Annotated in this window: 51 protein-coding genes and 5 tRNA genes (2 of these 56 only partly in view); 21 read left to right on the forward strand and 35 right to left on the reverse strand. The window is 64.5% G+C overall.

Features of this window, described 5'->3' with window-relative positions; genetic code table 11:
- From QCE88_RS10370 to QCE88_RS10410, 9 genes are all read left to right on the forward strand, one after another.
- A protein-coding gene (locus tag QCE88_RS10370) for an acyl-CoA dehydrogenase (RefSeq protein ID WP_309901557.1) crosses the window boundary here: on the forward strand, nt 1-431 show its end. Its footprint begins 2,074 nt before the window's first position; 431 of the gene's 2,505 nt are visible here — the last part of the coding sequence; its start codon lies off the left edge, out of view; the stop codon is at nt 429-431.
- Between the two features lie 66 nt (nt 432-497).
- Complete coding sequence (locus QCE88_RS10375; RefSeq protein WP_309901559.1) at nt 498-1,946, forward strand: 3-oxoacyl-ACP reductase; 1,449 nt, start codon at nt 498-500, stop codon at nt 1,944-1,946.
- Nucleotides 1,947-1,960: 14 nt separating this feature from the next.
- A complete protein-coding gene (locus QCE88_RS10380; RefSeq protein ID WP_309901561.1) occupies nt 1,961-2,851 on the forward strand; it encodes a MaoC/PaaZ C-terminal domain-containing protein in 891 nt (296 codons plus the stop codon).
- The gene (locus QCE88_RS10385; protein ID WP_309901563.1) at nt 2,848-4,143 is read left to right on the forward strand and encodes an acetyl-CoA C-acetyltransferase; all 1,296 of its coding nucleotides are present in this window, start codon (nt 2,848-2,850) and stop codon (nt 4,141-4,143) included. The genes QCE88_RS10380 and QCE88_RS10385 overlap by 4 nt, the downstream gene beginning before the upstream one ends.
- A 66-nt stretch (nt 4,144-4,209) precedes the next feature.
- Nucleotides 4,210-5,964, forward strand: a complete 1,755-nt coding sequence (locus tag QCE88_RS10390; RefSeq protein WP_309901565.1) for an AMP-binding protein — start codon at nt 4,210-4,212, stop codon at nt 5,962-5,964.
- A gap of 15 nt (nt 5,965-5,979) precedes the next feature.
- Complete coding sequence (locus QCE88_RS10395) at nt 5,980-6,903, forward strand: DUF1571 domain-containing protein (RefSeq protein ID WP_309901567.1); 924 nt, start codon at nt 5,980-5,982, stop codon at nt 6,901-6,903.
- Between the two features lie 209 nt (nt 6,904-7,112).
- Nucleotides 7,113-7,355, forward strand: coding sequence for a hypothetical protein (locus QCE88_RS10400; protein WP_309901569.1), 243 nt, complete (start codon nt 7,113-7,115; stop codon nt 7,353-7,355).
- A gap of 91 nt (nt 7,356-7,446) precedes the next feature.
- Nucleotides 7,447-8,235, forward strand: a complete 789-nt coding sequence (gene surE / locus QCE88_RS10405; protein WP_309901571.1) for a 5'/3'-nucleotidase SurE — start codon at nt 7,447-7,449, stop codon at nt 8,233-8,235.
- 180 nt (nt 8,236-8,415) lie between these two features.
- The gene (locus QCE88_RS10410; RefSeq protein WP_309903506.1) at nt 8,416-8,853 is read left to right on the forward strand and encodes a DUF2147 domain-containing protein; all 438 of its coding nucleotides are present in this window, start codon (nt 8,416-8,418) and stop codon (nt 8,851-8,853) included.
- An 88-nt stretch (nt 8,854-8,941) separates the two neighbouring features.
- On the opposite strand, the gene QCE88_RS10415 is transcribed toward QCE88_RS10410, so the two are convergent.
- The 5 genes from QCE88_RS10415 to QCE88_RS10435 all read right to left on the reverse strand — a co-directional run bounded on the left by QCE88_RS10415 (nt 8,942) and on the right by QCE88_RS10435 (nt 16,449).
- Nucleotides 8,942-9,331 carry a transposase gene (locus QCE88_RS10415; RefSeq protein WP_309901573.1) on the reverse strand — a complete coding sequence of 130 codons (390 nt, stop codon included), beginning with the start codon at nt 9,329-9,331 and terminating at the stop codon, nt 8,942-8,944.
- 141 nt (nt 9,332-9,472) lie between these two features.
- Nucleotides 9,473-10,570 (reverse strand): cell division protein ZapE, encoded by a 1,098-nt coding sequence (gene zapE, locus QCE88_RS10420; RefSeq protein WP_309901575.1) that lies wholly within the window; start codon nt 10,568-10,570, stop codon nt 9,473-9,475.
- A gap of 104 nt (nt 10,571-10,674) precedes the next feature.
- Complete coding sequence (gene lpdA, locus QCE88_RS10425) at nt 10,675-12,105, reverse strand: dihydrolipoyl dehydrogenase (RefSeq protein ID WP_309901577.1); 1,431 nt, start codon at nt 12,103-12,105, stop codon at nt 10,675-10,677.
- Nucleotides 12,106-12,195: 90 nt separating this feature from the next.
- Nucleotides 12,196-13,500, reverse strand: a complete 1,305-nt coding sequence (gene odhB / locus QCE88_RS10430) for a 2-oxoglutarate dehydrogenase complex dihydrolipoyllysine-residue succinyltransferase (RefSeq protein ID WP_309901579.1) — start codon at nt 13,498-13,500, stop codon at nt 12,196-12,198.
- Nucleotides 13,501-13,584: 84 nt separating this feature from the next.
- The gene (locus QCE88_RS10435; protein WP_309901581.1) at nt 13,585-16,449 is read right to left on the reverse strand and encodes a 2-oxoglutarate dehydrogenase E1 component; all 2,865 of its coding nucleotides are present in this window, start codon (nt 16,447-16,449) and stop codon (nt 13,585-13,587) included.
- Between the two features lie 428 nt (nt 16,450-16,877).
- On the opposite strand from QCE88_RS10435, the gene QCE88_RS10440 reads away from it, so the two are divergent.
- Entirely contained in the window at nt 16,878-17,420 is a 543-nt protein-coding gene (locus tag QCE88_RS10440; RefSeq protein WP_309901583.1) for a hypothetical protein, read from the forward strand.
- A 131-nt stretch (nt 17,421-17,551) separates the two neighbouring features.
- Here QCE88_RS10440 and typA read toward each other — a convergent pair whose 3' ends face one another.
- Nucleotides 17,552-19,378: a translational GTPase TypA gene (gene typA / locus QCE88_RS10445; protein ID WP_309901585.1), complete on the reverse strand. Its 1,827-nt coding sequence runs from the start codon at nt 19,376-19,378 to the stop codon at nt 17,552-17,554.
- A 335-nt stretch (nt 19,379-19,713) separates the two neighbouring features.
- On the opposite strand from typA, the gene QCE88_RS10450 reads away from it, so the two are divergent.
- The 4 genes from QCE88_RS10450 to QCE88_RS10465 all read left to right on the forward strand — a co-directional run bounded on the left by QCE88_RS10450 (nt 19,714) and on the right by QCE88_RS10465 (nt 24,770).
- Complete coding sequence (locus QCE88_RS10450) at nt 19,714-20,229, forward strand: MarR family transcriptional regulator (RefSeq protein ID WP_309901587.1); 516 nt, start codon at nt 19,714-19,716, stop codon at nt 20,227-20,229.
- Nucleotides 20,230-20,304: 75 nt separating this feature from the next.
- Entirely contained in the window at nt 20,305-21,846 is a 1,542-nt protein-coding gene (locus tag QCE88_RS10455; protein ID WP_309901589.1) for an efflux transporter outer membrane subunit, read from the forward strand.
- Nucleotides 21,847-21,907: 61 nt separating this feature from the next.
- Entirely contained in the window at nt 21,908-23,197 is a 1,290-nt protein-coding gene (locus QCE88_RS10460) for an EmrA/EmrK family multidrug efflux transporter periplasmic adaptor subunit (protein WP_309901591.1), read from the forward strand.
- A 13-nt stretch (nt 23,198-23,210) separates the two neighbouring features.
- Nucleotides 23,211-24,770, forward strand: a complete 1,560-nt coding sequence (locus QCE88_RS10465) for a DHA2 family efflux MFS transporter permease subunit (RefSeq protein ID WP_309901593.1) — start codon at nt 23,211-23,213, stop codon at nt 24,768-24,770.
- A 66-nt stretch (nt 24,771-24,836) separates the two neighbouring features.
- Here the strand turns inward: QCE88_RS10465 and truB are convergent, their stop codons facing one another.
- The 9 genes from truB to QCE88_RS10510 form a co-directional block, all read right to left on the reverse strand.
- Entirely contained in the window at nt 24,837-25,775 is a 939-nt protein-coding gene (gene truB, locus QCE88_RS10470) for a tRNA pseudouridine(55) synthase TruB (protein WP_309901595.1), read from the reverse strand.
- A gap of 3 nt (nt 25,776-25,778) precedes the next feature.
- Complete coding sequence (gene rbfA / locus QCE88_RS10475; protein WP_309901597.1) at nt 25,779-26,165, reverse strand: 30S ribosome-binding factor RbfA; 387 nt, start codon at nt 26,163-26,165, stop codon at nt 25,779-25,781.
- A 95-nt stretch (nt 26,166-26,260) separates the two neighbouring features.
- On the reverse strand, nt 26,261-29,275 hold the full coding sequence (infB, locus tag QCE88_RS10480; RefSeq protein ID WP_309901599.1) for a translation initiation factor IF-2: 3,015 nt from the start codon (nt 29,273-29,275) through the stop codon (nt 26,261-26,263).
- Nucleotides 29,276-29,368: 93 nt separating this feature from the next.
- Nucleotides 29,369-30,844, reverse strand: a complete 1,476-nt coding sequence (gene nusA / locus QCE88_RS10485) for a transcription termination factor NusA (RefSeq protein ID WP_309901601.1) — start codon at nt 30,842-30,844, stop codon at nt 29,369-29,371.
- A complete protein-coding gene (gene rimP, locus QCE88_RS10490) occupies nt 30,841-31,299 on the reverse strand; it encodes a ribosome maturation factor RimP (protein WP_309901603.1) in 459 nt (152 codons plus the stop codon). The genes nusA and rimP overlap by 4 nt, the downstream gene beginning before the upstream one ends.
- A 358-nt stretch (nt 31,300-31,657) precedes the next feature.
- Nucleotides 31,658-33,565, reverse strand: coding sequence for a 23S rRNA pseudouridine(2605) synthase RluB (gene rluB / locus QCE88_RS10495; protein ID WP_309901605.1), 1,908 nt, complete (start codon nt 33,563-33,565; stop codon nt 31,658-31,660).
- A 130-nt stretch (nt 33,566-33,695) separates the two neighbouring features.
- Nucleotides 33,696-34,682, reverse strand: a complete 987-nt coding sequence (gene scpB, locus QCE88_RS10500) for an SMC-Scp complex subunit ScpB (protein WP_409018079.1) — start codon at nt 34,680-34,682, stop codon at nt 33,696-33,698.
- Nucleotides 34,683-35,071: 389 nt separating this feature from the next.
- On the reverse strand, nt 35,072-36,316 hold the full coding sequence (locus QCE88_RS10505; RefSeq protein WP_309901606.1) for a pyridoxal phosphate-dependent aminotransferase: 1,245 nt from the start codon (nt 36,314-36,316) through the stop codon (nt 35,072-35,074).
- An 87-nt stretch (nt 36,317-36,403) separates the two neighbouring features.
- The gene (locus tag QCE88_RS10510) at nt 36,404-37,306 is read right to left on the reverse strand and encodes a LysR family transcriptional regulator (RefSeq protein ID WP_309903508.1); all 903 of its coding nucleotides are present in this window, start codon (nt 37,304-37,306) and stop codon (nt 36,404-36,406) included.
- A gap of 429 nt (nt 37,307-37,735) precedes the next feature.
- Here QCE88_RS10510 and QCE88_RS10515 point away from each other — a divergent pair, with 429 nt between their 5' ends.
- Both QCE88_RS10515 and QCE88_RS10520 read left to right on the forward strand, forming a co-directional pair.
- Entirely contained in the window at nt 37,736-38,137 is a 402-nt protein-coding gene (locus tag QCE88_RS10515; RefSeq protein ID WP_404990096.1) for a transposase, read from the forward strand.
- A 249-nt stretch (nt 38,138-38,386) separates the two neighbouring features.
- Nucleotides 38,387-38,644, forward strand: a complete 258-nt coding sequence (locus QCE88_RS10520) for a hypothetical protein (RefSeq protein WP_309901608.1) — start codon at nt 38,387-38,389, stop codon at nt 38,642-38,644.
- A 297-nt stretch (nt 38,645-38,941) separates the two neighbouring features.
- Here QCE88_RS10520 and QCE88_RS10525 read toward each other — a convergent pair whose 3' ends face one another.
- Nucleotides 38,942-39,253: a hypothetical protein gene (locus QCE88_RS10525; protein WP_309901610.1), complete on the reverse strand. Its 312-nt coding sequence runs from the start codon at nt 39,251-39,253 to the stop codon at nt 38,942-38,944.
- Between the two features lie 357 nt (nt 39,254-39,610).
- Here QCE88_RS10525 and QCE88_RS10530 point away from each other — a divergent pair, with 357 nt between their 5' ends.
- Together QCE88_RS10530 and QCE88_RS10535 are read left to right on the forward strand one after the other, a co-directional pair.
- Nucleotides 39,611-40,243: a YdcF family protein gene (locus QCE88_RS10530; protein WP_309901613.1), complete on the forward strand. Its 633-nt coding sequence runs from the start codon at nt 39,611-39,613 to the stop codon at nt 40,241-40,243.
- A 315-nt stretch (nt 40,244-40,558) separates the two neighbouring features.
- Nucleotides 40,559-40,804, forward strand: coding sequence for a hypothetical protein (locus QCE88_RS10535; protein WP_309901615.1), 246 nt, complete (start codon nt 40,559-40,561; stop codon nt 40,802-40,804).
- Between the two features lie 111 nt (nt 40,805-40,915).
- Here the strand turns inward: QCE88_RS10535 and QCE88_RS10540 are convergent, their stop codons facing one another.
- Nucleotides 40,916-41,335, reverse strand: coding sequence for a gamma-glutamylcyclotransferase family protein (locus tag QCE88_RS10540; protein WP_309901617.1), 420 nt, complete (start codon nt 41,333-41,335; stop codon nt 40,916-40,918).
- 160 nt (nt 41,336-41,495) lie between these two features.
- Here QCE88_RS10540 and QCE88_RS10545 point away from each other — a divergent pair, with 160 nt between their 5' ends.
- Nucleotides 41,496-42,347, forward strand: coding sequence for a helix-turn-helix transcriptional regulator (locus QCE88_RS10545; protein ID WP_309901619.1), 852 nt, complete (start codon nt 41,496-41,498; stop codon nt 42,345-42,347).
- A gap of 7 nt (nt 42,348-42,354) precedes the next feature.
- Here the strand turns inward: QCE88_RS10545 and QCE88_RS10550 are convergent, their stop codons facing one another.
- The 7 genes from QCE88_RS10550 to gltX all read right to left on the reverse strand — a co-directional run bounded on the left by QCE88_RS10550 (nt 42,355) and on the right by gltX (nt 45,322).
- Nucleotides 42,355-42,819, reverse strand: coding sequence for a GNAT family N-acetyltransferase (locus tag QCE88_RS10550; protein ID WP_309901621.1), 465 nt, complete (start codon nt 42,817-42,819; stop codon nt 42,355-42,357).
- A gap of 174 nt (nt 42,820-42,993) precedes the next feature.
- Nucleotides 42,994-43,070 (reverse strand) — tRNA-Asp (locus tag QCE88_RS10555).
- 72 nt (nt 43,071-43,142) lie between these two features.
- Nucleotides 43,143-43,218: transfer RNA gene (locus QCE88_RS10560), tRNA-Glu, on the reverse strand.
- A gap of 83 nt (nt 43,219-43,301) precedes the next feature.
- Nucleotides 43,302-43,378 (reverse strand) — tRNA-Asp (locus QCE88_RS10565).
- Between the two features lie 69 nt (nt 43,379-43,447).
- Nucleotides 43,448-43,523, reverse strand: a tRNA-Glu gene (locus tag QCE88_RS10570).
- Nucleotides 43,524-43,687: 164 nt separating this feature from the next.
- A tRNA-Ala gene (locus QCE88_RS10575) sits at nt 43,688-43,763 on the reverse strand.
- Between the two features lie 149 nt (nt 43,764-43,912).
- Nucleotides 43,913-45,322, reverse strand: a complete 1,410-nt coding sequence (gene gltX, locus QCE88_RS10580; RefSeq protein ID WP_309901622.1) for a glutamate--tRNA ligase — start codon at nt 45,320-45,322, stop codon at nt 43,913-43,915.
- A gap of 311 nt (nt 45,323-45,633) precedes the next feature.
- Between gltX and QCE88_RS10585 the strand changes: the two genes are divergently transcribed.
- The gene (locus tag QCE88_RS10585; protein ID WP_309901624.1) at nt 45,634-46,566 is read left to right on the forward strand and encodes a patatin-like phospholipase family protein; all 933 of its coding nucleotides are present in this window, start codon (nt 45,634-45,636) and stop codon (nt 46,564-46,566) included.
- 86 nt (nt 46,567-46,652) lie between these two features.
- On the opposite strand, the gene iscX is transcribed toward QCE88_RS10585, so the two are convergent.
- The 10 genes from iscX to QCE88_RS10635 all read right to left on the reverse strand — a co-directional run bounded on the left by iscX (nt 46,653) and on the right by QCE88_RS10635 (nt 54,434).
- The gene (gene iscX / locus QCE88_RS10590; protein ID WP_309808622.1) at nt 46,653-46,850 is read right to left on the reverse strand and encodes a Fe-S cluster assembly protein IscX; all 198 of its coding nucleotides are present in this window, start codon (nt 46,848-46,850) and stop codon (nt 46,653-46,655) included.
- A gap of 14 nt (nt 46,851-46,864) precedes the next feature.
- Nucleotides 46,865-47,206 (reverse strand): ISC system 2Fe-2S type ferredoxin, encoded by a 342-nt coding sequence (fdx, locus tag QCE88_RS10595; RefSeq protein ID WP_061138726.1) that lies wholly within the window; start codon nt 47,204-47,206, stop codon nt 46,865-46,867.
- 27 nt (nt 47,207-47,233) lie between these two features.
- Complete coding sequence (gene hscA / locus QCE88_RS10600; RefSeq protein WP_309901626.1) at nt 47,234-49,099, reverse strand: Fe-S protein assembly chaperone HscA; 1,866 nt, start codon at nt 49,097-49,099, stop codon at nt 47,234-47,236.
- A 36-nt stretch (nt 49,100-49,135) separates the two neighbouring features.
- Nucleotides 49,136-49,666 carry a Fe-S protein assembly co-chaperone HscB gene (hscB, locus tag QCE88_RS10605; protein ID WP_309901628.1) on the reverse strand — a complete coding sequence of 177 codons (531 nt, stop codon included), beginning with the start codon at nt 49,664-49,666 and terminating at the stop codon, nt 49,136-49,138.
- An 83-nt stretch (nt 49,667-49,749) separates the two neighbouring features.
- A complete protein-coding gene (iscA, locus tag QCE88_RS10610) occupies nt 49,750-50,073 on the reverse strand; it encodes an iron-sulfur cluster assembly protein IscA (RefSeq protein WP_309832558.1) in 324 nt (107 codons plus the stop codon).
- Between the two features lie 81 nt (nt 50,074-50,154).
- Nucleotides 50,155-50,583: a Fe-S cluster assembly scaffold IscU gene (gene iscU / locus QCE88_RS10615; protein WP_309901630.1), complete on the reverse strand. Its 429-nt coding sequence runs from the start codon at nt 50,581-50,583 to the stop codon at nt 50,155-50,157.
- Nucleotides 50,584-50,628: 45 nt separating this feature from the next.
- Complete coding sequence (locus tag QCE88_RS10620; RefSeq protein WP_309901632.1) at nt 50,629-51,852, reverse strand: IscS subfamily cysteine desulfurase; 1,224 nt, start codon at nt 51,850-51,852, stop codon at nt 50,629-50,631.
- Nucleotides 51,853-51,940: 88 nt separating this feature from the next.
- Entirely contained in the window at nt 51,941-52,468 is a 528-nt protein-coding gene (iscR, locus tag QCE88_RS10625; RefSeq protein ID WP_309901634.1) for a Fe-S cluster assembly transcriptional regulator IscR, read from the reverse strand.
- Nucleotides 52,469-52,607: 139 nt separating this feature from the next.
- Nucleotides 52,608-53,090, reverse strand: coding sequence for a low molecular weight protein-tyrosine-phosphatase (locus tag QCE88_RS10630; RefSeq protein WP_309901636.1), 483 nt, complete (start codon nt 53,088-53,090; stop codon nt 52,608-52,610).
- 123 nt (nt 53,091-53,213) lie between these two features.
- Nucleotides 53,214-54,434 (reverse strand): patatin-like phospholipase family protein, encoded by a 1,221-nt coding sequence (locus QCE88_RS10635; RefSeq protein ID WP_309901638.1) that lies wholly within the window; start codon nt 54,432-54,434, stop codon nt 53,214-53,216.
- Between the two features lie 341 nt (nt 54,435-54,775).
- Here QCE88_RS10635 and QCE88_RS10640 point away from each other — a divergent pair, with 341 nt between their 5' ends.
- Complete coding sequence (locus QCE88_RS10640) at nt 54,776-55,621, forward strand: 23S rRNA (adenine(2030)-N(6))-methyltransferase RlmJ (RefSeq protein WP_309901640.1); 846 nt, start codon at nt 54,776-54,778, stop codon at nt 55,619-55,621.
- A 20-nt stretch (nt 55,622-55,641) separates the two neighbouring features.
- Here QCE88_RS10640 and QCE88_RS10645 read toward each other — a convergent pair whose 3' ends face one another.
- On the reverse strand, nt 55,642-55,750 hold the 3' portion of the coding sequence (locus QCE88_RS10645) for a hypothetical protein (RefSeq protein ID WP_309901642.1). It continues 275 nt past the right edge of the window; the window shows 109 of its 384 coding nt (coding positions 276-384); the start codon falls outside the window, past its right edge — the gene reads right to left on this strand; the stop codon is at nt 55,642-55,644.

Consider the following 55,750-nt stretch of genomic DNA (forward strand, 5'->3'; position numbering starts at 1 on the left):
CGCACGGACCTTGCGCCGATGCCCTCGGCAACGAAGTCGCGCGCCTGCTGCAAACACCGGGCGAGGCGCGCGAACGGCTGGTCGCGGGCGCGCACGTTTCGGCGAACGAGAACGATCCGATCGCGCGCGGCGAAAAGCTGCTGGCGCTGACGCCCGCTGTCGCCGCCCTCGAAACCCGCCTGCGCGACGCCGTGAAAGCCGGACAGATTGCGCCGTTGCCGCAAAGCCCGGACGCCGTCGAGGCCTGGGCGCGGACTGCCGAGGCGCGCGGTCTCATCGATGCGGGCGAGCGGACGCTGCTGGCCGAGTGGGCGGGCCACACACGCGAAGCGGTGAAAGTCGATGATTTTTCCTCAGACTTCGGTATCCTCGAAGCATTGCAAAAGCGTAGCGCGGCGCTCGAACAGCAGGCGCCCGAGACGATCGCCTGAACTGCGGCCCGTGCCCGGTGCCTCCGGAAACCGCCTCCGCGCCGCCCGACGACCGAACGCCAATCGATGAAAGACCGCTACCTCGACTTCGTCAATTCGCCTTTCGGCATGAGCATTGCCCGCTCGCTCGGGCTTCCGCGTCCCGCCATGCTGCGCCGCCTGCGTCCCGGCGAGCCCGAGTTCCACGGCCTCGCCGCGATCGGCGCGGGCCCGTCGCCGGCTCTCTTCGACGCGTTGATGAACGTGCTCGCCGCGCTCGGCATGACGGGCGTCGCGCATGCCAGCGCCGCCGGCTGGCTGCCGGTTGCCGCGCGTCACGGCGCGATGAGCGGGCGCTTCGAGCCGCGCGCGAGCGGCGCGCACGACGATGCCCGCACGGATGACCGCGTGCATGCCTTGATCTTCGACGCGACCGGCATCGACGACAGCGGAGAACTTCATACGCTGTATGCCTTCTTTCACGACGCGCTGCGCTCGCTTGCAGGAAGCGGACGCATCGTCGTGCTGGGGCGGCCGCCGGCCACCCGCGCGAGCGTCGCCGCGGCCACCGCACAGCACGCGCTGGAAGGTCTGGTCCGTTCGCTCGGCAAGGAAGCGCGCAACGGCATCACGTCGAACCTGCTGCGTGTCGCCGAGGGCGCGGACCTGGACGCCGCGCTGCGTTTCTTTCTCTCGCCGCGCTCCGCCTATGTATCGGGACAGGTGCTCACGCTCGAAGCATCGTCCACGCCGTCTGCCGCGCCTGTCGACTGGAGCAAGCCGCTCGCGGGCCGGCGCGCGCTGGTGACGGGCGCGGCGCGCGGCATCGGCGCGGCGATCGCGGCCGTGCTGGCCCAGCACGGCGCAATCGTCACCGGGCTCGATGTCGAGGCTGCCCGCGACGCACTCGACCAGACCATGCTGTCGATCGAGGACGCGTCGCCTTCGGGCGGCGCGCATGCGGCGCTCATCGCGGACATCGCCGCGCCCGAGGCGCCCGGGGCGATCGCCGCCGCACTGCGGGCAGCGGGCGGCATCGACATCGTCGTGCACAACGCGGGCATCACGCGCGACAAGACCATCGCGCGCATGAGCGCGGAACTGTGGGACAGCGTGATCGACATCAACTTGCTGGCGCAGGCGCGCATCGACGAGGCGCTGCTCGCCGGGAACGTATTGCAGTCCGGCGGGCGGATTGTCGCGGTGTCGTCGATCAGCGGCATCGCGGGCAATCGCGGCCAAACCAACTACGCAACCTCGAAAGCCGGCGTGATCGGCCGCGTGCATGCGCTGGCGCCGCACCTGCGCGCGCGCGGCATCACGATCAACGCGGTCGCGCCGGGCTTCATCGAAACGCACATGACCGCGCGCATGCCCATCGGTGTACGCGAGGCGGGACGGCGGCTCAACTCGATGGGCCAGGGCGGCCTGCCCGTCGATGTCGCCGAGACCGTCGCGTGGCTCGCGAGCCCGGGCAGCGCGGGCATCACGGGGAACGTGGTGCGGGTATGCGGTCAGAGCCTGATCGGCGCGTGAGGAGCCAGCCCGCCATGCACGCACCGACCCTGCCGCGCGCCCGCACTGTCGTCGTCGAGACCTTGCCGCCGCCCGCCCGACTCTACGGCCGCGCGTTGCCCGCGCTGTTCCGGCGCAGCCACGCGCCGCAACTGCCCGCAATCAGGCTCGTGCGGCCCGACGTCAAACTGGATCCCGAGGCCATCGGCCGTTATGCGCGCGTCTGCGGCTTCATCCCCGAGCAGGGCGTGCCGCTCACCTTTCCGCACGTGCTGGCATTCCCGCTGCATCTGATGATGCTGACCGATCCGTCGTTTCCGTGGTCCGCGCTCGGCGTCGTGCATCTCTCGAACCGCGTGCATCTGCGCCGTCCGCTGATGGCGGGACAGGCGTTGCGCATCGAGGTCGAGTGCGGGCCGCTGATGCCGCATCAGAAAGGTCAGGCCTTCACGCTGCACACGCGCATTTTCCGGCGCGGCGAAGCGGTCTGGGATGGCGACAGCGTCTACCTGAAGCGCGGCGTGCGCAGCGCGAGCGCGCCGGATGCGGTCGAGGCAGTCGCCCGCCCGTTGCTCGCCCGCGAGGCGCGCTGGCAACTGCCGCCGCAGCTCGGCCGCGATTACGCCAAGGCGTCCGGCGATTTCAATCCGATCCATCTGCACATGCTCACGGCGAAGGCGTTCGGCTTTCCGCGCGCGATCGCTCACGGCATGTGGACGCTGGCGCGCACGCTCGCGGCGCTGCATCCGGTCAAGACGCTGGCCGCCGGCCACGCGCACGGCGATTTCAAGACGCCGCTGTATCTTCCCGGCGAAGCGACGTTGTGGAGTGCGGCACCCTCGCCCGTCGCGCGCGATTTCGAAGTGCGCGATATCGCGGGCGACGTTCCGCATCTGCGCGGCCATTTCGAATGGGAACTGCCATGAATGCCGTGCGCCGTGTCGCGATCATCGGCAGCAACCGGATTCCGTTTGCACGCGCGAACACGGCGTACGCGCAGGCGTCGAATCAGGACATGCTGAGCTTCGCGCTGCAAGGGCTCGTCGATCGCTTCGACCTGCACGGCATGCGCGCAGGCGAAGTCGCGGCCGGCGCGGTCGTCAAGCATTCGCGCGACTTCAACCTGACGCGCGAGGCCGCGCTCTCGACCACGCTCGCGCGCGAGACGCCCGCCTACGACGTGCAGCAGGCCTGCGGCACCGGCCTCGAAACGGCGATTCTGGTCGCCAACAAGATTGCGCTCGGGCAGATCGAGATGGGTATCGCGGGCGGCGTCGATACGGCCTCCGACGCGCCCATCGCCGTGAACGAACGGATGCGGCGGATCCTGCTCGAAGCGCATCGCGGACGCTCGGCGGGACAGCGCCTCGGCGCACTCGCGAAGCTCCGGCCCGGCATGTTCCTCAAGCCGCAATTGCCGCGCAACGCGGAGCCGCGCACCGGCCTCTCGATGGGCGAGCACTGCGAGCTGATGGCCAAGCGCTGGAAGATCTCGCGCGAGGCCCAGGACGCGCTCGCGCTGGAAAGCCACATGAAACTGGCCGCCGCCTATGCGCGCGGGTTCTTCAACGACCTGATGACGCCCTACAAGGGTCTCACGCAGGACAACACGCTGCGTCCCGACCTGTCGTCCGAGCGGCTCGCGCAACTGAAGCCCGTCTTCGACCGCGACGCCGGCACGCTGACCGCGGGCAATTCGACGCCGCTCACCGACGGCGCCTCCGCGGTGCTGCTCGCGTCCGAGCAATGGGCCGCCGAACGTGGGCTGCCGGTGCTGGCGTTCCTGAGTTTCTCGGCGACGGCGGCCGTCGATTTCTTCGACAAGCGCGAAGGCCTGCTGATGGCGCCCGCCTACGCGGTGCCGACAATGCTGGCGCGCGCGGGCCTCAGCTTGCAGGACTTCGACTTCTACGAGATTCACGAAGCCTTCGCCGCGCAGGTCCTGTGCACGCTCGCCGCATGGGAAGACGATGAATACTGCCGCACCGCGCTGGGCCTGGACGGTCCGCTTGGCGCGATCGCGCGCGAGCGTCTCAACGTGAACGGCAGCTCGCTCGCCACCGGCCATCCGTTCGCGGCGACGGGCGGACGCATCGTGGGCACGCTCGCGAAGATGCTCGCCCACGCGCCGGCGCGTGCCGACGGCCAACCGCGGCGCGGCCTGATCTCGATCTGCGCGGCGGGCGGCCAGGGCATCGTGGCGATACTGGAACGTTGAGCCGCAGGCGGCAGGAGCAGTAAAAATAAAAGGCGCGGCGGATCAGTTGCGCTCACGGAGACACGCATGAGCCCGGGACACGCAGGGCCGCGCGCGGCGTTCGAGCCGCACGCGACGGACGGCATCTGGTACGCGTCGTATCCGCCGGACGTGGCGCGCGAGATCGATCCCGAACGCTATCGCTCGCTCGCGCATTTCTTCGACGACTGCGTCGCGCGCTTTCGCGATCACATCGCCTTTGTGAGTCTCGGCTCCGAGATGAGCTTCACGACTCTCGGCGCACACGCGCATGCGTTCGCGTCGTATCTGCAAGACATCGGCGTCAAGCCCGGCGATCGCGTCGCGCTGATGATGCCCAACACCCTCGCCTATCCCGTCACGCTCTTCGGCACGCTGCTCGCGGGCGCGATCGTCGTCAACGTCAATCCGCTCTACACCGTGCGCGAGCTCGGTCATCAACTGAAGGACAGCGGCGCGCAGACGGTCGTCGTGTTCGAGAACTTCGCAAAGACCGTGCAGGACGCGCAGCCGGGCACGCGGGTGCGCAACGTCGTCGTGACCAGCATCGGCGACCTGCTCGGCGGTGGCCTCAATCTCAAGGGCCGCGTGCTCGACCTGCTGATCCGGCATGTCAGGAAACAGGTGCCCGCCTACGCGCTGCCCGATGCCGTGCGCCTGCCCCACGCACTCGCACGCGGCGCGCGGCGCCGCTTCGAGCCCGTGCGCGTGGGTCTCGGCGATATCGCGTTCATCCAGTACACGGGCGGCACCACCGGCACCGCGAAGGGCGCGATGCTCACGCATCGCAACGTGCTCGCCAACCTGTTGCAGGCGCTCGGCTGGGCGCGCAGCCGGCTCGTGGATGAACGCGAGATCGTCGTCACGCCCTTGCCGCTCTATCACATCTATTCGCTGACGGTGAATGCGCTGACCTTCCTCGCGATCGGCGCGCGCAACGTGCTGATCGTCAACCCGCGCGACCTCCATGCACTGATGCGCGCGCTGCGGCACGAGGACTTCACGGCCATTACCGCGCTCAATACGCTCTACAGCGCGCTGCTGGACCACGAGGACTTTCGGCGGCGCGACTTCTCGTCGCTCAAGCTCGCGATGGCAGGCGGCATGGCGACGCAGCGCACCGTGGCCACGCGTTTCAAGGAACTGACGGGACAGACGCTCATCGAAGGTTATGGCCTGACCGAATGCGCGCCGCTCGTCTGCGCCACGCCAGTCGATGCACACGGCACGCATGCATTCGACGGCACCATCGGGCTGCCGGTGGCGTCCACGCTGGTGCGTCTGCGTCGCGAAAACGGCGCGTGGGCAGCGGTCGATGAACCGGGCGAACTCTGCGTGCACGGCCCGCAGGTGATGAAAGGCTACTGGAACCGGCCGGAAGACACCGCGAAAGTCATCGACGCCGACGGCTGGCTCGCCACCGGCGATATCGGCGTGATGGATGCGCGCGGCTTCATCCGGCTCATCGACCGCAAGAAGGACATGATGATTGTGTCGGGCTTCAACGTGTATCCCAACGAGATCGAGGACGTCCTTGCAGCGCATCCGAAAGTGCGCGCGGTGGCGGCGGTCGGTGTGCCGGACCCGGTGACGGGCGAACGCGTCAAGGTGTTCGTCGTGAAGCGCGATGCATCGCTGACGGTGGAAGAACTGGTGAGGTTCGCCCGTTTACACCTGACCGGCTATAAGGTGCCTGCCTTCGTCGAGTTCCGCGACGCGCTGCCGCAGACGACCATCGGCAAGGTGCTGCGGCGCGAACTGCGGGAAGACGGGGCTACCGGTACGCCGAACCCACAGGATTGATCACCGGAGAACTTGATGCCGCACACGCGACGCCGTGGCGCTTCGAGCTTGCGAAACGCCTGCGCCGCGCTTCAGGCGTATGCGATCTTCGCCAGCGCGCTCGCATGCGCCCAGACGCCTGACGCGCCGCCCGTTGCCTCCGCGACTGCGACCGCGACCGCCGCCGCCGTGCTGCCGGCGAATCTCGACGCCGCCGGCCAGGCGCAATGGCTTGCGCAAGCAGCGTCGAGCGGCACACTCACGAGGCTCGACGATGCCCAGCTCGTCGCGCTGTTCCGCGCGCTCGATCCGGGTGCGCTGCCGCGCTATCTCGAACAAGGCTTGAGTGCATTCGCGTCCTACGAGTTCACGATGGTGCGGCGCGAACGCATCAAGGGCGCGTGGCCGAAGCGTGCCGATCACATGCTCGTGCGGGTCACGCGCGAACCGCTGCGCATCTATGCGCGCTGGCTGCCCGATGGCGCGCACGCGGGCCAGGAAATCATCTACGACGACTCGAAGCGCCCCAACCAGCTCTACGGCCATCTGGGCGGCTTCCTGGGCGTGCTGCCGATCTGGACGTCGGTCAACGGGGCGCTGGCGCGCTCACAGTCGAATCATTCGATCCGCGAGTTGGGCGTCGAGGCGATCACCCGGCGTTTCATCGATGAGGGACAGCGATTCGCGGAAGCAGGCATTACGCAGCCGGCGGATATTGACGTGAAGACCGTGCGCGGCGTGCGCGTGGTGGCGCTCACCTACGAGACGCCGACCGGCCAGCCAGCGTTCTATGCGAAGAAGGAAGTGCTCGGCCTCGATCTCGAACGCCCGTTCTTCCGCTCGCTCGAATCGTTCGACAACGACGGCGAAATCTTTGAAAGCGTGGTGTTCGAGCGCGTTGAGTCCATGCCGTTCGACGACCTTACGTTCGACCCGAAAAACCCCGACTATCGCTTCTGAACGCGACGGTTGTGCAACCGGTGCAATGCCTGCATGAGACGTGACATTCAATGTAACAACTGCGGCGGTCGTGGCGCGCGATTTTTAAGTCTCGCCTAAGTGTCGGCCGATAACCTGCGCGCATTCCATCGACATCACAGCAGGCGCATCACCCCGGCACAGCCGGGTCCGGGGCGCCGCACATCGTCATGCACACTTGAGGAAATACAATGAACTTCATCCGTCCGGCTTCGGCTCCCGTGCGAGCCATCAAGCGGCTCCTCAGCCATCACGAAATCGCCACGCTGCTCCTGCTGCTGCACGCGCCCATCGACGTCATGGCGGCCACGCCCGACGTTGCCTCGCTGCAGGAATATGGCTATGTGGAGATCGTGTCGCCGGACGCGAGCGGTCCCAAGGTGCGCCTGACCGAAAACGGCAATGCCGTCCTGCGGGGTCTCGGCGTCAAGTAAGCCGGTGGTGTCGGGGAAGGCGGACGCCCCGTCATGCGAACTCTGCAATAATCGGTCGATCCCTTTCACCATCGACCAGGAGTGATTCGCGATGTCCGCCTCTTCGCCCATCTTGCAACGCGTGCTCATCACCAACGACGACGGCATCGATGCCCCCGGACTGGCCGTCCTCGAAGCCGTTGCGTCCGAACTCGGGCACGAGGTCTGGGTGGTCGCGCCGGAACACGATCAGAGCGGCACCTCGCACTCCATCAGCCTGCATTCGCCGCTGCGCGTGTCACGCCGCAGCGAGCGGCGCTTCGGCGTGCAGGGCACGCCCGGCGACTGTGTCGTGATGGCCGCGCGCCACCTCATGAAGGACGCGCCGCCCACGCTCGTGCTGTCCGGCATCAATCGCGGCGCGAACCTCGGCGTAGAGACGATGTTTTCCGGCACCGTAGGCGCCGCGATGACAGGCTTGCTGCTCGGCTTGCCTTCCATTGCGCTCAGCCAGACCTTTCGCGATCGCGACAACGTCCGCTGGGACACGGCGCGCATGCTTGCGCCCGGCGTGATCCGTCAACTGTTGCAGATCTCGCACGACGCGCCCACGTGCCTGAACGTCAACTTCCCCGACTGCGATGCCTCCGCCGCCGGACCACTCACGGTCACGCGCCAGGGCGTGGGGCTGGTCGAAGGCATCGACGTGGTCGCGGAGGTGGATCCGCGCGGCATCGACTATCACTGGCTGCGCTTCCAGCGCGGCCCGCGTCCGAATTCGCCCGATAGCGAGACGGCGGTCGTGAACTCAGGACGGGTCTCGGTGACGCCGCTGCACTTCGACCGCACCGACGAGCGCACCTTCGCCACGCTTCAGGCGGGACTCACGCGCACGGCCTGACGCACGGCAAGCGCGCGCACCACTAGAACCTTTCCTCTCGAATCCGCCGTCCGGTTTGCTTTATGCTGAGCCGGTCCGGCGGCGTGCGTGGCGCGGGCGGACGCATGGCGACAAGGTCACAGGTCACGATCACAATCAGAACAAGGAGGCAACATGACCCGTTTCATCGGTCCGCGCGGCATGCGTCCCATGCTCGGCGTACTCTGCGCGATGCTGGCCGCGAGCGCGTTCGCACAGAACGCCACGCCGGTCGGCACCTGGCAGACCATCGACGATCAAAGCGGCAAGCCGAAGGCGATCATCCAGATTGTCGACGAAGGCAACGGCCAGTTGTCCGGCAAGGTGGTGCGCGGCATCGGCGAGTTCGATCAGCCGGACAAGCGTTGCACCGCCTGCACCGACGAGCGCCACGATCAACTCGTCAAGGGCATGACGATCATCACCGGCATGCGTCAGGACGGCGACACCTGGGACGGCGGACACATCCTCGACCCGGATAGCGGCAAGCTGTACAAGTGCAAGATGAAGCTCGACGACAACGGCCAGAAACTCGTGGTACGCGGGTTCATCGGCGTGTCGCTGCTCGGGCGTTCGCAGACCTGGCTGCGGCAACCTTGAGTCATCGGGCCATGCAACGGGCCATGCCAGGAGAGTCATCCTCGAACGGCGTGGCGTCCTTCGCGAGCCTCGTGCGCGCCCTGCAATCTCAAGCCGCCTGACGTTCCGCCACTTCGGCCTGCACTTCTTCAAGCGCACACGGCGCCGTATGTTCGAATTCCGCCGGCACGCGCATGCGCGACATCATCAGCGTGTACAGCGATTCACCCGATGGCCCGAACAACTGCGTCATCACGCGCAACAACACGCCCGATTCATACCAGGCCTTGAAACGCCGGTGACACGTCTGATACGACGGGTACTTGCGCGGCAACGTGGACCACGACGCGCCGCTGTACATCACCCACAACACGCCATTGAGCACCGCGCGCGTGTTGGCGAGCGGCCGGCCGCGCAACTCCGAGCGCGGCCGTAGTTCGGGAAGCAGTGGCGCCACCATCTGCCATTCGTCGTCGGACATATCGCGGTAGGGCTTCACGTTCATCTCTCCAATCGCTGACTGATAACCGGATTCGACAATACCGAGTCCCTGCCAGCCCGCACATCAGAGTGATCTGAATCTTGAAAATGCTCTTTAGCCTTACGCCGTTTGGACGGTCGCCCTTCCCCTGTTCTCTTATTAATTAAATGTAATATCCGCGACCCGGCGTGGCGCTTCGAGGTATTCCTTCGACTGCATTTCAACGATCCGCGAAACGGTACGTGCGAATTCATTCGCCATCGGTCCTTCGACGTACAACTCCTCCGCAGCGACCGCGGCGGACATCAGCAGCTTGACCTTGTGGTCATAGAACACGTCGATGAGCCAGGTGAAACGGCGTGCTTCCGAGGCCATGCGCGGGCTCATCTGCGGAACGTCGGACAGGATCACGGCATGAAACCGGTTCGCCAGTTCGAGATAGTCGTTCTGCGAGCGCGGACCGCCGCACAACGTCGCGAAGTCGAACCAGACGACGCCATCCGCGCGACGCAGCGCCTTGATCTCGCGCTTCTCGATGTGCAGGATCGGGCTTTCGTCGGGCACCGCCGCGAGCTTCGCGAAATCGGCGCGCAACGCCTCGCTCGCCGCCGCGCCGAGCGGCGTGTGATACGCCTTCACCTGCGACAGCGTGCGCTTGCGATAGTCGGTGCCGGCATCGACATTGAGCACGTCGAGATGCTCCTTGAGCAACTCGATAGCCGGCAACAGGCGGTCGCGGTGCAGCCCTTCCGGGTACAGCGTGTCCGGCTCGTAGTTGGACGTCATCACGAACTGCACGCCCGCCTTGAACAGGCGGTCCAGCAGGCGATAGAGGATCATCGCGTCGGCGATGTCGGAGACGTGGAACTCGTCGAAGCAGATCAGCCGATAGCGCTTCGCAATGCGTTTTGCAACTTCGTCGAGCGGATCGGCCTGGCCTTTCAGCTCTTCGAGCTGACGATGCACCTCGCGCATGAACTCGTGAAAGTGCAGGCGCGTCTTGCGCTGCACCGGCACGACCGCGTAGAAGCTGTCCATCAGGAAGCTCTTGCCGCGCCCGACGCCGCCCCACAGATACGCGCCGCGCGGCAACTCCGGGCGCACCAGGAACTTCTTCAACGCGTTCGAGCGGCGCGCCTTGTAGGCGACCCACTCGTCATAGCAGCGCTGCAGACGCGCGACCGCCGCGAGCTGGGCCTCGTCCGATTGATAACCCCGCGTGCGCAGTTCGTTTTCGTAGTATTCGGTGACGTTCATGATGCCGCGTCTGTGCTTCGATGACGTTGAAAGTGACGAAGGCGAGCGGTGTGAGCCGCTCGCCTTCGTTGCGATGCCTTGCGTATTGCCCGAAGCCGAGCTTCTTACATGTTCAGCGCGCGCTTGTCGACGGCGAGCGCCGCTTCACGCATCACTTCCGACAGCGACGGATGCGGATGGCAAATCCGGCCGATGTCTTCCGACGCTGCCTTGAACTCCATCGCCACGACCGCTTCCGCGATCAGGTCCGATGCGTCCGCCGCAATCACGTGCACGCCGAGGATTTCGTCGGTCTTCGCGTCCGCGATCATCTTGACGAAGCCTTCGGCCTTGCCGATACCCAGCGCGCGGCCATTGGCCATCATCGGGAACTGGCCGGTCTTGATCTCGCGGCCTTCGGCCTTGAGTTGCTGTTCCGTCTTGCCGACCCACGCAATTTCCGGTTCCGTGTAGATGACCCACGGCACGCAGTTGTAGTCGATATGCGGCTTCTGACCGTCGATGATCTCCGCCACCGCCACGCCTTCGTCTTCCGCCTTGTGCGCGAGCATCGGGCCGCGCACCACGTCACCGATCGCGTAGACGCCCGGCACGCTGGTCGCGCAATGATCGTCCACGTCGATGAAGCCACGTTCGTTGGCCTTCAGGCCGATGGATTCCAGACCGAGGTTGTCGGTATTCGGCACGCGGCCGATCGACACGATCAGGCGATCCGCTTCCAGCGTCTGCGCATTGCCGGCGTTGTCCGTGTAGGCGATCGACACGCCCGCGTCCGAGGTCTTCACTTCGCCGATCTTCACGCCGAGGTGAATCTCCAGACCCTGCTTCTTGAACTGCTTCGCGGCTTCCTTCGCGAGCGCTTCGTCCGCTGCGCCGAGGAACTGCGGCAGTGCTTCGAGCACCGTCACGTCCGCGCCCAGACGGCGCCACACCGAGCCGAGCTCCAGACCGATCACGCCCGCGCCGATCACGGCGAGCTTCTTCGGCACGGCGTCGAACGACAGCGCGCCTTCGTTGTCGGCGACGATCTTGTTGTCGACCGGGATGTTCGGCAGATGACGCGCCTTCGAACCCGTCGCGATGATCACGTTCTTGGCCGTGACGACTTCCGTCTCGCCTTCGCCCGATACTTCGATCTGCACGCCGGCGTCAGTCTTGCCGGTGAACTTGCCATGGCCCTTGAGCCAGGTGATCTTGTTCTTGCGGAACAGGAATTCGATGCCCTTGGTCATCTTCTCGACGATGCCGTCCTTGCGGGCCAGCATCTTCGATACATCGAGCTTCACGTCCGACACGGTGATGCCGTGATCGGCCAGATGCTTCGACGTGTTCTCGAACTCTTCCGACGAAGCGAGCAGTGCCTTCGACGGAATGCAGCCCACGTTCAGGCAGGTGCCGCCGAGCTTCAATGCGCCCGCCGGGTTCTTCCACTTCTCGATACACGCAACCGTCTTGCCGAGCTGCGCTGCGCGAATCGCCGCGATATAGCCGCCCGGGCCCGCGCCGATCACGACGACATCAAATTCCTTGGACATGACTTTCCTTGATCGTGACTCCGCTCTTGCGGAGACGCCTTCCAGAAGGCGCGCGCGAGCCTATCGCGCGCGCCCGAAGGCACTGGGTTCTTACAGGTCCAGCAGCAGACGGGCCGGATCTTCCAGCGCGTCCTTCATCGCGACCAGCGACAGCACGGCTTCGCGGCCGTCGATGATGCGGTGGTCGTACGACATGGCGAGGTAGTTCATCGGACGGATGACGATCTGGCCGTTCTCCACGACCGCGCGTTCCTTCGTCGCGTGCACGCCAAGAATGGCTGACTGCGGCGGGTTGATGATCGGCGTCGAGAGCATGGAGCCGAACACGCCGCCGTTCGAGATGGAGAACGTGCCGCCCGTCATTTCCTCGATGGACAGCTTGCCGTCCTTCGCCTTCTGACCGAATTCGGCGATCTTCTTCTCGATGTCGGCGAGGCTCATCTGGTCTGCGTTGCGCAGGATGGGCACCACCAGGCCGCGCGGCGAACCGACCGCGATACCGATGTCGAAGTAGCCGTGATAGACGATGTCGTTACCGTCGATCGACGCGTTCACGAGCGGGAACTTTTTCAGCGCGTGCACGGCGGCCTTCACGAAGAACGACATGAAGCCGAGCTTCACACCGTGTTCCTTCTCGAAGCGGTCCTTGTACTTGTTGCGCAGGTCCATGACCGGCGCCATGTTGACTTCGTTGAACGTCGTCAGGATGGCGTTGGTCTGCTGCGACTCGAGCAGACGCTCGGCGATACGCGCGCGCAGACGCGACATCGGCACGCGCTGTTCCGGACGGTCCTTGAGCCACTGGTCGGCCGAGCCCGGTGCGCTGACTTGCGGCAGCGCCGGCTTCGCGGCCTTAGCGGGAGCGGCGGCCGGGGCTGCCTTCGCTGCCGGTGCCGGTGCCGGTGCCGATGCCGAAGCAGCGAGTGCGTCGCCCTTGGTGATGCGGCCGTCGCGGCCCGAGCCTGACACCTGATCCGCCGACACGCCCTTCTCGGCCAGGATCTTGGTCGCGGCCGGCGATGTAGCGCCGCCCGTCGATGCGCTCGCCGCAGCAGCCGGAGCCGATGCTGCGGCGGCAGCCGGTTCGGCTTGCGGCGCGGGCTTCACTTCGGCGTCGCCGGCAGCGGCGGCGGCGGGTGCTTCGCCGGCCTTCGCTTCGGTGTCGATCTTCGCGATGATTTCGTCGGCGGTGACGATATCGCCGTCATGCTTGATGACTTGCGCGAGCACGCCGGCCGAGGGCGCGGGCACTTCGAGCACGACCTTGTCGGTTTCGATTTCGATGAGGATTTCGTCCTGGGCGACAGCCTCGCCCGGCTTCTTCTTCCACTGCAGCATGGTGGCTTCCGAGACCGACTCGGAAAGCTGGGGAACCTTGACTTCTACGATAGCCATTTCTGTATTGTCCTGATGCGTGTTCGTGTGTGTTCGAGCGAAGAACCGGCGAGCGTGCGCTCTGCCGGTTCCTTCAAGCGATGCTTACTTCGCGACGATCTGCGCGCCCTTCAGGCGGCCAAACGCGCCTTCCACGAGCGCCTTCTGCTGCTCGTAGTGCTTCGCGTAGTAGCCGACCGCGGGCGAGGCCGAAGCCGGACGGCCGCTATAGGCGAGCTTCATGCCGTCGCGCATGCCTTCGCGCAGATGGTGCTCGATGTAGAACCAGGCGCCCTGGTTCTGCGGCTCGTCCTGCACCCACACGACTTCCGTTGCGTTCTCGTACTTCTTGATTTCCGCGTCGAACTGCTTGTGCGCGAACGGATACAGCTGCTCGATCCGGACGATTGCGACGTCGTTCGACTTCGCTTCACGGCGATGCGCGACGATGTCGTAATACACGCGGCCCGAGCAGCAGATCACGCGCTTGACCTTCTTCGGCTCGATGCTCTCGTCCACTTCGCCGATGACCGGCTGGAACGAACCCTTCGCCAGTTCCGACAGGTCCGACACCGCTTCCTTGTGACGCAGCAGCGACTTCGGCGTGGCGATGATCAGCGGCTTGCGGAACAGGCGGATCATCTGGCGACGCAGCAAGTGGAAGATCTGCGCCGGCGTCGTGGGCTGGACCACTTGCATGTTGTGGTCCGCGCACAGTTGCAGGAAACGCTCGATACGCGCCGACGAGTGCTCCGGACCCTGGCCTTCATAGCCGTGCGGCAGCAGCATCGTGAGGCCGGAGACACGGCCCCACTTCACTTCGCCCGACGAGATGAACTGGTCGATCACGACCTGCGCGCCGTTCACGAAGTCGCCGAACTGCGCTTCCCACGCGACGAACGTGTTCGGTTCGGCGGTCGAATAGCCGTACTCGAAGCCGAGCACCGCTTCTTCGGACAGCACGGAGTCGATCACATTGAACTTGGCCTGGCCTTCCGCGATGTTTTGCAGCGGAATGTAGGTGCCGTCGTTCCAGCGCTCACGGTTCTGGTCGTGCAGCACCGCGTGACGGTGCGTGAACGTGCCGCGGCCCGAGTCCTGGCCCGTCAGACGCACGGCATAGCCCGAAGCCACCAGCGACGCGAACGCGAGATGCTCGCCCATGCCCCAGTCGAGCTTGGCTTCGCCGAGACCCATGGCGCGGCGGTCGTTGATGACGCGCTCGACCAGCGGGTGAACCTTGAAGTTTTCCGGAATCGTCGTGATGCGCTCGGCCAGACGCTTGAGTTCGGCGAGCGGCACGGCGGTGTCGGCTGCGTCGGTCCACTTGCGGTTCAGGAACGGCACCCAGTCGACCGCATACTTGCTCTTGTAGTTCGAGAGCACCGGATCCACCGTGTGATGGCCTTCGTCCATCGCCTGGCGGTATTCCTTGATGAAGGTGTCCGCGTCCGCTGCCGTGATGACGCCTTGCTGCACCAGCTTCTCGGCGTAGACGGCGCGCGTGCCCGGATGCTTCGCGATGGTCTTGTACATCAGCGGCTGCGTGACCGCCGGCGTGTCCTGCTCGTTGTGACCCAGCTTGCGGAAGCAGATGATGTCGACGACCACGTCCTTGTGGAACTTCATGCGGAAGTCGATGGCCAGCTGCGTAGCCAGCACGACCGCTTCCGGATCGTCGCCGTTCACGTGCAGCACCGGCGCTTCGATCATCTTGACCACGTCCGAGCAATACAGCGTGGAGCGCGCATCGCGCGGGTCCGACGTCGTGAAGCCGATCTGATTGTTGATGACGATATGCAGCGTGCCGTGCGTGCCGTAGCCGCGCGTCTGCGCGAGGTTCAGCGTTTCCATCACGACGCCCTGGCCAGCGAATGCGGCGTCGCCGTGCACTTGCACCGGCAGCACTTGCAGGCCTTCTTCGTCGCCGCGGCGATCCATCCGCGCCTTGGCCGAACCTTCGACCACCGGGTTCACGATTTCAAGGTGCGACGGATTGAATGCGAGCGACAGGTGAACCGGGCCGCCTTCGGTCGACACGTCCGACGAGAAGCCCTTGTGGTACTTCACGTCGCCGGCCGGCAGGTCATCGACGTGCTTGCCTTCGAATTCGGCGAACAGGTCCGCCGGCATCTTGCCGAGCGTATTGACCAGCACGTTCAGACGGCCGCGGTGAGCCATGGCAATGACGATTTCCTGCACGCCGCTCTTGCCGCCGTGACGCACGACTTCGTCCATCGACGCGATAAAGCTCTCGCCGCCTTCCAGCGAGAAGCGCTTCTGGCCGACGTACTTCGTGTGCAGGAAGCGCTCGAGGCCTTCGGCGGCCGTCAGGCGATTCAGGATGTGCTTCTTCTTGTCGTTCGAGAAGTCCGGCGTGGAGCGGATCGACTCCAGCTTTTCCTTCCACCAGCGCTTCTGTTCCGGATCGCTGATGTACATGTACTCGGCGCCGATCGTGCCGCAGTACGTGTCGCGCAACGCCTTGACGATGTCGCGCAGCGAGGCTTGCTCGAAACCGAAGTACAGGTTGGTCGCGTTGAACACCTGGTCCATGTCGGCTTCAGTGAAGTCGTAGAAACCGGGTTCGAGTTCGGGAATGGCGGGACGCTCGCGGCGCTTGAGCGGGTCGAGATTGGCCCACTGCGAACCGAGGAAACGATAGGCGCCAATGAGCGACTGGACGTAGACCTGCTTGCGTGCAGTGGTGAGATCCCCGGTGCTGGCGCTCTCGCGCGGCAGGAAGGCATTGGCCTTCGCGCGCTGGGCGAACGATTCGACGATGGGGCCGTGAGCCACGTCGTTGTGTGCCGTGCCGTCAGAAGCGGGCACGTTTTGCAACGCGTCGAAATAGGCGCGCCAGGTCTCGGGCACTGACGCAGGATTATCGAGATATTGCTCGTACAACTCTTCGACGTACGGAGCATTGCCGCCGAACAGATAAGAGTTCGACTGGAATTGCTTCATCATTTTACGCTCACCTTTCTTCGAGTTTCTCGAGGAAGTGCGGGTTACAAAACCTTCCGCGCCACGGCCTGACCGTTTAGCGGATTGCGCGAATCAAGTCTGCTTGGAAGGACCTAATAGCACTAGCTAATCTGATAAGCATAGCACAGAACACCATTGCTCTGAAGTTCAGGAAGCCCGCAAACGCTTGTCCCATGCCGATGACCGGGTTTGCAAGCGGCACTTTGCCGTTGCTCGCCGCCGGTTTCGACGCATGCTGGACGCGCGTGACGCGATATCGGAATGACACCGTGACCGACCCCAGGCTTTGCACACTGAACTACCCGAGCGAACTCTGTCGCGACGGGTCGGAACGCGGCACGGGCCGGGCATTCCCGGCTCTGACGCATCCGGATCGCAACCCACGCACGCCATGTGCTTCAGGAGTAAATATGCTATCCAGCTTCGATTTTTCAAATGCTTCGTCCCAGTCTTTGCCTGCCGTGACGGGTGCGTCTCTGGTGCCGCCGGTCGTGACCACCCGGTCGAGCAGCTCACAGTCGTCGTCCGCCGGCAACGGCAGCAACTATTCGACGTCGACCACCGCATCGGTCACAACACCGCCGACTGCTTATTACGGTTCGGACTCGGGCACGGACGGGTTCTCGTCGATGATGAACGATCCCGATCAGGCGGCGCAGATGCGGGACGCCGCAGTGGAACGGGCCGGGCAGATTGTCGCGGCACAGGGCGGACAACCGCAGTTCGTATCGCCGCAAGTCTTCCAACCGCAGGTCATCCAGCCGCAGATGATCCAGCCACAGGTCGTTCAGCCGCAGATCACCCAGCCGCAGACCGCGGAGACGCAGGCTCCCGCTGAGCAGCACACCGAGGGACCGTTGGCAGCAGCGCTCCATGATGTGGCGAACTTCGGCCAACATGTCCTGCAAACCGTTCTCCAGCCCCTTGCCGGACTTGCCGATCCGGTGAAATAACCCGCCGCGCGACGGCTCGGCAGCGAAGCGACCGCAAGCGCCTCGAGCCTGCGACAAAAAAACCCGGCGGTGCATGACGCACCGCCGGGTTTCATGATTCGCCACGCGCCGCAGCCGCGACGCGCGTCTTGTTACTCAGCGTTGGCTTCGCGGCTCGCGCGGCGACGCTCGTGTTCCTTCAGATGACGCTTGCGCAGACGGATGTTTTGCGGCGTGACTTCGACCAGTTCGTCGTCGTCGATGAACTCGACCGCGTATTCCAGCGACATCGAAATAGGCGGCACGAGGCGCACGGCTTCGTCGGTGCCCGAGGCGCGCACGTTGGTCAGCTGCTTGCCCTTGATCGGGTTCACGACGAGGTCGTTGTCGCGGCTGTGGATGCCGATGATCATGCCTTCATACAGCGCATCGCCCGGCGACACGAACATGCGGCCGCGATCCTGCAGCTTCCACAGCGCATAGGCGACGGCCGCGCCGTCGTCCTGCGAAATCAGCACGCCGTTGCGGCGCTCGCCCACCGAGCCTTCCTTGACGGGCGCGTAGGAGTCGAACGTGTGGCTCATCAGGCCCGTGCCGCGCGTGAGCGTCAGGAATTCGCTCTGGAAGCCGATCAGGCCGCGTGCCGAGATCTTGTACTCGAGACGCGTGCGGCCGCGGCCGTCGGACGTCATGTCGAGCATTTCGCCCTTGCGACGGCCCAGCTCTTCCATCACGCCGCCCTGATGCTGGTCTTCGATATCCACCGTCAGGTTTTCATACGGCTCGCACTTCACGCCGTCGATTTCCTGCAGCACCACGCGCGGACGCGACACCGCGAGCTCATAGCCTTCACGGCGCATGTTCTCGACCAGAATCGTCAGGTGCAGTTCGCCGCGACCCGAGACTTCGAACGTGGTTTCGTCGCCGGTGTCCTTCACGCGCAGCGCGACGTTGTGATTCAGTTCCTTCGTCAGACGGTCGCGAATCTGGCGGCTCGTCACGAACTTGCCTTCCTTGCCCGCGAGCGGCGACGAATTCACGAGGAAGTTCATCGTCAGCGTGGGTTCGTCGACGGTGATCATCGGCAGCGCGTCGGGCTGTTCCGGCGAGCAGATGGTCACGCCAATGCCGATTTCCTCGATGCCGTTGATCAGCACGATGTCGCCGGCCTGCGCTTCCTCGACCTGCACGCGCTCGAGGCCGTGGAACGAGAGCACCTGGTTGATCTTGCGGTTCAGGATCGCGCCGTCCGGACCCGAACGCACGGCCACCTGCATGCCGGGGCGGATACGGCCGCGCGCCACGCGGCCCACGCCGATACGGCCCACGTACGAGTTGTAGTCGAGCGAGGTGATCTGGAGTTGCAGCGGACCGTCCGGATCGGCCGGACGAACGGGAACGTGCTCGAGAATGGCTTCGAACAGCGGACGCATCGTGCCTTCGCGCACTGCGGGATCGAGGCCAGCGTAGCCGTTCAGGCCCGACGCGTAGACGATCGGGAAGTCGAGCTGTTCTTCAGTGGCGCCGAGCTTGTCGAACAGGTCGAACGTCTGGTTGATCACCCAGTCGATACGCGCGCCCGGACGGTCCACCTTGTTGATCACGACGATCGGCTTCAGGCCGAGCGCAAGCGCCTTCTTCGTGACGAAACGCGTCTGGGGCATCGGGCCTTCGACGGCGTCGACCAGCAGCAGCACGGAATCGACCATCGACAGCACGCGCTCCACTTCACCGCCGAAGTCCGCGTGTCCCGGCGTGTCGACGATATTGATGTGCGTGCCTTCGTATTCGACGGCGCAATTCTTGGCCAGAATCGTGATGCCGCGTTCCTTTTCGATGTCGTTCGAGTCCATGACCCGTTCGGCGACCTGCTGGTTTTCACGGAACGTGCCCGACTGGCGGAGCAGCTGGTCGACGAGCGTAGTCTTGCCGTGGTCGACGTGGGCAATGATGGCGATATTGCGGAGGGCGCGAGTCATATAGAGGTATCTTGGTTGTGCGCCGTCGAGCGAATCCCGAATCCCGTTCAAGGGATAGGCGAGATTTCCTGGCCCGGCAGCCCCTCAAGAACCGTCATGCAAGCATGACTTCGCGGGCTCGGCGCGGTGAGAACCGTAAATTATAGCACGCACAAATGTCGTTCTCTCGCAATAGGACGCAACCCGGGACGCTTCCACTCGAATTCCATTCTCCCGCCCTGCACTGCAAGCCCTCCCGGCTCCTTAAGCATTTTCCGAAAAACATTCTTGCAGCACAGCAGACGCTTACTTATAATCCTGCCTAGTCAACTATTGCAAGCGCACCCAGTTTTGTCATGAGCGACGCCCCGAAAGCCACGCCGATCAGCGAATACGTGCTCAACGAGAGCGTCGGGTATCTGATCGGCCGCGTGCGCTCGACCATGGGAAACATGGTCACGCAGCACACCACCTCCGAACTCGGCATTACCAGCACGCAGGCCAGCATCCTCTTCATGCTGGCGGTCGGCAAGTGCGTGACGGCCGCCGATATCGCCCGTGAATACGGCATCGACGCCAGCGCGGTCACGCGCCTGATCGACCGGCTGGAGAAGCGCGGATTGCTGTCGCGCGTGCGTAGCGAGGAGGACCGGCGCGTCGTGCGGCTCGCGCTGACCGACGAAGGCCAGGCCACCGCCGAACGCGTTCCGGCCATTTTCACGCGCGTGCTCGATCACCTGCTCACCGGCTTCACGCCCGAGGAAGCAGGCTTCCTCAAAAGCATGCTCCGGCGCATCCTCGCGAACTCGTGCGATCCGTCGGTAGCCGGGCTGGCCTGCGCCACCGACCGAGCCAGCAGTTCCTTGCGATGACAAGCAAATCGCCGAGCGCCAGTCCGCAAACTGATTGCAATGTCCATTATTGATGTTCATCTCGAGAGACGGGAAATGAAACACCTCTCCTTGTCCGCGCTTCGCTCCGGAGCCCGGCCGCTCAGCCGCGCCAGAGGCGCAGCCGCGGCCGCTGCGGCCGCCTTCGTGGTGGCGGGCTGCGCGAACTACGCCGGCATTTCCAGCGACAAGACCGTCGCCACGCCCGACAACTTCGCAGCGACCCAGAGCGTGCCCGGCCAGGGCGGCCAGTGGCCGACGCTCGACTGGGCCAAGCAGTTCGGCGATCCGCAACTGCCGCAGCTGATCGACGAAGCGCTCGCCGACAGCCCGACCATCGCGCAGGCCCAGTCGCGCCTCGCCAAGGCTTCGTCGTACATCGAAAGCTCGCGCTCGGCGCTGTATCCGAAGGTCAACGGCTCCTATTCGTGGACCCGCGAACTCTATTCGGGCAATGCCCTCTTCCCGCCGCCCTACGGCGGCACGTGGTTCAGCGAGAACAACGTGCTGGCGAGCGCGTCGTGGGATCTCGACCTGTGGGGCAAGAACCGCGCACGGCTGAATCAGGCCGTCTCGCAGCAGAAGGCCGCCGAAGCCGACATGCAGCAGGCGCGCGTGACGCTCGCGGCGTCGGTGGCGCGGACTTATAACCAGCTCGCGCTGCTCTACGCGCTGCGCGACGTCGCCGCGCGCGAGATCGCCAATCGCCAGGATGTCGGACGCATCACGGACGGGCGCGTCGCGGCCGGCATCGATACGAACGTCGAGCGCCGCACCGCGGAAGGCAACGTGGCAACGAGCCAGACGAACCTCTCCGAACTGGACGGCCAGATCGAATCGGTGCGCTATCAGATCGCCGCGCTGCTCGGAAAGGGTCCGGACCGCGGCCTGCAGATCGCGAAACCCGCGCTCGATCCGAAAGTGGACGTGACCGTGCCCGACAACGTGCCCGCCGATCTCGTCGCGCGCCGTCCGGACATCGTCGCCGCGCGCTGGCAGGTGGAAGCCGCGACGCACAACATCAAGGAAGCGAAGGCCGAGTTCTTCCCGGACATCAACCTCGCGGCGGGCTTCGGCTTCGATGCGTTCGGCTGGGGCCGCTTCCTGCAATCGAGCAGCCGCCAGATCCAGGCGGGGCCGGCGGTGCATCTGCCGATCTTCGACGCCGGCGCGCTGCGCGCCCAGTTGAAGGGCCGTTACGCCGACTTCGAGGGCGATGTCGCGAACTACAACCAGACGCTGATCAACGCGATGAACGACGTGGCCACCACCCTCTCGGCCATCCGTTCGCTCAACAAGCAGACGGCCGACGCGCAGCGCGCACTCACGGCTGCTGAGAGCGCCTACCAGCTCGCCGTGATCCGCTACAAGGCGGGCCTCTCGCCGCAGTTGCAGGTGCTGAACGCCGACTCGAACCGGCTCGCCAACGAGCAGACCGTGACCAATCTGCGCCTGAAGCGCACCGATTTGCAGATCGCGCTGATCAAGTCGCTGGGTGGCGGCTTCGACGCCACCAGCAGCAATCTCGCGATCGACGGCAGCGGCCAGCAGCAGGCGGCCAATCAGGCGACAAATCAGGCCACGGCGCCGGCGCAGTAAGCGCCAAGTCAAGCACATCGAATACGCATCAGGACATAACAGGAATACTCGGAGTCATTTCATGAGCGACCCTCAACAAAACGCCGCGGCCGCGCCCGCGCAGAAAGCGGGCAACGGCAAGCGCCGCCGGCTGATGACGCTGATCGTGCTCGTCATCATCATCGCGGCCGTCGCGTACGGGCTGTACTACTTCCTCGTCGCGCGCTTCCACGAGAGCACCGACGACGCCTATGTGAACGGCAATGTCGTGCAGATCACGCCGCAGGTCGTGGGCACGGTCATCTCCGTGAATGCAGACGACACGCAGACCGTGAAGATCGGCGATCCGCTGGTCGCGCTCGATCCGGCGGATTCGAAGGTCGCGCTCGATCAGGCCGAGGCCAACCTCGCGCAGACCGTGCGCCAGGTCCGCACCTTCTTCGTCAACAACAACCAGTACGAAGCGCAGATCGCGCTGCGCCGCTCGGACCTCCAGCGCGCACAGGACGACCTGAAGCGCCGCATGATGGTCGCGCAGACCGGCGCCGTGTCGCAGGAAGAGATCTCCCACGCGCGCGACGCCGTGCGCGGCGCACAGGCTTCGCTCGATGCCGCCCAGCAGGAACTGGCGTCGAACCGCTCGCTGACCGCGAACACGACCATCGCCGATCATCCGAACGTGCTGGCCTCCGCCGCCAAGGTGCGCGACGCGTACATCAACTTCGCGCGCAACACGCTGCCGGCGCCGGTGACGGGCTATGTGGCGAAGCGTTCGGTGCAGGTCGGCCAGCGCGTCTCGCCGGGCAATCCGCTGATGGCCATCGTCCCGCTGAACGCCGTGTGGGTCGACGCGAACTTCAAGGAAGTGCAGCTGAAGCACATGCGTATCGGCCAGCCGGTCGAACTCACGGCCGACCTGTACGGTTCGGGCGTCGTGTTCCATGGCAAGGTAGTCGGCTTCTCGGCCGGCACGGGCTCGGCGTTCTCGCTGCTGCCCGCGCAGAACGCGACGGGTAACTGGATCAAGGTCGTGCAGCGCCTGCCGGTGCGTATCGAACTCGACCCGAAGGAACTGGAGCAGCATCCGCTGCGCATCGGCCTGTCGATGGACGTCGACGTGACCATCAAGAACGACCAGGGCGGCCAGCTCGGCAACGCGCAGAACACGGTCTACCAGACCAACGTGTTCGACAAGTACGGCGCGGAAGCGGACCAGGAAATCGCGCGCATCATCCAGCAGAACGCGGGTACGGGTACGGGCACGGGTTCGCAGGGCGCGGCGTCATCGACGTCTTCGACTTCGTCGACCTCGTCGATCAAGCCGCGCGGCAAGGCGACCCAGTCCGCCTCGGCCACCAAGAAGCTGATGTAAGCGGGCACGCGTCATGTCTTCGCAAAACGTCGTCCATCCGCCGCTGTCGGGCGCGAAGCTCGTCATCGGCACGATCGCCGTGTCGCTCGCGGTCTTCATGAACGTGCTCGACACGTCGATCGCGAACGTCTCGATTCCGTCGATTTCGGGCGACCTCGGCGTGGCATCGGACCAGGGCACGTGGGTCATCACGTCGTTCGCCGTCGCCAACGCCATCTCGGTGCCGCTCACCGGCTGGCTCACGCAGCGCGTGGGTCAGGTACGGCTGTTCCTCGGCTCGATCATCCTGTTCGTGATTGCGTCGTGGCTGTGCGGCCTCGCGCCGACCCTGCCCTTCCTGCTCGCCGCGCGCGTGCTGCAAGGCGCCGTGGCCGGGCCGATGATCCCGCTGTCGCAGACGCTGCTGCTCGCAAGTTATCCGCGCGAGAAAGCGCCGGTCGCGCTGTCGATGTGGTCGATGACCACACTGATTGCGCCGGTCGCCGGGCCGATTCTCGGCGGCTGGATCTCCGACAACATCTCCTGGCCGTGGATCTTCTACGTGAACATTCCGGTGGGGATCATCGCGGCGGGCGCCACGTTCGCGATCTTCCGCGACCGTGACTCGGCGATCCGCAAGGCGCCGATCGACTCGGTCGGCCTCGCGCTGCTCGTGATCTGGGTGGGCTCGCTGCAGGTCATGCTCGACAAGGGCAAGGACCTCGACTGGTTCAACTCCACGACGATCGTCGTGCTCGCGCTGGTCGCGGTGATCGCGTTTGCGTTCTTTATCGTGTGGGAGCTGACGGCCGAGCATCCGGTGGTCGACCTGTCGCTGTTCGCGCTGCGCAACTTTTCGGGCGGGACGATCGCGCTGTCGGTGGGCTACGGCCTGTACTTCGGCAATCTGGTGCTGCTGCCGCTGTGGCTGCAGACGGTCATCGGCTACACCGCGACCGACGCGGGGCTCGTGATGGCGCCGGTCGGACTGTTCGCGGTGCTGCTCTCGCCGATCACCGGCAAGTTCCTGCCGCGCACCGATCCGCGCCGCATCGCGACGGCCGCGTTCATCGTCTTCGCGCTGTGTTTCTGGATGCGTTCGCGCTACACCACAGGCGTCGATACCTGGTCGCTGACCCTGCCGACGCTGATCCAGGGCATCGCGATGGCCGGCTTCTTCATCCCGCTCGTGTCCATCACGCTGTCGGGCCTGCCGGGGCATCGGATTCCGGCGGCGTCGGGGCTGTCGAACTTCGTGCGGATCATGTGCGGCGGTATCGGCACGTCGATTTTCTCGACCGCGTGGGAGCACCGGACCATCGTGCATCACGTGCAGCTGACGGAACAGGCCAACGCCTTCAATCCGAACTTCGCGAATTCCATGCAGCAACTGCACGGCATGGGGCTCTCGCAGGAGCAGACCTACGGCCTGTTCAACAGCATGGCGACCCAGCAGGCCGCGCAGCTCGGGGTGAACGACATGTTCTATATCTCGGCGGGGATCTTCATCGCGCTGATCGCGCTGATCTGGATCACGCGGCCCGAACGCTCGGGCGGCGGGGATTCGGCGGCGGCGGCATCGGCGGCGCATTGAGGGCATTGCCGATACGTTGAGTGCTGCAATGACAAAAAGCCTGGATGAGAATCCAGGCTTTTGTCTTTATTGCGCCGTGACGATCAACCGTTCCGGCGCCAGCACGCCCTCGCCGGCACGCGCCACGCCCAACAACCTCCCGTCGTCCTGTGCGTAGACCCGCATGCGTCCGTCATCGAGCGGCGTGGAGGCCACGTCTGCCAGCCGCAAACGCTGGCCGTGCAGGAAGCGCTTTGCCGCGTCACCATCGAGGCGAATCTCGGGGAACGTGGACAGCAGTGCATCCACCGGCTGAAGCCGCTCGTCGCGCTGCGTTTCGCTCAGGCTGGCGAGCGCATCGAGCGTGACCGCGTGTTCGAGCGTCAGCGCACCGACGCCCGTGCGCCGCAACGCCGTCAGATGCGCGCCGCACCCCAGCGTCTCGCCGATGTCCTCGGCCAGCGTGCGCACGTACGTCCCCTTGCTGCACGTCACGCGAAACGTCACGAGCGGCAACGCGCAGGCGATCATCTGCAACGCGTGAATCGTTACCGGACGCCCCTCGCGCTCCACCGTCTGACCCGCGCGCGCGTATTCGTAGAGCGGCTTGCCGTCGCGCTTGAGCGCCGAGTACATCGGCGGGATCTGCACGATGTCGCCGAGAAACTGCTGCATTGCGTTGACTACGGCCGCTTCGTCGCAGTTCACGTCGCACGTCTGCACGGCCTCACCCTCGGCGTCGCCCGTGGTCGTACGCACGCCCAGGCGCATGGTCGCCTCGTAGGTCTTGTCGGCTTCCAGCAGATCTTGCGAAAACTTCGTCGCCTCGCCGAAGCACAAGGGCAGCAGACCCGTTGCGAGCGGATCCAGCGTGCCCGTGTGGCCAGCTTTCTTCGCCAGATAAATGCGCTTCGCCTTGATCAACGCGTCGTTGCTCGACAGCCCGAGCGGCTTGTCCAGCAACAGCACGCCATCCAGCGCGCGGCGCGGAAGCTTCGGCCGCGCTTGTTTCTCCGAACCGCTCATGGATTACGCGCCTTCCTGACCGTCGTCGGCGTCTTTCGCGCGCGTCGCGTTGGCTTCGTCGATCAGGCGCGACATCTCCACCGCCTTCTCGATTGTCTTGTCGTAGTGAAAATGCAGCGTCGGCACCGTGTGGATATGCAGGCGCTTGAACAGCAGGTTGTGCAGATGCCCGGCCGCGTGATTCAACCCTTCCTGGGTCTGCTGCGGATCGCCGGTGAGCGTCGTGAAATAAACCTTCGCGTGCGCGTAGTCGGGCGTAAGTTCGACGCTCTGAATCGTCACGAGCCCGATGCGCGGGTCCTTCACCTCGCGCATCAGCGCCGACAGGTCGCGTTGAATCTGGTCCGCAATCTGCACATTGCGATTGGGGGAAGACTTGCGTTTAGCCATGATGTTGTTTCCGTTTCTCTTTCGCGCCGCTGCAAATGAAAAAGGCGGAGCGAGCCGTGAGACTCACCCCGCCCTCTAACCAGCGGCTCAGCGCATTACAGCGTACGTGCCACTTCGGTCACTTCGAAGACTTCGAACTGATCGCCTTCGACGATGTCGCTGAAGTTCTTGATCGACATACCGCACTCGAAGCCCTGACGCACTTCCTTGACGTCGTCCTTGAAGCGCTTCAGCGAATCCAGCTCGCCGGTATGGATCACGACGTTGTTGCGGATCACGCGCACCGAAGAGGAACGCTTGACCACGCCGTCCGTGACCATACAACCCGCAATCAGGCCGATCTTCGGCACGCGGATCACCTGGCGCACCTCGACCATGCCCGTCACCGTCTCGCGCTTTTCCGGCGCGAGCATGCCGGACATTGCCGCCTTCACCTCATCCACAGCGTCATAGATGATGTTGTAGTAGCGGATGTCGATGCCATTCGCCTCGGCCACCTTGCGCGCCTGAGCATCCGCACGCGTGTTGAAGCCGATGATGACCGCCTTCGAAGCCGTGGCCAGGTTGACGTCCGACTCGCTGATCGCGCCGACCGCGCTGTGCACGATCTGTACGCGCACTTCGCTGGTCGAGAGCTTGAGCAGCGACTGCACCAGCGCTTCCTGCGAGCCCTGCACGTCCGCCTTGACGATGAGCGGCAGGTTCTGCACTTCGCCTTCGCCCATTTGCTCGAGCATGTTCTCGAGCTTGGCGGCCTGCTGCTTGGCCAGCTTGACGTCGCGGAACTTGCCTTGACGGAACAGCGCGATTTCGCGCGCCTTGCGCTCGTCCGGAAGCACGATGACTTCTTCGCCCGCCGCCGGCACTTCCGACAGACCCTGGATTTCCACCGGGATCGACGGACCCGCCGACTTCGTGGGCTTGCCGGTTTCGTCCAGCATGGCCCGCACGCGGCCATATGCACTGCCGGCCAGCACCACGTCGCCGCGGTTCAGCGTGCCCGACTGCACGAGGATGGTCGCGACCGCGCCCTTGCCCTTGTCCAGCTTCGCTTCGATGACGAGACCCTTCGCGGCCGCTTCCACCGGCGCGGTCAGCTCCATCACTTCGGCCTGCAGCGAGACGTTTTCCAGCAGATCGTCGATGCCCTTGCCGGTCTTCGCCGACACTTCGAGGAACGGCGAATCACCGCCGTACTCTTCCGGCACCACGCCTTCCGCGACCAGTTCCTGCTTCACGCGGTCCGAGTTGGCATCCGGCTTGTCGATCTTGTTGATCGCGACGACGATCGGCACGCCGCCCGCCTTCGCGTGAGCGATGGCTTCCTTCGTCTGCGGCATCACGCCGTCATCGGCGGCGACCACCAGGATGACGATGTCGGTTGCCTTCGCACCGCGCGCACGCATGGCCGTGAAGGCCTCGTGACCCGGCGTGTCGAGGAAAGTGATGACGCCACGCGGCGTTTCGACGTGATAGGCGCCGATATGCTGCGTGATGCCGCCCGCTTCGCCCGCCGCCACTTTCGCGCGACGGATGTAGTCCAGCAGCGAGGTCTTGCCGTGATCGACGTGACCCATGACCGTGACGACCGGCGGACGCGGCAGCTTCTCGGCCGTGTCTTCCGTGGCTTCGCCTTCGATCAGCAGCGCTTCCGGGTCGTCCAGCTTCGCCGCGACCGCGCGATGGCCCAGTTCTTCGACGACGATCATCGCCGTTTCCTGGTCCAGCACCTGGTTGATCGTGACCATCTGGCCGAGCTTCATCATCACCTTGATGACTTCCGAAGCCTTCACCGACATCTTGTGCGCGAGATCCGCCACCGAGATGGTTTCCGGCACGTGGACTTCGCGAACGATGGGTTCGGTCGGCGCCTGGAACGACGTGTTCAGATCCTGATGCTTGCCGCGACCCTTCGGACCGCCGCGCCAGCCGCGGTCGACACCGCCGCTGCTGTCGCCGCGCGTCTTGATGCCGCGCCGCTTCGATGCGTCGTCCTGCCAGCCGCCCTTGCCGCCGGCCTTCTTCTTGTCGCCGGCGCCTGCGGGCGCCGTGGATGCGGGCGCGGCCGTGGTGCCGGGCGCCGGGCGCTTGGCAACCGCCGGACGGGCGGCCTGCGCACCTTCCGGCCTGGCCGGCTTGTGCAGCGTGCCCTTGGCTTCAGCAGCCTTCGCCGCTTCGACCGGCTTCGCGACGGGCGCCGGTTCCGGCGCCTTCACCTGCGCCTTGCGCGGCGTGTTCATCATTTCGCGGATCGCACGCGCTTCGGCTTCGGCCGCTGCACGACGCTTCGCGATGGCTTCCTGCTCGAGACGCGCCTTCTCGGACGCGGCACGGGCGTCTTCTTCCGCTTTCTTCGCGGCTTCGCGTTGCGCGGCGCGTTCGCTGGCGGCCTTTTCTTCGGCAGCCTTTTCCGCGGCTTCACGCTGCGCGTCTTCGTTCTGCTTCGCTTCGCTCTGCTTGGCCTCGGCCGTGGCCTGGGCGCGCGCTTCTTCACGCGCTTCGTCGCGGGCTTCCTGGCGCGACGCCTGCGCGGCACGCGAGAGTTCCGCCGCCTGAGCTGCGGCCGACGCACGGCGTTCGGCTTCCTCTTCCTGCTTGCGGCGCTCCGCTTCGGCCGCTTCCTCGCGGGCGCGGCGCTCGGCTTCCTCGATCTCGAGCTTCGCCTGACGCTCCTTCAGCTCGCGCTCTTCGCGTTCGAGCTGCTCGGCGGCATGACGCGCTTCTTCCTCGCGCCGCTGCAGTTCGGCTTCGTCGACCTCGGGTTCATCGACGTGATTCGCCGCCGCTTCGCCCTGCTCCATACCGGGCTCGTCGCGCTTCACGAACACACGCTTCTTGCGCACCTCGACCTGAATGGTGCGAGCCTTACCCGTTGCGTCGGATTGCTTGATCTCCGACGTATGCCGGCGGGTCAGAGTGATCTTGCGTTTGTCGGCATCGGCGGAACCGTGCGACTTGCGCAAATGATCGAGCAGGCGCGCCTTGTCCGTCTCGGAGAGATCGTCGTTCGCGCTCGCTTTCTGTACGCCAGCCGCCTGCAGTTGTTCCAGCAGTACGCCTGCAGGCATTTTTAGTTCCGCGGCAAATTGGGCTACGTTGTTACTCGCCATTCATTCCTCTTGATGCAAGGACAGATCCTTGCGGTTAGATCGGGGTCATGCGGCCAGACAGGCCGCCAAATATCAGTGCGCCATGGTCATTTCTCACTGGAACCAGTGTTCACGTGCTTTCATGATCAACGCCTTAGCGGCATCCTCTTCCATACTGGTCATTTCAACCAGTTCGTCGACTGCCAGCTCCGCGAGCTCGTCGCGGGTCTGAATCTGGTGCTCGGCAAGCTTCGCGAGCAATTCGTTGTCCATGCCGTCGAGGCTCTTCAGGTCGAGCGCGACGCCCTCCACCTTCTCTTCATTGGCGATGGCCAACGTGAGCAGCGCATCGCGCGAGCGATTGCGCAATTCGTGCACGGTGTCTTCGTCGAAGGCTTCGATTTCGAGCATTTCGTTGAGCGGCACGTACGCGATTTCTTCGAGGCTCGTAAAGCCTTCGTCGATCAGGATGTCGGCGACTTCCTCGTCCACATCCAGACGCGCCATGAACAGGTCGCGCAACTTGCCACGCTCTTCGTTCTGCTTCAACGCCGATTCGTCCGGCGTCATGATGTTGATCTGCCAGCCGGTGAGTTCGCTTGCGAGTCTCACGTTCTGGCCTGCGCGGCCGATGGCGACGGCGAGCTCGTTCTCGTCCACGACGACGTCCATAGAGTGCTTTTCTTCATCGACGACGATGGACTGGACGGCTGCCGGCGCGAGTGCGCCGATCACGAACTGCGCGGGGTCTTCCGACCATAGCACGATGTCGACGTTCTCGCCACCGAGCTCATTGCGCACGGCCTGCACGCGCGAACCGCGGATGCCGACGCACGTACCGATGGGATCGATGCGCTTGTCGTAGGCAATCACGCCGATTTTCGCACGCACGCCGGGATCGCGCGCAGCCGCCTTGATTTCCAGCAGGCCTTGTTCGATTTCCGGCACTTCGAGTTCGAACAGCTTCATCAGGAACTCGGGCGCAGTGCGCGAGAGTTCGATCTGCGGGCCGCGCGCGGTACGGTCGACCTTCGCGATGTACGCCCGCACGCGGTCGCCCACGCGCAGGTTTTCCTTCGGGATGAGCTGGTCACGACGCAGCAGCGCCTCGACACGGCCCGATTCGACGATGAAGTTGCCCTTGTCCAGGCGCTTCACCGAGCCGGTCATGATCTTTTCGCCGCGCTCGAGGAAGTCGTTCAGGATCTGCTCGCGTTCGGCGTCGCGCACCTTCTGCAGGATGACCTGCTTGGCGGCCTGCGCGCCGATGCGACCGAATTCGATGGAGGGAATCGGCTCTTCGATGAAGTCGTCGATTTCCGCATCGGCCTTTTGTTCCTTTGCTTCGAACAGCAGGATTTCCTGATCCGGCTCCTGCAGACCGGCTTCGTCCGGCACCACGCGCCAGCGGCGGAAGGTTTCGTGCTCGCCGCTTTCGCGGTCGATCGCGACGCGGATGTCCACGTCTTCCTCGAAGAGCTTTTTCGTAGCAGAAGCAAGCGCAGCTTCCAGCGCTGCGTACACGACGTCCTTGTCGACGTTCTTTTCGCGTGCCAGCGCATCCGCCAGCATCAATACTTCGCGACTCATTGTTTGCGGCTCCTAAAGTCAACCTTGGGGACGAGACGTGCGCGATCGAGGTCCGCGAGCGTGAAATCCAGCATCGCGGCGCCGTCCTTCCCTTCAAATTCCAATCCGATCGTTTCGCCCTCTGGGGCGTGCAAGATGCCACGGAACGACTTGCGCCCGTCCAGCGGCTTTTTCAACGTGATGGCGACTTCGCTTCCCGCGAAGCGCTCGAAATCAGCCAGCTTCTTGAGCGGCCGATCGAGGCCTGGCGACGAGACTTCGAGCCGACCGTAGTCGATGTTCTCGACTTCGAACAAATATTGGAGCTGGCGCGTGACCTTCTCACAGTCTTCGATGGCGATACCGGCCGGCTGGTCGATATACACACACAGCAAGCCGCCGCCCGAACGCTCGAGATCAACCAGCTCGTAGCCCAGGCCCGAGACCGTGGTTTCTACCAATTCCGTCAGTTGCACAGTAACTCCAAGGTGTTCGCGCGCTCCACGCCGAAACACCCGCGGGCAGCGCCTACATGCGGGCGCGCACCCTGCTCCCGAGATGCCGAACCGAAAAGCCAAAAAAAAATGGGCCAATGCCCATCTTTTTCAACCAGGTCGCACCCGGGCAGCAGACAAACTACGTGCCCAGCGACTTCGTAATTTTAGCCGTTTTTCGCGACGAACGCAAACGTACAGCATGCTTTCAGGCCCGTTGATGCCCTGTTGATGCCGGTTTCAACGCGCTCGATCCCGATGCTGCAAGCCGTGCGAAGTCGCTGCACGCAAGAACGGAGCGCGGGCGGACGCTTACTCGCGCCCATCCGCGCTCCGCGTCTCAACGACCGCGCGTGCGATTGCGCGCGCCGCGATTCGCACCGCCGGGCTTGCCCTGCCCGCCGGCCGGCTGACCACCGCCGCCCGAGCGATTGCCGCGCGGCGCGTTATTGCCTGGACGCTTGCCGGCGCCGGCCACGCCCTGCGGATTGCCTTGCGGACGCGCGCCGCGCGGTCCGGGCCGGCCGCCGTTGGCGCGATTGCCGTTCGGCTCCTGGCCGATGCGGTTGCCGTTCGCTTCCCGGCCACCGCGACGGCCCGCGCCGCCGCCGGCATTGCCCGCGTTGCCGGCATTGCCGCCGAATCCGCCTGTGCCGCCCATGCCGAAGCTGCTGGCCATGCCGCCCGGTTGCCCGCGGCGTCCGCCGCGGCCCGGCGTCGTCTGCTGCGTCATCCGCGAATGCGAGCTCAGCACCGGCTCGCGGGTGATGATGCCCATCGATGTCTGCATGGGATCAGGCTGCACGCGCGGCGCGGACTGGCGCCCGCCCTTTTCTTCCGTCGGCAGCTTGAGTCCGACCGACGCCATCAGGCTGCGCACCTGATTGTCCTCGAGCTCCTCCCAGCGACCCCGCTTGAGGCCGCGCGGCAGCCCGATCGGGCCGTGGCGCGTGCGGATCAGGCGGCTGACCATCAGGCCCGCGGCTTCGAACATGCGGCGCACTTCGCGATTGCGCCCTTCCGCCAGCGCGACGTGATACCAGTGATTCGTGCCCTCGCCGCCGCCGTCCTGGATGCGCAGAAAGTTGGCGGGGCCGTCGTCGAGTTCGACGCCCTTGAGGAGTTTCTGTTTCATCCCTTCCGACAGCTGCCCGACCACCCGCACCGCGTATTCGCGTTCGACGCTATAGCGCGGATGCATGAAACGGTTCGCCAGGTCGCCGGAAGTCGTGAGCAGCAGCAGACCTTCGGTATTGAAGTCGAGACGGCCGACGGCAAGCCACTTGGCCGTCTTCATCGACGGCAGCTTGTCGAACACCGACGGACGGCCTTCCGGGTCCGCGTGGCTGACGATCTCGCCGGTCGGCTTGTGGTACAGCAGGATGCGCGGCGGCTTGCTGGCGAGCTTGCGCCGGACCGGCTTGCCGTTGATGCGGACCTGATCGGTCGGCATGATGCGCTGGCCGATATGCGCCGGCTCGCCGTTCACCGACACGCGCCCGGCGATGATCAATTCTTCCATGTCGCGACGCGAACCCATGCCCGCGTCGGCAAGTACCTTGTGCAGCTTCGGCGCGTCGTCGTCCGGCTCCAGCACGCGCTTTTGCTGCTGGGCCGCGCGGCCGCGACGCAGCAACGGCGCGCCGACGCCGACGCCGCCGGTGTTGTCCGCATCGAAGGCTGGCGAGGTCACGTAGGCGAAGACGTCGTCGACCGCCGCGGCCGCGGCGCTTTCCACCGTCGCGGGGCCGCCGTCATTGCGCTTGCCGCGCTTCTGCTGCGGCTGGGCCTGCTTGCGGCGCGTGCCTTCGCGTGCGGGCTGGGCGGGCGCGGCGGTTTGGCCGGCGGCGCCGTTTGCAGCTTCGAGCGACGCTTCGCCGCTGGTCTCGCCCGCTTCGGCGCGGGGATTCTTGCGACCACGCGGCTTCGCGCCTTCCTTGCGCGGGCCCTTGGCGTTCTGATCCTTGCGTGGCGTGCGCACCTGGGCTGCCACGACGCCGTCCGGCGGCGTTTCGGTGACGACGCCCGGCGCGTCCGGCGACGTTTCGCCGCCCTTCGTCTTGGCGACAGCGCGACGCCGCGCGATCAGGCTGCGCGGCCCGCGACGCAGACCGCGGCGCGGACGATCGTCGCCCTCGCCATTCTCGTCGTTGCGCGTGCGTTCGCCGGCATCGGCCGACTCGGGTGCATTCGCGTCGTGCACGCGGCGTGCGGATTCAGGCGAATCGCTGTCGTGGGAGTGTGTCAAAACAACCTCAAATGTCGAATTGCGCGCCCCTCGCGGGCGCGACAAAAAATCCGCTGATCGGTCCGGCTGGTCGTCTCGAAATGTTCTTTATGGAGAGCCGGGTTCGGATCAGGGGCCATGCGTCTTTGCGTCAGGCGCGGCGCGCCTTCGGTTCTTCGGAGCCGTCGTCCAGTTCGTCTTCGTATCCTGGACCCACGTCTTGCGCGTCGTCGCGCGGCGCCGGAGCGGGCGCAGTGTGCGCGTCCTGCGCGGTATTCAATTGCTGCGGGTGAAGGGCGGCGGGAACGGCCTCGGTCGAGCCGACGCCATCCGCTTCGGCCTGCGCGGACTCCGTATCCTGCCCGGCGTGTTCGTCGGGTGCCGCGTGTCCTTCGTCTTCCTCGCCTTGTTGCCCCTCGAGGCCAGGCGCCCGCGATTCTTCTTCCAACGCGGCGGACGCGCTCGATGCATCGAGCGTCTCATCGGCGTTGACCGGCGCGGCGGTCCGGTGTTCCCCGGCGCCCGTCGTTTCCTGCGCCTGAGCGTCCGCGGCGGGCGCATCCGCTGCCACGCTTTCGGGAAATTCGATCGAATGCTGCGCGAGCAACGACGCTTCAAATTGCGCCGACGGATTGTCCAGTGCCGGCAGTTCGTCGAGCGCGCTCAGGCCGAGGTCGTCGAGAAACTGCTTGGTCGTGGCATACAGCGCCGGGCGTCCGGGCACGTCGCGATGACCGATGACTTCAATCCAGCTGCGGTCTTCCAGCTGCTTCACGACCTGCGTGTTCACGGTCACGCCCCGAATCTCTTCGATATCGCCCCGCGTTACCGGCTGCCGATACGCAATGATCGCGAGCGTTTCGAGCACCGCGCGGGAATACTTGGGCGGTTTTTCCGGATGCAGGCGGTCGAGATAACTCCGCATCGCCGGCTTGCTCTGGAAGCGCCAGCCCGAGGCGAGCGCCACGAGTTCCACGCCACGGCCCGACCACTCGGCCTGAAGCGCTTCGAGCAAGGTGCGCACCGTGTCCGCCGAGATGTCGTCGGCGAACAGCTTGCGCAAATCATGCAGTCTCAGCGGTTCCTGCGCGCAAATCAGGGCAGTCTCGAGGACGATCTTCGCCTCTTGGGTATTCATGCAGCTTGGGTCAACCCTGTATGGTCAATGATTCGATTCAATGCGAGCTTGAGCAGATTCGAACGCCACCGAAGCGGTGCGAACGATAAAGCTGTACGCGGAATTTCAAGACGCGCTCGCCCGATTTCTCGCCCGATCGGAACCGGTCATATTGATTGGGAGCACGCACCGGGGAGAGGCAGCATTGGGCGTTCGGTGAGCGAGCGCCGGGCCAGTCCAGCCGGTCGAGGTGGCGCTTTCCAAGACGAAAGCGCGTGACTGAGCGCCATATTACGCAAAAAGAACCGGGGCGTAAAGGTGAAGCAGCATCGCAGCCGAAACTCACTTGACGGCGCCGGCAGGCCGAACAGCGGCAGCGGCCGGCCTGCCGGCATTCCGTTTGATTCCGCTTAATTCCGCCTAACTGCGCCGTGCGCCGCCAGGAAGCGCTTCAGACGCTCGACGCCCGCATCGAGACGCGCCGGATCGCAGGCGTAGCACCAGCGCACGAAGCCTTCGCCCTCCGCTCCGAACGCGCTGCCCGGCGCGAGCCCGAGTCCGGCATCGCGCACCAGCGACTTGCACAGGTCGAGGCTGTGCGCCGCGCCCGGCAGCGAGAAGAACAGATACATCGCGCCGTCGGGCGCGCGCACGTCGACGCCTTCAATGCCCTGCAAGGCGCTCACGAGGTGATCGCGGCTCGCGCGCAGATCGGCGACGAGCGACTGCGTGAAGCTCTCGCCCTCCGCGACGGCGACCACGCCCGCCCGCTGCACGAAGGACGGCGCGCACGACGTGTTGTACTCCACCAGCTTGCCGAGATCGTCCATCAATTGAGTCGGCGCGACGAGCCAGCCCAGCCGCCAGCCCGTCATGAGCCACGCCTTCGAAAAGGAATTCACCGCGATCACGCGCTCGTCGCGCGCGGCGAGATCGAGGAAGGAAGGCGCGGTGCCGCCGTCATCGCCGTAATAGAGGCGCTCGTAGACCTCGTCCGCGACGATCCAGATGCCATGGCGCCGGCAATGCGCCAGGACGGCGCGCTGGTCGTCGCGGCTCATCGTCCAGCCCGTGGGGTTGTTGGGCGAGTTGATCATCAGCATGCGCGTGTCCGGCGTGAGCGCAGCCAGCAGACGGTCGAGATCGAGCGTCCAGCCGCGCGCGCCGTAATTCAGCGACACCGTTTCGACGCTCGCCCCCAGAATTTTCGGAATCTCGACGAGATTCGGCCACAGCGGCGTCACCGCGACCACGCGGTCGCCCGCGCCGACCACCAGTTGGGCCGCGAGCATCAGCGCGTTCACGCCGGCGCTCGTCACGGCGACGTGATCCGCCGAGGTCGCGCCGTGCAAGCCGCTCACATAAGTGGCGAGCGCCTCGCGCAGCGGGGCGATACCGAGATTGTGCGTGTAGAAGGTGTCGCCGTCGGCGAGCGCGCGGCTGGCGGCATCGCGAATGAAGGGCGGCGTCACGCGGTCGGATTCGCCGAACCAGAACGGCAGGACATTCGCAACGCCGAATCCCGCGTTCGCCACTTCGCGGATCTGCGACGGGCGCAGCGCCCGCACGGCATCGCGCGCATTCGGCGCACCGAATCCGTGCGTGCCACCGAGTTGACTCAGTTCGCTGATCACTGCTCCTTCCGATTCACTCATTGCCCGCCCCGTTGCGTTGTCATTTCAAAGGAATCAAGTCTAACGCGCCGCCCTCCATCGAGCGGCGCGGCATCGGTTCGAACCGGTTCAATTCAGATCTTCCGCACGCCGCGGCAGCGAGGCGATCAGCGACCACACCGATTCGGCCGCCGGCGAAAGCGAGCGATCGCGCCTGCGCACCAGTTCCACCGTGCGCTCCGCACGCGGTTCGAGCGGCAACGCCACCAGCGACGACTCCGCCGGCAACGGCAACGCGAGCCACGGCAGCACGCTCACGCCGACGCCCGCCTCGACGAGCCCGAAGACCGTCGCCGGATGCCCCAGCTCCTGCACGACCTGCGCGTCGACGCCGTTCTCGCGCATGACGGCATCGATGAGCGGACGGCTGCCGGATGCGTAATCGAGCATCACGAGGCGTTCGCCGGCCAGCTTCTCCCAAGGCACGGCGTCGTGACGGCCGAGCGGATGATCGCGGCGTGCGACCAGGCAGAACGAATCGGTCATGACGGGTTCGCCGTAGAGCTCATCCGAGGCAAACGGGCCGATCACGACGCCGAAATCCACCTCGCCCGACTTCACCTTGCGCAGGACGTCGGACTGGACGTCGTCGCGCAGGCCGAGCGAAATCAGCGGAAACTGCATCAGGCACGAGGCGACGACGCGCGGCATCAGCCGGCACGCGATCGTCGGGCTCGCCGCGACGATCACCCGCCCGCGGCGCTGCTCGCCCAGGTCGCGGACTTCGCGCAGCGCCTCGTCGAGATCCGCGAGCAGCCGCGATACCGTGCCGACGAGGTTCAGGCCGACATCGGTCAATTGCACTTCGCGGGTCGTGCGGTCGATCAGCTTGAAACCGATCTCGCCCTCCAGTTCCCGCACGCAGCGGCTGACGGCCGACTGCGTCAAGCCGATTTCATCGCCCGCGCGACTGAAGCTGCGCAGCCGCGAAACCTCGATGAAGACGCGCAACTGCCGGAGGGTCACGTTCAGGGGCGCGTTCATGCCGTTCACTCATTAATTTTGTCGTTTCAGTCGGAATTATAGGTTTCCTTGACCCGATTGGATGCGCGAACGTACGTTTCGCTGCGGTGCAGCATATTCCGGAAACGCACGCCGGATGGGCCTATTGCACTGGATTGGTGATTGTCCCGATTTCTTAATTGGTTCATTTCGGGTCTGATACGGGCCATGCTGACATCGCGTCAGCCTACTGCCATGCGGGTTTCCCGGATTTAGCGACATGCATGGCACGGTTCTCGCATTTCATTGCGCACAGAGGTCGGAGTTATTACGCGGAAGCACGAAATGATCGTTCACCGTCATGCGCTCCGGCCTTTTCCTGGGTATTCGTTCATCGGATTCCGACCAGAGTGCGCGGCGCGGGGCAGCGCACCGGGGTTAGCTTCGCTGAGGTGAGATATGGTGCTGTTCGACGATTTGAGAGATAACGAGTGGGCGCTGGTTGAGGCGTTGTTCTGTGCCGAACCGGCGCGTAGCGAGCGGCGCGGCCGCCCGCGCGTCGAAGCGCGTGCGGTGGTCAATGCCGTGTTGTGGGTGCTCTCGACAGGCGAAGGCTGGTCGAAGCTGCCCGGCCGCTACCCTTCCCCGCCGACCTGCCGTCGACGCTTCGACGAATGGCAGGCAGATGGTACGCTGGCCGAAATCGTCAAGCGCCTCTCCGGCAATGGCCGCGAAGTGTCGCTGCGTGGCCGCATCGGCTCGAGCGCTGCCAAACCGCCCTCGCCGCCGAGCCGCGACCGCCTGCGCGGCGCATTCTGGACCAACCCGGAATCGTGGCGCGCTCCGGCAAAGATGGCCTGACCGTCTTGCCTTCCCAAGGCCGTCGTCCGGCGGCCTTGGCGCCTCACCATCCTGCTGCGCAAGCTCGGCTTGCGCCCCTGTTGCCTCTCTCCATTGGCTCATCCCTTCGGCGCTGTACGCTAACAGACGCCGTCGGCGCACGCCTGGAGCGAAACAACTCTTTACCATTCCTTACAGCGCGGAAGCAGCCTGACGCTTAATTTGGTGAATGACCGAACCAGCCCCGTGAGGGCTTGGAGGGATTTCGCCATGAAGGCATCGACTCTGCTCGCCCCCGGCGCACTGGTTGCGCTGATGAGCACGACGGCGATGAGCCAGGCTCAGCCGCCGCCTGCTGCGTCCGATTTTCATGTCAGTACCCGGGCAGCCATGGAAGCACCGCAAGGCGGACCGCGCACGCGCGGCGTGACGCCTCCGGCGCCGCGTGGCGACCTGCGCGGGGATATCGCCAGCAACGTGCGCGCACGGCCGGATAGCGAGCGCGACGGGCGCCCGCAGCATCATTAGATTGGAGATTCATCAGATACGCGCGTGATCTGGTTTCGCGCGGGAAGGAACCTCGCTTGGCAGCGAAGGTCACAGACTCTGCCATGCACGTGGCGTGGCAACAGTGAAATCCGGAATGCCCGTATCCTCGTGATACGGGCTTTTTTTCGGCTGCAGCTCCAACGGGAGCACGGTGCGCTCTGGCGGACGTCTCCGGTCGCCTCGGCACCGGACGGACGAACAGGCGAAGCTTCTCCCTCGGCCTGCGCCGATCGGCTTGCCGCCCGAAACAGGACGGCGCGAGCGCTGTCCTGCAGACTAGACCTTCGCCTCCACCAGCGTTTCCTGTCCGCCGAACGTGTAGCGTTCCACGCGGCGCAAGTCCCAGTCGGTCGAGCGCTCATCGCGCGAGAGTCTCGAGAATTCGTTTTTTCCCCGTTCGGTCACGACAGCGATATCGACCGGTGCATGAAAGCCTGGCGCAGGCGCAACGGTGCGCTGACGGGTCAATTCCAGCAGGCCGAGCGCGCGCAAGAGATCGAAGACATTGGGGCGTTTCGCCCAGGGAACCTGACGATACTGCGCTCGGCGAAGTGCTTCGAGTACGGCTTCGTTGGAATACGTGGTCATCTCGTTCTTTCTTCCTATGCAGCCATGACGACGCTCGTGACGGTCGCAAGACGGTCCGCGACGTCGACTAAACGCGGCGCGCCGAATCTCGTTTGCGAGCAAGGCGACTCGCAGCCGAATGTTTGGCCGCCGCTTGCGTTAGGTGCTGCTTTCTATTACAAGCCCCCGATGAGAGCGCGCTGATCACGCGCTTTGCTGCCACCCGCCGATGCGCTCCGATTTGCGCGATGGCGAAACGATTTGTCTTAAAACCAATACGTTACCCCAATCAAATTGGTTCTATTCACTTTATTCCTGCTTTTTTTTGCATCATTCGCGCTATGGCGGGGCCGCCGCGTACAGATCGCAATCGTCACAATGACGCTGGCGTGGGGCGTCGGAACGGGCTGGTTCGCCGCACCGCTGCTCGATGTCGCGCAGCGCGGATACGACCGCACGGTCGCACCCCGCCTGGGTCCTGACACGATCATCGTGCTGATGGGCGGCGGGACCCGTCGCAGCGATACAGGGCTCGTGCCCAAGCCTGACTCGATGCAGCGCATTGCGGCGACAGCGGCGCTGTACCGTGCGTGCCGGGAAATGGCGCGATCGTGCAAGGTGATGGTAAGCGGCGGGGATCCCGAACATCACGGGCAAGCCGAAGCCGACAACTACGCGCCCTATGTGCTCGCCCAGGGCGTCCGGCCCGACGACCTGGTGCGCGAAAACCGAAGCCTCAATACGTATCAGAACGCCCGCAACGTCGCTGCCATTGTCGGCCGCGCACATGACAATCGTTTGATCATCGTAACCTCGGCCTATCACATGCGGCGTTCGCTCCGCGCGTTTCAGGCATTCGGCTTCGATCCCCAGCCGTACGTGTCCAACGCCCGGCGCGGCCAGGTCACGCTTCTCCCGCGCCTCGGAAGTGTCGAGACGACCGAAATCGCGCTGCATGAACTTGTCGGGCTGGCGCAGTTCAGGGTGTACCGCTGGTTGCACCTGTATTGAGTCAAGGTCGCGAAATCGGACGAATCGTCTGAAAAGCGCCGATGATCAGCCGTATCGATTGATCAGGACTAGCAACTGAAACAATCCGTCGATATGATTTTCAACGGTCAAAACGGGCGCGGCGCTGGACGGGCGCCGGACATCGCCCGACACGTCTGCCCTGTTCCGCGCCTATCATAGGAAGGTCCGGATCGCGGACAAACGCTTTAAGAAGGATGCTTGCTGGCAGCGGGAGCGCTTATTGCTCACACGCAAGCGCTTTTCCACCGGATCGGACAGGCGATTCCCGGGTTCAACACCTACTAGGAGGTAACAATGAAGAAAGTGTCCCTGGCTGTTTTGTTGTCCCTCAGTGCAATCGCGACGGGCGCTTTTGCGCAGAGCGATCAAGGCGTGACCATGAGCACTGATCCCGCCAAGATTTCCGATATCGAAACGCGTGCGCAAAACCTGCAGTCGCAGCAGGACAACATGCAAAACATGCATTCGCAGATGCCATCGCACAAGTCGATGCATCACAAGAAGTCGCACAGCAAGCCAATGAGCGGATCGAGCCAGTAACGATCGAACCGCCCTTTCAGCTTCGGGGCCATTCACGCCGCCTTTGGTGCCATGTCGCGTCAAAGGCGGCGCGGACAGTTGCAGCAACACTCCCTGTGTTGTCTTAGCCGTTCATCGAGTCCGGCTGGCGCGATGCGTGACCCAGTCGCCACTCTCGATGCGTGACAGACCCGCTACCGCCTGCACGGTGACGGGATAGACCATGCAGTCGATCCGGTCCCTGCGGCCATCCATGTCCACCTCTACGTGCAACCGGTGCGCCCGGAACAGTCCTACCACGCCCGGATAGACTTCCTCTATCTCATCCAGAACCGGCACCAGCGCATCCTCGATGCGGTACACATCGCCGTGAACCGGCTGTCCTTCGTCATCGATCACGAGGCCCGGATAGGCGCCGAAATCGAAAAGCTGCCCATGAACGTGCGCCCGGCCCAAGCACTGCGGCGCCGCGATGCCGTGCCGCTCGGCCGCCTGGTTGATATCGTTCGCTTCGCCCGCGCGCAGCGTGCCATACACGAAAACGTATTGCATCGGGAATGCGGCTCCTGTCGTTAATCCATCGATGGCGAATTATGCGCCGGCCACATGCGCTTGCCAGTCGGGCCAAAAACACCTGCTTTCGGCTAACATCGTCGGCTGATGGTTGCGTGTCGGCGCGCAGCCAACCTGCATCTCCCTCCATCGGGCACACATGGTCAACCTTGTCGAAGCGGCATCGTCGGACGAGGAAGTCGAACATCTCGACATCCCGCCCGAGCATGCGCCCACGCTCGCCCATCCGATTCGCGTGCGCTCCCGACCCGTGCCCTATGGCGTACGCATCGCGTTGCACACGCATTCGTGGGCGCAAGTCGCCTATACGTCGCGCGGCGTGTTGCGCGTCGCGACCGTCGATTCGACCTGGATGGTGCCGCCCTCCCGCGCCATCTGGGTGCCGCCGAATGTCACGCACGAAGTGGTGATCGTCGAGGATGCCTATCTGCGCACGCTTTACGTCGACGCGAGCGTCGTGCCGGCGGGCCTCGGCGCGTGCCGCGTGGTGGAGGTGTCGGCGCTGCTTCGCGAGGTGATCGCCGCGCTCGACGACGCGTCCATCTCGCCGGAGCGGGAACGGCTGCTCGGCACACTCGCGCTGGACGAGATCATCCGCTCGGAACCCCTGCCGCTCTCGGTGCCGATGCCCAACGAAAAACGCCTGCGCGCACTGTGCAACGCCGTGCTCGCTGAACCTTCCCATTCCGACCTGGAGCGTTGGTCGTCCGAGGCGGGTGCGAGTCCGCGAACCATCGCACGGCTGTTCAGGCGGGAACTCGGCGTCAGCTTTTCGCAGTGGCGCCAGCAAGCGGTGCTCGCGCGCGCGATTCCGTTGCTGAGCCAGGGCCGTCCGCTCGCGCAGGTGGCGCGCGAACTCGGCTATCAGAGTCAGAGTGCGTTCTCGGCGATGTTCCGGCGCGCGTTCGGCGAGAGTCCGCGTGAGTTCTTCGCGCGCGACAACGGTGACAACCGTGAAGATCGAAGCGCGCGTGATCCGAACGGCCCGTAAGGCCCGGTCAGACGCGTCGCACCATATGACGGATCGCGCCGAGTTGCGCGAGACGCGGCCCGGCCAGCCGATAGCCCATGCGCAGGTAAAGCCGGGCCGCGGGGTTGTCGACGAACACGCGCAACTGACATTCGGCCAGGCCACGCGCTCGCGCCCAGCGATGCGCCGTGTTGAGCAGGAAAGTACCCGCGCCGCGCCCGCGATAACCTTGGGCGATCTGCACATCGCGAACGTGCAGCGAGTCGCCTTCTTCGGTCACGCGCATGACGCCGATGGGTGTGCCATCCGCTTGCAGAATGAAGTTTTCGGATTCGCGCCAGCTGGAAAGAAAGAGATCGCCGCGCCAGACGAGATTGTGGCGTCGATAGTAGCCGGCCATGTTGTCGTGCATGAGCGCTTCGGCAAATGCAAAGTCCGCCATGGTCGCCTGGCGCAATTGATACAGCGAGAGGTCTTCGGTGGGATCGAGCATCGCGGATGCGGCACGAGAACAAGTGCCTCAACACTAAGTCAGTGCGCGCAGGCTGGCAATGGCCATTAGTACGGGCGATCGTCCATTCGGCCGAGTACGAAACGGAAGGAGCCATAGCGCGAATGCAGCAAGCAAAAAAAATCCAGCCCGAAGGCTGGATTTTTCATTACTGCTTGGCGGAGCGGACGGGACTCGAACCCGCGACCCCCGGCGTGACAGGCCGGTATTCTAACCAACTGAACTACCGCTCCACTTTCTTGCTATCGATCCGCCGTGTCACCGGCGAACATTGCAGCGCTGTTTCCAGCAGCCGCCGATAAATCTGGCGTCCCCTAGGGGATTCGAACCCCTGTACTCACCGTGAAAGGGTGATGTCCTAGGCCTCTAGACGAAGGGGACAGATACTTCTTGCAACGCTGCGGCGAAAAAAAACCGGCTCTCAATAGCCGGAGTGTTTTTGCTCGCAGTATTCAATCAAGCGTTGGCGGAGCGGACGGGGCTCGAACCCGCGACCCCCGGCGTGACAGGCCGGTATTCTAACCAACTGAACTACCGCTCCACTTTCTTACTATCGATCCGCCGTGTCACCGGCGAACATTGCAGCGCTTGCTAGCAGCCGCCGATAATCTGGCGTCCCCTAGGGGATTCGAACCCCTGTACTCACCGTGAAAGGGTGATGTCCTAGGCCTCTAGACGAAGGGGACAGAAACGTGTTGACTCTGTCTTACCACTGTCTCGCTGACTTATTTGCTGCCAGTCAGCGAAGACCGAAATTCTATACAACTTCGTGCTGTTTGTGAAGTATTTCTTGCGACTTCCAAGCTTCTGGAGAACAACTTCGCTTGACTTCACTTTGCCCGTCTGTTCTTGGTGGAGGTAAGCGGGATCGAACCGCTGACCTCTTGCATGCCATGCAAGCGCTCTCCCAGCTGAGCTATACCCCCTTGCAGAACAGAAACGAGATTGTATAGGGCGTTTTCGTAGTTGTAAATACCCTCTGACGAACAAATAGCAAATTATTTGGCTCATGCCGGGCCGTTGCACGCAATCGATGGAGCCCGACGCTTTCCGCGCGCGCCGGCCCCAAAGAACATCAGCGCGCCGCCTTTTCCAGGCGATTCACGACCGCATCGCGGCCGAACAGCATCAGCACGGCGTCGATGGACGGCGTGTGCGTCGTGCCGGCCACCAGCAGCCGCACGGGCATCGCGAGCTGCGGCATCTTGAGCTTGTGCGCGCCGAGCGTCGCCTTGAGCGCAGCCGAAATCGCTTCCTTGGTCCATTCGACCTCGCCGAGCGCCGTGCGCAGATCGGCGATGGCCGGACGCACGGCATCCGTCACGTGCTGCGCATACGCGTCCGGTTCGATCACCGGCTCGCGATAGAACATCGCGGCGTTATCGGCGATTTCCTTCACCGTCGATGCACGGTCCTTCAGCAACCCGATCACCTGATCGAGCGGCGCGCCGGCAGCGAGCGCGGCGGCGTCGATGCCGCCGGCGAGCAGAAACGGCCGCGTCAACTCCGCCAAACGCACGTTATCCGCTTCCTTGATGTAGTGCGCGTTCAGCCAGTTGAGCTTGTCATGGTCGTACTGCGCGGGCGACTTGCCGAGATGCTCGAGATCGAACCACTCGACGAACTGCTCGCGCGAGAAAATCTCCGCGTCGCCGTGCGACCAGCCAAGGCGCGCAAGATAGTTCACCACCGCTTCCGGCAGATAGCCGTTGTCGCGATAGCCCGTTACGCTCATCGCGCCATGACGCTTGCTCATCTTTTCGCCCTGCTCGTTCAGCACGGTCGGCAGATGCGCGAACACGGGCGCTTCCCCGCCGAGCGCCCGAAGGATGTTGATCTGGCGCGGCGTGTTGTTCACGTGATCGTCGCCGCGAATGACGTGCGTGATTTTCATGTCGAGGTCGTCGACGACCACGCAGAAGTTATAGGTCGGCGTGCCGTCGGGACGCGCGATCACGAGGTCGTCGAGTTCTTCATTCGAGATCTCGATGTGGCCTTTCACTGCGTCGTCCCACGCGACGGCGCCCGTCAGCGGATTGCGGAAGCGCACCACGGGTTCCACGCCTTCAGGCACCGGCGGCAGCACCTTGCCCGGCTCGGGACGCCACGTGCCGTCGTAGCGCGGCTTTTCGCCGGCGGCGCGCTGGCGCTCGCGCAGGGCGTCGAGCTCTTCCGTGGACATGTAGCAGTGGTACGCCAGCCCCTTCTCGAGCATCTGCGCGACGACCTCGCGATAGCGATCCATGCGCTGCATCTGATAGAACGGGCCTTCGTCGAAATCGAGTCCGAGCCAGTCCATGCCTTCGAGAATCGCGTCGACCGAGGCGTCGGTGGAGCGCTCGAGATCGGTGTCCTCGATGCGCAGCACGAAGGTGCCCTTCATCTTGCGCGCGAACGCCCACGGATACAGCGCGGAACGGATGTTGCCGAGATGGATGAAGCCGGTCGGGCTCGGAGCGAAGCGTGTGCGGACTGGGGTGGTCATTGCTGTTTACTCGATGATGGCGCTGCCGCCGCGCGGCGTACCCGGAGCGGGCGGCGCGCGGCCGAGGCCGGAATGCGATCTGTCGGGCGACTTGCGCGATGACCGTCGGAGACGGCCTGCGCACGGCGCGACGCACAAAACAGCCGCGCGCGAAGCCCGCCCAAAATGAGCCGAAATTATACTCGCCGGCCGCATCGTGTCGGCCCGCGAGCCTTTGCTTTATGATGTGCGCGCCTGATCGTCCCATGTCCACGCAGCCTCCCCGACGCCTCGCGCCATCCGTCCGGGACCCGCTGCATCCGGAGCACGCCTTGAGTTCATCGTCACCCCGTCTTTCACGCCGCGCGTTTTCGCTCGCGGCCGCATCGTCCGTTCTGGCCGCCTGCACCACGACCAACAGCGGCGTCTCGGGCGAGACCGCATCCGCCACGCCGCCCCGGCAGGAACCGCAGCGGCCGGTGCGCATCGGCCTCGCGCTGGGCGGCGGCGCGGCACGCGGCTTCGCGCATATCGGCGTGATCAAGGCGCTCGAAGCGCGCAATCTGCACGTGGATCTCGTGGCCGGCACGAGCGCGGGCTCGGTGATCGCGGCGCTGTATGCGTCGGGCATGAACGGCATCGCCATCAACAAGCTCGCGCTGACCATGGACGAAGCCTCCATCAGCGACTGGGCCATGCCCTTTCGCACGCGCGGCATCCTGCAGGGCGTGGCGCTGCAGAACTACCTCAACAAGACCCTCGACAACCGTCCGATCGAGAAAATGGCGCGGCCGCTCGGCATCGTCGCCACGGACCTCAGGAACGGCCAGCCGATTCTTTTTCAGCGCGGCAACACGGGCATCGCGGTACGGGCGTCGTGCAGCGCGCCGTCGATTTTCGAGCCGGTGAAAATCGGCGATCGCGAGTATGTGGACGGCGGCCTCGTGAGCCCGGTGCCGGCCGCGTTCGCGCACAAGATGGGCGCGGACTTCGTGATCGCTGTCGATATCTCGGCGCGCCCCGAAAGCGGTCTCACGACGAGCTCGTTCGACGTGCTCATGCAGACCTTCACGATCATGGGCCAGACGATCAAGGCCTACGAGCTCGACAAGTACGCCAACGCGGTGATCCGCCCGAACCTCAACGCGATGAGCAGCAGCGACTTCAGCCAGCGCAACGCGTCGATCCTCGCGGGTGAGGAAGCGGTGGCGAAGATGTGGCCGACGCTGCAACGCCAGTTGCAGGACAAGGGCGTGCGCGTCTGAACATCTGAACGCAACGGGCGTAAAAAAACGGCGGCTTCCTGCGAAGCCGCCGTTTTTCATGTCAAGCCGGAGAACAGCGTGATGGATCAATAATCCGCGTCCTCGATCCACGCTGCCTGGATCGATTCCAGTATCTTCTCGTTGGACTTGTCGGGATCGTCGTCGAAGCCATCGAGCTCGGTGATCCAGCGGTGCAGGTCAGTGAAACGCACATATTGAGGATCGATATCCTGATGCGCGTCGGTGAGAGCCATCGCGATCTCCTGAGTATCTGTCCACTTCATGGGCGAGCCTCCTGTCAGTGATTTTCCTTGGCGTGATTGATGGTGTAGCGCGGGATCTCGACCACCAGATCCTCGTCGGCCGGCACCATTGCCTGACATGATAACCGCGATGTTGGTTCCAGCCCCCACGCTTTATCGAGCAGATCGTCCTCGAGTTCCTCGGACGGTTCGAGTGCGTTGAAGCCCTCCCGGATGATGACGTGACACGTCGTGCACGCGCACGACTTCTCGCACGCGTGCTCGATCTCGATGCCGTGATCCAGCAGGTTGTCGCAGATGCTCTTGGCCGTATCGGCGTCGATCACCGCGCCGTCCGGACACAGCTCCACGTGAGGCAGTACAACGATTTGAGGCATTTTTCGTAAGTTCTCGAATGGGGATGATCAGACGTCGTCGAGCTTGCGGCCCGCGAGCGCGCGACGAATGCTCTTGTTCATGCGGCGCGCGGCGAATTCGTCGGTGGCCGTGGCGAGCGTTTTCGTCGCCTCCTCGATCTGCTCCGGCGACTCGCCCTGCGCGACCTGCTCCAGCGCCGCGGTGAGCGTGTCGATCTCCACGCGTTCCTGTTCGTCGAGCAGTTCGCTGTCGGACGCGAGCGCGGCGTGGGTCGCTTCGATCATGCGCTGCGCTTCCACTTGCGCCTCGCGCAACGCGCGCGCGCGCATGTCGATGTCGGCGGTCTTGAAGCTCTCTTCGAGCATGCGCGCGACTTCGTCGTCGGCGAGGCCATACGACGGCTTCACGACCACCGATGCCTCCACGCCCGACGTCTGCTCACGCGCGAACACGGACAGCAGACCGTCGGCATCGACCTGATAGGTCACGCGAATACGCGCCGCGCCGGCGGCCATCGGCGGGATGCCGCGCAACTCGAAACGCGCGAGCGAGCGGCAGTCGGACACCAGTTCGCGCTCGCCCTGCACGATGTGAATGGCCATCGCGGTCTGGCCGTCCTTGAAGGTCGTGAAGTCCTGTGCGCGTGCGGTCGGGATGGTGGAATTGCGCGGGATGATCTTCTCGGTGAGTCCGCCCATCGTCTCGACACCGAGCGACAGCGGAATCACGTCGAGCAGCAGCCAGTCGTCGCCCTCGCCGCGACGATTGCCGGCGAGCAGATTGGCCTGGATCGCGGCGCCGAGCGCAACGACCTGATCCGGATCGAGGTTGATGAGCGGCGGCTGGCCGAAGAACGTCTCGACCGCGCGGCGGATCACCGGCATGCGCGTCGCGCCGCCGACCAGCACCACGCCCTTGATGTCCTGCGCCGTCACCTTGGCGTCGCGCAGCGCTTTTTTCGTCGGCGCGAGCGTGCGCGCGACGAGCGCCTGCGTCAGTTCGGCGAACTGCGCCTCGCTCACGGCGATATCGATTTCTCCGCCAGTCGAAAGCATGGCCTGCACGCGCGTCTCGGGCACATCCGACAACGCTTCCTTCGCCGTCCGCACGCGATCGAGCAGCAAGCGCACGTCCTCGGGCGCGTTCAGCGACACGCCCGCCTCCGCCAGCACATGGCGATACAGCGCGTGATCGAAATCGTCGCCGCCGAGCGCGGAATCGCCGCCTGCCGCGAGCACTTCGAAGACGCCTTTGGTCAGCTTGAGAATGGACAGGTCGAAGGTGCCGCCGCCCAGGTCATAGACCGCGTAAAGCCCTTCGGCGCCGTTGTCGAGACCGTAGGCGATCGCCGCGGCCGTCGGTTCGTTGAGCAGCCGCAGCACGTTCAGGCCCGCGAGCTTCGCGGCATCCTTGGTGGCCTGGCGCTGCGCTTCGTCGAAATACGCGGGCACCGTGATGACCGCGCCGACCAGATCCTCGCCGAGCGAATCTTCCGCGCGATACCGCAGCGTGGCGAGAATTTCCGCCGACACTTCCACCGGGCTCTTCACCCCGTCGATGGTGCGGATCTGCACCATGCCCGGGGCGTCGATGAAGTCGTACGGCGCGTTCTCCGCGCCTTCCACCTCGCTCTTGCCGCGGCCCATGAAGCGCTTCACCGAGACAATCGTGTTGCGCGGATCGAGGACGGCTTCTTCCTTCGCGATACGGCCGATACGCCGCCCGCCTTTCTCCAGATAACGCACGACTGACGGCAGCAGCACATGGCCGTCCTCGTCGGGAAGCGCTTCGGGGACACTGTTGCGCACGGCCGCGACGAGCGAATTCGTCGTGCCGAGGTCGATGCCGACCGCCACGCGCCGCTGATGCGGCGCCGGCGCCATGCCGGGTTCTGAGATTTGCAGTAAAGCCATCGTTGGTCTTATGGGGTGGTGACGGCGAGCGCGTCTTTACGCGTGCTCAAGCCGTTCGATTTGCGCGCCGATTTCCTGCGCCACGCGCTCGATGAACATCAGTTGCCGCACGGCTTCGCTCGCGGCCTGGTCGGAATGGCTGTCGAGCAGCGCGGCGAGCTTCGTGAAGCGCACGCGTTCCTCGTCGCGCAGCTCGTCGAGCAGCGCTTCGAGCGCGCCGATGTTCTTCGCGCCGGCCGCATCCTCGATATTCTCGCGCCATTCCATCTGCTGCATCAGGAACGCGGGCTCCATGGCCGTGTTGTTCTCCGCGCCGACGTCGATGCCGCGCAGCGACAGCATGTAGCGCGCGCGCTTCAGCGGATCGCGCAGCGTCTGATACGCCTCGTTCGCGTGCGTGGCCCATTGCATCGCGAGACGCCGCTGGGCGTCGCCGGCCGCGGCGAAGCGGTCGGGATGCACTTGCGCCTGGACGGTGCGATAGGCGTCGTCGAGGGTCGGCTGCTCGATGGCGAAGGTCTGCGGCAGGTCGAAGAGCGCGAAGTGGGTGTCGGTAAGCGAAGCCATGACGATGATGAGGTTTCAGGTTGCACGAATGAAAAAGGCGGCCCGCGCCGCCTCTTTTGCCGTTGCTGCCGGCGCCCTGCGTGTTACACGCGGAACGATTCGCCGCAGCCGCACTCGTCCTTCGCGTTCGGGTTGTTGAAGCGGAAGCCTTCGTTCAGCCCTTCGCGCGCGAAGTCCAGTTCGGTGCCGTCGAGGTACGGCAGGCTTTTCGGGTCGATCACGATCTTGACGCCCGCCGTCTCGAACACGGTGTCTTCCGGTGCGAGTTCATCGACGTATTCGAGGTTGTACGCCAGACCCGAACAGCCCGTGGTACGCACGCCCAGACGCAGGCCGACGCCCTTGCCGCGCCGCGTCAGATACTTCTGCACGTGTTGTGCCGCCTTGTCCGTCAACGTGATTGCCATGATCTTTCGCTTCTCGTTGCTTTAACCGACCTTCGTCGTTCGGGCGAGCGTCATGCTCATGCATGGCGCCCGCATTGAACCTTACGCCGCGTGCTGCTTCGCCTCGCCGGCTTCCGCTGCCGGCGCCGCGCTGCCGTGACGCTGCTTGTAATCCGCCACCGCCGCCTTGATCGCGTCTTCCGCGAGAATCGAGCAGTGGATCTTCACCGGCGGCAGCGCCAGTTCTTCGGCGATCTGCGTGTTCTTGATGCTCATGGCTTCGTCGAGCGTCTTGCCCTTCACCCATTCGGTGACGAGCGAGCTCGATGCAATCGCCGAGCCGCAGCCGTAGGTCTTGAACTTCGCGTCCTCGATCACGCCGTCCGCGCCGACGCGGATCTGCAGCTTCATCACGTCGCCGCAGGCGGGCGCGCCGACCATGCCGGTGCCGACGGTGTCGTCGTCCTTCGAGAACGAACCGACGTTGCGCGGATTTTCGTAGTGGTCAAGGACCTTGTCGCTATAAGCCATTTTCAAACTCTCCTGTATTCGGTGTCGCGTGCGCTCAGTGCATGCTCAATGAGCGGCCCACTGGATGCTCGAGATGTCGATGCCGTCCTTGTGCATTTCCCAGAGCGGCGACAGATCGCGCAGTTTGGCAATCTTGTTCTTCAGCAGGTTGATGACGTAATCGACGTCCTGCTCGGTGGTGAAACGGCCCACCGTGAAGCGGATGGAGCTGTGCGCGAGTTCGTCGTTGCGGCCAAGCGCGCGCAGCACGTACGAAGGTTCCAGCGACGCCGACGTGCACGCCGAACCCGACGACACCGCAACGTCCTTCACCGCCATGATCAGCGACTCGCCTTCGACGAAATTGAAGCTGATGTTGAGGTTGTGCGGCACACGCTGTTCCATGTCGCCGTTCACATACGTTTCTTCCATGTCCTGCAGGCCCTTCAGCAGACGGTCGCGCAGCATGCGGATGCGCTCGTTTTCCGTCGCCATTTCTTCACGCGCGATGCGGAACGCCTCGCCCATGCCGACGATCTGATGCGTCGCGAGCGTGCCCGAACGCATGCCGCGCTCGTGACCGCCGCCGTGCATCTGCGCTTCGATGCGCACGCGCGGCTTGCGACGCACATACAGTGCGCCGATGCCCTTCGGGCCATAGGTCTTGTGCGCCGAGAACGACATCAGGTCGACCTTCAGCTTCTGCAGGTCGATTTCGATCTTGCCGGTGGCTTGCGCCGCGTCGACGTGAAAAATGATGCCCTTCTCGCGCGTGATCTCGCCGATCGCCGCGATATCCTGGATCACGCCGATCTCGTTGTTCACGTTCATCACGGAAACGAGGATCGTGTCCGGGCGGATGGCCGCCTTGAGCTTCTCGAGGTCGATGAGACCGTCGTCCTTCACGTCCAGATACGTGACTTCGTAGCCTTCGCGTTCCAGTTCGCGCGTGGTGTCGAGCACGGCCTTGTGCTCGGTCTTCACGGTGATGAGGTGCTTGCCCTTGCTCTTGTAGAAATGCGCCGCGCCCTTGATGGCGAGGTTGTCCGATTCCGTCGCACCCGAGGTCCAGATGATCTCGCGCGGGTCGCAGTTGACGAGCGCCGCGACGTTCTCGCGCGCTTCCTCGACTGCACGCTCCGCATCCCAGCCGTACTGGTGGCTGCGCGAGGCCGGATTGCCGAACTGCTCGCGAAGATACGGGATCATCTTGTCCACCACGCGCGGATCGACGGGGGTCGTCGCGCTGTAATCCATGTAGATGGGCAGGTGGGGAATATCGTTGTTCATCAGTCGCTCCGGGAAAATCGGTCAAAGCTCCGGCTGGGACGCGCCTTGCATCATCACGCGCACGGCTCATGCCGCGCGGCGGCGCAGGTCATCCGGCCAGATTGAAAATGGAATTCGGACCCTTGGGCACCACCCGCGTGGCCTCGACGCCGGACGAATCCGTGCGGCGATCGCGCAGCACCGCCGCCGAACCTTCGCGCGCACGCTGCTGGTCGACCAGATCCTTCAACGAAACGGAATCCAGATACTCGACCATCTTCTGATTCAGCGTGGCCCACAGCTCGTGCGTCATGCAATGGCCGTCGTGCTGCTTGGTGCCTTCGCACGCGCCCTTGCCGCCGCACTGAGTGGCGTCGATGGGCTCGTCGACGGCGATGATGATGTCCGCCACCGTGACGTTTTCCGCGCGGCGCGCGAGGTTGTAACCGCCGCCCGGCCCGCGGACCGATTCGACGATCTCATGGCGCCGCAGCTTGCCGAAGAGCTGCTCGAGATAGGAAAGCGAGATGCGCTGGCGCTGACTGATGCCTGCCAGCGTCACCGGGCCCTGCTCCTGGCGTAATGCCAGGTCGATCATCGCCGTAACGGCGAAACGGCCTTTCGTGGTGAGTCTCATAATGGGGAGCTAACGCTAATACTCGATGATTTTCGTCAAGTATAAATATCCCACAGTTTTAGTCAAGTATCCGGGACGAGATAAGTAGTTTCTTAATTTCGTCTGCTCGTTGTGGACTTCTGTGGACTGCTGCGGCGATCTACGCGGAGAGTCGCGCTTGCAAGGCTCGCAGCAGGCCCTCGCAGGCGTCTTCGCATTGATCGAGTACGGTTTCGAAACCCGCCTCGCCGCCGAAGTAAGGATCGACCACGACTCGGCTGTCCTTGCAGGTGGCGAAGTCCATCAACAGGCGAATCTTGTCGCGATGCTCGGGCGGGCACACGGCCATGAGCGCGGCGACGTTGGCGTCGTCCATCGCGATGAGCAGGTCGAAGCGCGCGAAATCCGCGGCGCCGATCTGCCGCCCACGCAGCATCGAAAGGTCGTAGCCGCGCTTCTTCGCGGCCTTCTGCGCGCGCGCGTCCGGGGCATCGCCGATCTGCCAGTCACCGGTGCCGGCCGAATCGATCACGATATGACCGGCCAGGTTCGCGCGCTCGACGAGATGCCGCATCACCCCTTCCGCGCTGGGCGAGCGACAGATATTGCCGAGACAGACGAAGCAGACCGAGATCGGAGTCATTCGGAACCGGAGAAAGTCGTGATGGGCGGTCGTGTCAGCGGGAGGCCGCCCGAAGCGCTCCGGATTATACAAAGAGGAACAATTTCCCGCTCAGGACCGCCTTTCGTGCTCCGCGTGACCTATTCAGGGCTCGTCGCGATGGATATCGTGCGTCACGAAACGCGCTTCGCCGTTGGGCATTTCGAGCCAGTCGCGGTGCGCGAGGGTGCGGCGGATGTCGGACAAGCCGCTTTCCCAATGCTCCTGCATCGTCGACAGGCCGAACTGATAGTCCTTGAAGTGGCCCTCGTACTCCTTCTGGCGGTAGATCAGGTGGATGATGTTGTAGCGCTTCGAGCACGCCAGTTCCTCCGCGCGCCGGCACCATTCGTCGTTCTTGCGGATGTCCTCGGGCACCAGGTCGAGCACGTGCTGCAACACGTTGCGGGCGCGCTGGGACCGCTGCATCTGGTCGGTCACGAGGCGCGTGCGGCTGGAATACTGCACGTCCTTCACGCGCCCCATCACGTCGACGATACTGTCCGGCACCGGTCCGCGCGCACTCCATAGATCGACCTGAAAAGCGAGCGTGTCGCGGCGCGGCGTGGCCATGGCCACCTCGTAGAGCGGCGTGTTCGACATGAGTCCGCCGTCCCAGTAAAACTGCCCGTCGATCTCGACGGCAGCGAAACCCGGCGGCAAGGCCCCGGACGCGATGAAATGCTCGGCGCGCAAGCGGATCTGCGTGTTGTCGAAATAGGCGAAATTGCCGGTCGCCACGTTCACCGCGCCGACCGACACGCGGGTCTCGCCTGAATTGATGCGGTCGAAGTCGCACAGACGCTCCAGGGTGGCCTTGAGCGGCGTGGTGTCGTAGTAGCTGGCGGTCTGCGGCGAGCTGGAGGCAATGGGCGACGGCGGCGGAAAGCGCGGAATGAAGAAGCCCTTCTGCCCTTCGACGAGCGCGCCGAAAGCTTGCCAGGTGGTGAACGCCTTGCGGATTTCGTCGGCGGAGTCGAACAGCGCCCGCTCGACGAAACCGGGCAGCGGGAAGCCGAACGCCGGCTGACAGATGGTTTCCCAGAACTCGAGCAGCCGCGCCACGCGCTTTTCGGGCGCGTTTCCAGCGATGATCGCCGTGTTCAGCGCCCCGATTGAAATGCCGGCGATCCAGTTCGGATGAATACCCGTCTCGTGCAGGCCCTGGTAGACCCCTGCCTGATAGGCGCCAAGCGCGCCTCCGCCCTGCAGCATCAGCGCGACCGTCTCGTAGGGCGGCAAAGTGATGGCCGACGCCGCGCGTTCCCCGGCTTGCTGCCTGACACGTCCCCGTGGCACTGCGTTCTGAGTTTCGATTTCCGACATTCCGCGTACGCCTCCTCGTTGCATGGAACCGTCATGACGCACGCACGCTTCTGAACGGCGCACGTGAGTGAACGACATCGAAGCAATGACACCATTCATCGGCGCCGCCATCAAGCTGGCCGTTCGGCCTAGGACAAGTCGTGTGGGTTCGCGACCCTGGCCATTCGGCCGACTGTCACGAGGCGGCGCGCCGGGTTATTGTGCATGAAGGCCGTGACGCGCTGAAGCAAACCGGCCTCCGGCGCGGCGGGCGGTCTCGGCTAGAATGAGTGCCCTTTTATGAGCACCCTTTTCGCGCTCCGTTTCATTACTGTTTTTCATGCCCTCGCGGGCCTTTCGTCATGCTCAGTTACCGTCACGCCTTTCATGCGGGCAATCACGCCGATGTCCTGAAACACGCCATCGTCATCCAGATGCTTCAGCACCTCGGGTTGAAGGACAAATCGTATTGGTACATCGACACGCATGCGGGCGCCGGTGTCTATGCCCTCACCGAGGGCTTTGCCGCGAAGACCGCCGAGTTCGAGACGGGTATCGGCAGGCTGTGGGAGCGGGATGATCTGCCGCCGCTGCTGGCCGATTATGTCGCTGAGGTCAAGGCGCTGAATCCCGACGGCGCGATGCGTTTCTATCCCGGCTCGCCCTATCTCGCCTGGCGCATCATGCGCGAGCAGGACCGCATGCGCCTGTTCGAGCTGCACAGCACGGAGATCGAGGTGCTGCGCCACAACTTCCGCGACGCGGGCCGGCGCGCGATGATCTACGCCGGCGACGGCTTCGACGGCATCAAGGCCCTCCTTCCGCCACCGCCGCGTCGTGCGCTCGTGTTGATCGATCCGTCGTACGAGGACAAGCGCGACTACGCGCGCACGCTGGACTGTCTTGCGGAAGGTCTGAAACGGTTCGCAACGGGAACCTATGCGGTCTGGTATCCGCTCGTGACGCGCATGGAATCGCAACGGTTCGCGGACCAGCTGAAGGCCATACGGCCGACTGGCTGGCTGCACGCCAGCCTCACCGTCAAAAAGCCGCCCGAGGATGGGCTGGGTTTGTTCGGCAGCGGCATGTTCGTGCTGAATCCGCCGTACACGCTCGCCCGCGATCTCAAGGAAGCGTTGCCGCGCCTGGTCGAACTGCTTGGCGAAGACAGCGGCGCTTCGTTCAAGCTCGAACATCGCGGCGACTGAATCCGTCTGCGCGCAAGTCCTTATGGATGAGGCGCAACCGGCACGCGGCTGCGTCCTCCGCGTCCGGGTTGCGTCGGCACGCTGTTCTGGCCGGCACCTGGATATTCGACGTAGGGTGAAACGACGATC

Origin of the sequence: Caballeronia sp. LZ035 (assembly GCF_031451175.1) — a bacterium.
In the GTDB taxonomy this organism is placed as follows: Bacteria; Pseudomonadota; Gammaproteobacteria; order Burkholderiales; family Burkholderiaceae; genus Caballeronia.

Excerpts from the sequence above, each read along its gene's own strand:
- hscB (WP_309901628.1), bottom strand. The coding sequence starts at position 49,666 with ATGGCTTCGCTTACCGACACCCACTTCGCGCTCTTCGACCTGCCGCAG.
- iscX (WP_309808622.1), bottom strand. The coding sequence starts at position 46,850 with ATGAAGTGGACAGATACTCAGGAGATCGCGATGGCTCTCACCGACGCG.
- QCE88_RS10630 (WP_309901636.1), bottom strand. The coding sequence starts at position 53,090 with ATGACTCCGATCTCGGTCTGCTTCGTCTGTCTCGGCAATATCTGTCGC.
- QCE88_RS10385 (WP_309901563.1), top strand. The coding sequence starts at position 2,848 with ATGAATGCCGTGCGCCGTGTCGCGATCATCGGCAGCAACCGGATTCCG.
- QCE88_RS10460 (WP_309901591.1), top strand. The coding sequence starts at position 21,908 with ATGAGCGACCCTCAACAAAACGCCGCGGCCGCGCCCGCGCAGAAAGCG.
- iscR (WP_309901634.1), bottom strand. The coding sequence starts at position 52,468 with ATGAGACTCACCACGAAAGGCCGTTTCGCCGTTACGGCGATGATCGAC.
- QCE88_RS10375 (WP_309901559.1), top strand. The coding sequence starts at position 498 with ATGAAAGACCGCTACCTCGACTTCGTCAATTCGCCTTTCGGCATGAGC.
- QCE88_RS10380 (WP_309901561.1), top strand. The coding sequence starts at position 1,961 with ATGCACGCACCGACCCTGCCGCGCGCCCGCACTGTCGTCGTCGAGACC.
- QCE88_RS10530 (WP_309901613.1), top strand. The coding sequence starts at position 39,611 with ATGACGCTGGCGTGGGGCGTCGGAACGGGCTGGTTCGCCGCACCGCTG.
- zapE (WP_309901575.1), bottom strand. The coding sequence starts at position 10,570 with ATGAACGTCACCGAATACTACGAAAACGAACTGCGCACGCGGGGTTAT.
- fdx (WP_061138726.1), bottom strand. The coding sequence starts at position 47,206 with ATGCCTCAAATCGTTGTACTGCCTCACGTGGAGCTGTGTCCGGACGGC.
- scpB (WP_409018079.1), bottom strand. The coding sequence starts at position 34,682 with ATGAATACCCAAGAGGCGAAGATCGTCCTCGAGACTGCCCTGATTTGC.
- QCE88_RS10390 (WP_309901565.1), top strand. The coding sequence starts at position 4,210 with ATGAGCCCGGGACACGCAGGGCCGCGCGCGGCGTTCGAGCCGCACGCG.
- QCE88_RS10520 (WP_309901608.1), top strand. The coding sequence starts at position 38,387 with ATGAAGGCATCGACTCTGCTCGCCCCCGGCGCACTGGTTGCGCTGATG.
- QCE88_RS10550 (WP_309901621.1), bottom strand. The coding sequence starts at position 42,819 with ATGCTCGATCCCACCGAAGACCTCTCGCTGTATCAATTGCGCCAGGCG.
- QCE88_RS10620 (WP_309901632.1), bottom strand. The coding sequence starts at position 51,852 with ATGAACAACGATATTCCCCACCTGCCCATCTACATGGATTACAGCGCG.
- QCE88_RS10450 (WP_309901587.1), top strand. The coding sequence starts at position 19,714 with ATGAGCGACGCCCCGAAAGCCACGCCGATCAGCGAATACGTGCTCAAC.
- QCE88_RS10545 (WP_309901619.1), top strand. The coding sequence starts at position 41,496 with ATGGTCAACCTTGTCGAAGCGGCATCGTCGGACGAGGAAGTCGAACAT.
- QCE88_RS10395 (WP_309901567.1), top strand. The coding sequence starts at position 5,980 with ATGCCGCACACGCGACGCCGTGGCGCTTCGAGCTTGCGAAACGCCTGC.
- rbfA (WP_309901597.1), bottom strand. The coding sequence starts at position 26,165 with ATGGCTAAACGCAAGTCTTCCCCCAATCGCAATGTGCAGATTGCGGAC.
- gltX (WP_309901622.1), bottom strand. The coding sequence starts at position 45,322 with ATGACCACCCCAGTCCGCACACGCTTCGCTCCGAGCCCGACCGGCTTC.
- QCE88_RS10540 (WP_309901617.1), bottom strand. The coding sequence starts at position 41,335 with ATGCAATACGTTTTCGTGTATGGCACGCTGCGCGCGGGCGAAGCGAAC.
- hscA (WP_309901626.1), bottom strand. The coding sequence starts at position 49,099 with ATGGCTTTACTGCAAATCTCAGAACCCGGCATGGCGCCGGCGCCGCAT.
- truB (WP_309901595.1), bottom strand. The coding sequence starts at position 25,775 with ATGAGCGGTTCGGAGAAACAAGCGCGGCCGAAGCTTCCGCGCCGCGCG.
- iscA (WP_309832558.1), bottom strand. The coding sequence starts at position 50,073 with ATGGCAATCACGTTGACGGACAAGGCGGCACAACACGTGCAGAAGTAT.
- QCE88_RS10435 (WP_309901581.1), bottom strand. The coding sequence starts at position 16,449 with ATGATGAAGCAATTCCAGTCGAACTCTTATCTGTTCGGCGGCAATGCT.
- lpdA (WP_309901577.1), bottom strand. The coding sequence starts at position 12,105 with ATGTCCAAGGAATTTGATGTCGTCGTGATCGGCGCGGGCCCGGGCGGC.
- QCE88_RS10535 (WP_309901615.1), top strand. The coding sequence starts at position 40,559 with ATGAAGAAAGTGTCCCTGGCTGTTTTGTTGTCCCTCAGTGCAATCGCG.
- QCE88_RS10515 (WP_404990096.1), top strand. The coding sequence starts at position 37,736 with ATGGTGCTGTTCGACGATTTGAGAGATAACGAGTGGGCGCTGGTTGAG.
- QCE88_RS10505 (WP_309901606.1), bottom strand. The coding sequence starts at position 36,316 with ATGAGTGAATCGGAAGGAGCAGTGATCAGCGAACTGAGTCAACTCGGT.
- QCE88_RS10440 (WP_309901583.1), top strand. The coding sequence starts at position 16,878 with ATGCTATCCAGCTTCGATTTTTCAAATGCTTCGTCCCAGTCTTTGCCT.
- QCE88_RS10465 (WP_309901593.1), top strand. The coding sequence starts at position 23,211 with ATGTCTTCGCAAAACGTCGTCCATCCGCCGCTGTCGGGCGCGAAGCTC.
- iscU (WP_309901630.1), bottom strand. The coding sequence starts at position 50,583 with ATGGCTTATAGCGACAAGGTCCTTGACCACTACGAAAATCCGCGCAAC.
- QCE88_RS10400 (WP_309901569.1), top strand. The coding sequence starts at position 7,113 with ATGAACTTCATCCGTCCGGCTTCGGCTCCCGTGCGAGCCATCAAGCGG.
- QCE88_RS10410 (WP_309903506.1), top strand. The coding sequence starts at position 8,416 with ATGCGTCCCATGCTCGGCGTACTCTGCGCGATGCTGGCCGCGAGCGCG.
- QCE88_RS10640 (WP_309901640.1), top strand. The coding sequence starts at position 54,776 with ATGCTCAGTTACCGTCACGCCTTTCATGCGGGCAATCACGCCGATGTC.
- infB (WP_309901599.1), bottom strand. The coding sequence starts at position 29,275 with ATGGCGAGTAACAACGTAGCCCAATTTGCCGCGGAACTAAAAATGCCT.
- odhB (WP_309901579.1), bottom strand. The coding sequence starts at position 13,500 with ATGGCTATCGTAGAAGTCAAGGTTCCCCAGCTTTCCGAGTCGGTCTCG.
- surE (WP_309901571.1), top strand. The coding sequence starts at position 7,447 with ATGTCCGCCTCTTCGCCCATCTTGCAACGCGTGCTCATCACCAACGAC.
- QCE88_RS10455 (WP_309901589.1), top strand. The coding sequence starts at position 20,305 with ATGAAACACCTCTCCTTGTCCGCGCTTCGCTCCGGAGCCCGGCCGCTC.
- nusA (WP_309901601.1), bottom strand. The coding sequence starts at position 30,844 with ATGAGTCGCGAAGTATTGATGCTGGCGGATGCGCTGGCACGCGAAAAG.
- typA (WP_309901585.1), bottom strand. The coding sequence starts at position 19,378 with ATGACTCGCGCCCTCCGCAATATCGCCATCATTGCCCACGTCGACCAC.
- QCE88_RS10525 (WP_309901610.1), bottom strand. The coding sequence starts at position 39,253 with ATGACCACGTATTCCAACGAAGCCGTACTCGAAGCACTTCGCCGAGCG.
- QCE88_RS10635 (WP_309901638.1), bottom strand. The coding sequence starts at position 54,434 with ATGTCGGAAATCGAAACTCAGAACGCAGTGCCACGGGGACGTGTCAGG.